Origin of the sequence: Verticiella alkaliphila (assembly GCF_018904615.1) — a bacterium.
Classification (GTDB): domain Bacteria; phylum Pseudomonadota; class Gammaproteobacteria; order Burkholderiales; family Burkholderiaceae_B; genus Verticiella; species Verticiella alkaliphila.
The window spans coordinates 1-42680 of record NZ_JADCNH010000035.1 but is presented as its reverse complement, the minus strand read 5'-3'; the positions used below and the strand labels follow the sequence as shown (position 1 = coordinate 42680).

General features: G+C 68.8%; 42 protein-coding genes. 18 read left to right on the top strand and 24 right to left on the bottom strand.

Going from position 1 to position 42680, the window contains the following annotated elements:
• Positions 1–806 (top strand): hypothetical protein (locus IMZ29_RS17910; protein WP_371820337.1); only part of this gene is annotated, 806 nt, incomplete at its 5' end.
• Between the two features lie 167 nt (positions 807–973).
• Positions 974–2122, top strand: a complete 1149-nt coding sequence (locus tag IMZ29_RS17905) for an AAA family ATPase (RefSeq protein ID WP_216186629.1) — start codon at positions 974–976, stop codon at positions 2120–2122.
• Between the two features lie 21 nt (positions 2123–2143).
• On the opposite strand, the gene IMZ29_RS17900 is transcribed toward IMZ29_RS17905, so the two are convergent.
• Complete coding sequence (locus IMZ29_RS17900) at positions 2144–3130, bottom strand: Bug family tripartite tricarboxylate transporter substrate binding protein (protein ID WP_216186618.1); 987 nt, start codon at positions 3128–3130, stop codon at positions 2144–2146.
• A gap of 194 nt (positions 3131–3324) precedes the next feature.
• Between IMZ29_RS17900 and IMZ29_RS17895 the strand changes: the two genes are divergently transcribed.
• From IMZ29_RS17895 to IMZ29_RS17870, 7 genes are all read left to right on the top strand, one after another.
• Positions 3325–4077, top strand: coding sequence for an SDR family NAD(P)-dependent oxidoreductase (locus tag IMZ29_RS17895; protein WP_216186616.1), 753 nt, complete (start codon positions 3325–3327; stop codon positions 4075–4077).
• 127 nt (positions 4078–4204) lie between these two features.
• Positions 4205–4612, top strand: coding sequence for an NAD(P)H-dependent oxidoreductase (locus IMZ29_RS23390; RefSeq protein WP_371820336.1), 408 nt, complete (start codon positions 4205–4207; stop codon positions 4610–4612).
• A gap of 3 nt (positions 4613–4615) precedes the next feature.
• Entirely contained in the window at positions 4616–4837 is a 222-nt protein-coding gene (locus IMZ29_RS23385) for an NADPH-dependent FMN reductase family protein (protein WP_371820335.1), read from the top strand.
• 58 nt (positions 4838–4895) lie between these two features.
• A complete protein-coding gene (locus IMZ29_RS17885; RefSeq protein WP_216186615.1) occupies positions 4896–5111 on the top strand; it encodes a TOBE domain-containing protein in 216 nt (71 codons plus the stop codon).
• Between the two features lie 94 nt (positions 5112–5205).
• The gene (gene ybiB / locus IMZ29_RS17880; protein WP_216186613.1) at positions 5206–6177 is read left to right on the top strand and encodes a DNA-binding protein YbiB; all 972 of its coding nucleotides are present in this window, start codon (positions 5206–5208) and stop codon (positions 6175–6177) included.
• Between the two features lie 49 nt (positions 6178–6226).
• Positions 6227–7369, top strand: a complete 1143-nt coding sequence (locus IMZ29_RS17875; RefSeq protein WP_216186611.1) for a zinc-binding dehydrogenase — start codon at positions 6227–6229, stop codon at positions 7367–7369.
• Positions 7370–7530: 161 nt separating this feature from the next.
• A complete protein-coding gene (locus IMZ29_RS17870; RefSeq protein WP_216186609.1) occupies positions 7531–7971 on the top strand; it encodes a DoxX family protein in 441 nt (146 codons plus the stop codon).
• A gap of 23 nt (positions 7972–7994) precedes the next feature.
• Here IMZ29_RS17870 and IMZ29_RS17865 read toward each other — a convergent pair whose 3' ends face one another.
• The gene (locus IMZ29_RS17865; protein WP_216186607.1) at positions 7995–8894 is read right to left on the bottom strand and encodes a LysR family transcriptional regulator; all 900 of its coding nucleotides are present in this window, start codon (positions 8892–8894) and stop codon (positions 7995–7997) included.
• A gap of 195 nt (positions 8895–9089) precedes the next feature.
• On the opposite strand from IMZ29_RS17865, the gene IMZ29_RS17860 reads away from it, so the two are divergent.
• The 3 genes from IMZ29_RS17860 to IMZ29_RS17850 are packed head-to-tail and all read left to right on the top strand — an operon-like array spanning position 9090 to position 12329.
• The gene (locus IMZ29_RS17860; RefSeq protein WP_216186605.1) at positions 9090–10082 is read left to right on the top strand and encodes a Bug family tripartite tricarboxylate transporter substrate binding protein; all 993 of its coding nucleotides are present in this window, start codon (positions 9090–9092) and stop codon (positions 10080–10082) included.
• Between the two features lie 14 nt (positions 10083–10096).
• The gene (locus IMZ29_RS17855; protein ID WP_216186603.1) at positions 10097–11152 is read left to right on the top strand and encodes an NADPH:quinone oxidoreductase family protein; all 1056 of its coding nucleotides are present in this window, start codon (positions 10097–10099) and stop codon (positions 11150–11152) included.
• 19 nt (positions 11153–11171) lie between these two features.
• Positions 11172–12329 carry a CaiB/BaiF CoA transferase family protein gene (locus IMZ29_RS17850; RefSeq protein WP_216186601.1) on the top strand — a complete coding sequence of 386 codons (1158 nt, stop codon included), beginning with the start codon at positions 11172–11174 and terminating at the stop codon, positions 12327–12329.
• Here the strand turns inward: IMZ29_RS17850 and IMZ29_RS17845 are convergent.
• From IMZ29_RS17845 to IMZ29_RS17765, 17 genes are all read right to left on the bottom strand, one after another.
• Positions 12326–13258 (bottom strand): AEC family transporter, encoded by a 933-nt coding sequence (locus IMZ29_RS17845; protein WP_216186599.1) that lies wholly within the window; start codon positions 13256–13258, stop codon positions 12326–12328. The two genes, IMZ29_RS17850 and IMZ29_RS17845, sit on opposite strands and share 4 nt — an antisense overlap.
• A 57-nt stretch (positions 13259–13315) precedes the next feature.
• Complete coding sequence (locus tag IMZ29_RS17840) at positions 13316–13873, bottom strand: cytochrome b (RefSeq protein WP_216186598.1); 558 nt, start codon at positions 13871–13873, stop codon at positions 13316–13318.
• A 75-nt stretch (positions 13874–13948) separates the two neighbouring features.
• The gene (locus IMZ29_RS17835; protein WP_216186596.1) at positions 13949–15349 is read right to left on the bottom strand and encodes a YncE family protein; all 1401 of its coding nucleotides are present in this window, start codon (positions 15347–15349) and stop codon (positions 13949–13951) included.
• Between the two features lie 194 nt (positions 15350–15543).
• On the bottom strand, positions 15544–19473 hold the full coding sequence (locus IMZ29_RS17830) for a non-ribosomal peptide synthetase (protein WP_216186594.1): 3930 nt from the start codon (positions 19471–19473) through the stop codon (positions 15544–15546).
• Position 19474: 1 nt separating this feature from the next.
• On the bottom strand, positions 19475–19744 hold the full coding sequence (locus IMZ29_RS17825) for a phosphopantetheine-binding protein (protein WP_253207228.1): 270 nt from the start codon (positions 19742–19744) through the stop codon (positions 19475–19477).
• Positions 19741–21384, bottom strand: a complete 1644-nt coding sequence (locus IMZ29_RS17820; RefSeq protein WP_216186592.1) for a (2,3-dihydroxybenzoyl)adenylate synthase — start codon at positions 21382–21384, stop codon at positions 19741–19743. Before IMZ29_RS17820 ends, IMZ29_RS17825 begins: the two co-directional genes overlap by 4 nt.
• On the bottom strand, positions 21371–22096 hold the full coding sequence (locus tag IMZ29_RS17815) for a 4'-phosphopantetheinyl transferase family protein (protein ID WP_216186590.1): 726 nt from the start codon (positions 22094–22096) through the stop codon (positions 21371–21373). Before IMZ29_RS17815 ends, IMZ29_RS17820 begins: the two co-directional genes overlap by 14 nt.
• A 2-nt stretch (positions 22097–22098) precedes the next feature.
• Positions 22099–22839 (bottom strand): ABC transporter ATP-binding protein, encoded by a 741-nt coding sequence (locus tag IMZ29_RS17810; RefSeq protein ID WP_253207227.1) that lies wholly within the window; start codon positions 22837–22839, stop codon positions 22099–22101.
• Entirely contained in the window at positions 22836–23633 is a 798-nt protein-coding gene (locus IMZ29_RS17805) for an ABC transporter ATP-binding protein (RefSeq protein WP_216186588.1), read from the bottom strand. Before IMZ29_RS17805 ends, IMZ29_RS17810 begins: the two co-directional genes overlap by 4 nt.
• A complete protein-coding gene (locus IMZ29_RS17800; protein ID WP_253207226.1) occupies positions 23630–24643 on the bottom strand; it encodes a branched-chain amino acid ABC transporter permease in 1014 nt (337 codons plus the stop codon). Before IMZ29_RS17800 ends, IMZ29_RS17805 begins: the two co-directional genes overlap by 4 nt.
• The gene (locus IMZ29_RS17795) at positions 24640–25278 is read right to left on the bottom strand and encodes a branched-chain amino acid ABC transporter permease (RefSeq protein WP_253207231.1); all 639 of its coding nucleotides are present in this window, start codon (positions 25276–25278) and stop codon (positions 24640–24642) included. Before IMZ29_RS17795 ends, IMZ29_RS17800 begins: the two co-directional genes overlap by 4 nt.
• A gap of 2 nt (positions 25279–25280) precedes the next feature.
• Positions 25281–25508, bottom strand: coding sequence for a hypothetical protein (locus tag IMZ29_RS17790; RefSeq protein WP_216186586.1), 228 nt, complete (start codon positions 25506–25508; stop codon positions 25281–25283).
• A gap of 19 nt (positions 25509–25527) precedes the next feature.
• The gene (locus tag IMZ29_RS17785; protein ID WP_216186584.1) at positions 25528–26748 is read right to left on the bottom strand and encodes an ABC transporter substrate-binding protein; all 1221 of its coding nucleotides are present in this window, start codon (positions 26746–26748) and stop codon (positions 25528–25530) included.
• 251 nt (positions 26749–26999) lie between these two features.
• Positions 27000–27845, bottom strand: coding sequence for an alpha/beta hydrolase (locus tag IMZ29_RS17780; protein ID WP_216186582.1), 846 nt, complete (start codon positions 27843–27845; stop codon positions 27000–27002).
• Positions 27842–28993 carry an ABC transporter substrate-binding protein gene (locus tag IMZ29_RS17775; RefSeq protein WP_216186580.1) on the bottom strand — a complete coding sequence of 384 codons (1152 nt, stop codon included), beginning with the start codon at positions 28991–28993 and terminating at the stop codon, positions 27842–27844. The genes IMZ29_RS17780 and IMZ29_RS17775 overlap by 4 nt, the downstream gene beginning before the upstream one ends.
• 114 nt (positions 28994–29107) lie before the next feature.
• Positions 29108–29896, bottom strand: coding sequence for an ABC transporter ATP-binding protein (locus IMZ29_RS17770; RefSeq protein ID WP_216186579.1), 789 nt, complete (start codon positions 29894–29896; stop codon positions 29108–29110).
• A gap of 10 nt (positions 29897–29906) precedes the next feature.
• Positions 29907–30974, bottom strand: a complete 1068-nt coding sequence (locus tag IMZ29_RS17765) for a FecCD family ABC transporter permease (protein WP_371820333.1) — start codon at positions 30972–30974, stop codon at positions 29907–29909.
• Positions 30975–31139: 165 nt separating this feature from the next.
• Here IMZ29_RS17765 and IMZ29_RS17760 point away from each other — a divergent pair, with 165 nt between their 5' ends.
• On the top strand, positions 31140–32045 hold the full coding sequence (locus IMZ29_RS17760) for an alpha/beta hydrolase (protein ID WP_216186575.1): 906 nt from the start codon (positions 31140–31142) through the stop codon (positions 32043–32045).
• Positions 32046–32140: 95 nt separating this feature from the next.
• Here the strand turns inward: IMZ29_RS17760 and IMZ29_RS17755 are convergent, their stop codons facing one another.
• Positions 32141–33091: a DMT family transporter gene (locus tag IMZ29_RS17755; protein ID WP_216186572.1), complete on the bottom strand. Its 951-nt coding sequence runs from the start codon at positions 33089–33091 to the stop codon at positions 32141–32143.
• 144 nt (positions 33092–33235) lie between these two features.
• Between IMZ29_RS17755 and IMZ29_RS17750 the strand changes: the two genes are divergently transcribed.
• A complete protein-coding gene (locus tag IMZ29_RS17750) occupies positions 33236–33658 on the top strand; it encodes a ribbon-helix-helix domain-containing protein (protein WP_216186570.1) in 423 nt (140 codons plus the stop codon).
• A 24-nt stretch (positions 33659–33682) separates the two neighbouring features.
• Complete coding sequence (locus IMZ29_RS17745; protein WP_253207225.1) at positions 33683–35056, top strand: extracellular catalytic domain type 1 short-chain-length polyhydroxyalkanoate depolymerase; 1374 nt, start codon at positions 33683–33685, stop codon at positions 35054–35056.
• A gap of 164 nt (positions 35057–35220) precedes the next feature.
• Here the strand turns inward: IMZ29_RS17745 and IMZ29_RS17740 are convergent, their stop codons facing one another.
• A complete protein-coding gene (locus IMZ29_RS17740; protein WP_216186568.1) occupies positions 35221–36333 on the bottom strand; it encodes an extracellular catalytic domain type 1 short-chain-length polyhydroxyalkanoate depolymerase in 1113 nt (370 codons plus the stop codon).
• A 190-nt stretch (positions 36334–36523) separates the two neighbouring features.
• Here IMZ29_RS17740 and IMZ29_RS17735 point away from each other — a divergent pair, with 190 nt between their 5' ends.
• The 3 genes from IMZ29_RS17735 to IMZ29_RS17725 are packed head-to-tail and all read left to right on the top strand — an operon-like array spanning position 36524 to position 37770.
• A complete protein-coding gene (locus IMZ29_RS17735) occupies positions 36524–36769 on the top strand; it encodes a type II toxin-antitoxin system Phd/YefM family antitoxin (RefSeq protein ID WP_216186566.1) in 246 nt (81 codons plus the stop codon).
• Complete coding sequence (locus IMZ29_RS17730; protein ID WP_216186564.1) at positions 36769–37185, top strand: type II toxin-antitoxin system VapC family toxin; 417 nt, start codon at positions 36769–36771, stop codon at positions 37183–37185. The genes IMZ29_RS17735 and IMZ29_RS17730 overlap by 1 nt, the downstream gene beginning before the upstream one ends.
• Positions 37186–37770: a hypothetical protein gene (locus IMZ29_RS17725; protein ID WP_216186562.1), complete on the top strand. Its 585-nt coding sequence runs from the start codon at positions 37186–37188 to the stop codon at positions 37768–37770.
• Between the two features lie 72 nt (positions 37771–37842).
• On the opposite strand, the gene gyrB is transcribed toward IMZ29_RS17725, so the two are convergent.
• The 3 genes from gyrB to dnaA form a co-directional block, all read right to left on the bottom strand.
• Positions 37843–40290: a DNA topoisomerase (ATP-hydrolyzing) subunit B gene (gene gyrB, locus IMZ29_RS17720; RefSeq protein ID WP_216186560.1), complete on the bottom strand. Its 2448-nt coding sequence runs from the start codon at positions 40288–40290 to the stop codon at positions 37843–37845.
• A 112-nt stretch (positions 40291–40402) separates the two neighbouring features.
• Positions 40403–41512, bottom strand: a complete 1110-nt coding sequence (gene dnaN / locus IMZ29_RS17715) for a DNA polymerase III subunit beta (RefSeq protein ID WP_216186558.1) — start codon at positions 41510–41512, stop codon at positions 40403–40405.
• Between the two features lie 2 nt (positions 41513–41514).
• The coding region (gene dnaA / locus IMZ29_RS17710) for a chromosomal replication initiator protein DnaA (protein WP_216186555.1) at positions 41515–42680 on the bottom strand (1166 nt) is incomplete at its 5' end.

Below are 42680 nucleotides of genomic sequence, written 5' to 3'. Positions count from 1 at the left end.
CTCCGGCCGAGCCCGCCAGCACGGCCGCTCCGGCTGCGCCGGCACCTGTGCTCGCCCCAGCGCCTGCGCGCCAGGCGCCCACCCTGGCACGTGGCGAAGACGGTGCGCCGTTGGCCCTGCGTCAGTCCTACATCGACCACGATGCCGTGGAGCCGCCCGCGGCCGACCCGGTGGTGGTGGCGCCCCGCGCGCACGACCTGCCCGTCGATGGCGCGCCGGGTTCGGCGCTGGGCAACGTGCCCATGCCCACCAGTCGCGGCGACATGCAGCTGACGGAAGCCCCGGCCAAGCGGGCCCGCAAGCAGCCCGCGCGCATCGCCAAGGCGGCGGCCAAGGCAGAAGCGGCCAGGGCTGCCCAAGGTCAGTCGGCGGTCGACGCTGAGTCCACATCCGGCCCTGTGGCAGACCTGCCCGAGCCCGTGGCGACGCCGGTGGTCGAGGCCGTCGCCCCGACAGTGCCGGATACCGCGGCAGCCGCGGATGCCGCTCCTCGCAAGGCCGCACGCGGCGCACGCCGTCCGGCACGAGGGCAGGCCAAGGCAGACGCATCGGATACGGGATCTGCGGGTGCTCAGGCCCACGCAGACGCCACCGATGCGCCGCCGGCGCGCGGACAAGGCGCGGCCAAGGCGGCAGACGCCGCACCGGCCCGCGGACGCCGCAAGTCGGACCCGGCAAGCGCGGCGCCGGTGCAGGATGCGCCTGCGTCGTCCACGGACGCCGCCGACGCGCCCGCCAAGACGGCCCGCAAGAGTGCGCCACGTCGTGCCCGCCGCCCGGCGGCCAAGACGGGCGACGCGGGCTGATCTGCCAGCGTGGTGGTGGCGACGTCGATGCGGCACTGTCGGGCTGTGAAGGATCGCCGACCGGCAGGCCTTCACGGTCGCCGGCATGACGGCGCGGCGAAGTCGCCCGTCACGCCGGCCGGCCACGCGACGTGCCGCCGCCGGTCGTGCAGATCGGCGCGGGCGGTATCGTCGTGATCACGTCGCTCGCCGTCCATGGCTATCGCTCGCTGCGTGACGTTCGCGTGGCACTCGCGCCACTCACCGTCATCACCGGCGCCAACGGCAGCGGCAAATCCAGTCTGTATCGCGCGTTGCGTCTCCTGGCCGATGTCGGCCAGGGCCGGCTCATTGCCTCGCTGGCCGCCGAAGGCGGGCTCACCTCCACGTTGTGGGCGGGGCCGGAGCGCATCTCGCGCGCCATGCGGACAGGCGACGTTCCCGTGCAGGGCACCGCCCGCCGGGAGCCGGTCAGTCTTCGTCTGGGCTTTGCGGCAGACGATTACGGCTATGCCCTGGACCTGGGCCTGCCGATCCCGTCCGGCTCGCGCTTTACCCACGATCCCGAGATCAAAGTCGAACAGCTCTGGACCGGGGCGCTGCCCGGACGCAGCAATGTCTTCGCCGAACGGCGTGGGGGCGTGGTGCGCGTGCGCAGCCAGGAGACGGGCAGCTGGCGCACGGTGTTCGATCGCCTTGCGCGTCATGACAGCATGCTGGCCCTGGCCGATCCCGTCGATGGCCTGGAATTGCTGATGCTGCGCGAACGCCTGCGCGGCTGGCGCTTCTACGATGATCTGCGTACGGATGCCCACGCGCCGTGCCGGCACCCGGGCGTGGGCACCTTCACGCCCGTGCTCGCCAGCGATGGCGCGGATCTCGGGGCCGCAGTGCAGACGATCCTCGAGATCGGCGATGCAGCGGGGTTGCAGGCTGCGGTAGCCGATGCCTTTCCTGGCAGCAGCGTCACCGTGGATGATCGCTTCCTGCTCGCCATGCGCCAGCACGGCCTGCTGCGCCCGCTGAGCGCACCCGAACTCTCGGGCGGCACCTTGCGCTACCTGCTGCTGGCCGCCGCGCTGTACTCCCCGCGCCCGCCTGAACTCATGGTGCTCAACGAGCCCGAGGCGAGCCTGCACCGCGACCTGGTCGCCCCGCTCGCGCGCCTGATCCTCGCAGCAGGCACGCGCTGCCAGATCGTGGTGGTCACGCACTCGGCCCAGCTGGCCGCGCAGCTGGCCGACGCGGGCGCCGGCCTGGTTGGACTCGAGAAGGACTTCGGCGAAACACAGGTGCAGGACGACGCTACCGCACCCTGGCGCTGGCCGACGCGCTGACGCGCTTCCGCCGTCCCGCCATCAAGCGGCGCCGAGCCCCGCACGCCGTGCGAGTCCCTGCCACAGTGCCACGTCCTCGCGCACGGTCTTGCCGAATTCGCTCGCGGACATGAGGGCGGGCTTGGGCATGTTGAGCTCGGCGAAGCGGGCGATCACGGCCGGGTCGGCCAGCGCCTGATTGATCTGCGCGTTCATGCGGTCCACGATCGCCACGTCCGTGCCGGCCGGCGCAAAGATGCCGTACCAGCCCGCGGCCTTGAAGTCGAAGCCTTGTTCGGCCAGGGTCGGCAGATCGGGCAGGGCAGGGCCGCGTGCCGCGCCCGTGCAGCCGAGCGCGGCGATGTTGCCCGCGCGCACGTGCGGCACCGGTGAGGACACATCTGCGAACGCCACGGGAATCTGATTCGACAGCAGGGCGGTCACGACCTGCGAACTGTCGTTGAACGGCACGTGGGACATCTTCAGCCCGTAGTGGGCGATGATGCTTTCCATCACGAGATGCCCGGTCGAGCCATTGCCCCAGGTGCCGTACATCATGTCGGGCTTGGCCTTCACGGCCGCGACCAGATCCGCCAGCGAGTTCAGTCCCGACTGCGGCGGGGCGAGCAGCAGGATGCCCGCCGCGCCGACCTGCGCCACGGGCAGCAGGTCCTTCAGCGTGTCGTACGGCATCTTGGGCTGGATGATCGGGTTGATGGCGATCGCCGAGGAGGGCGAGATGAGCCAGGTGTAGCCGTCTGGCGCGGCCTTAGCCACCACGTCGTTGCCGATGAGGCTGTTGGCGCCGGGCCGGTTCTCGATGACGACGGGCTGGCCGAGCGACTGCTGCAGGCTCGCGCCCATCAGGCGCCCGAAGATGTCCGAGCCGCCGCCGGGCTGACCGGGAACGACCAGGCGCACCGGCCGGGTGGGCCAATCGGCCTGGCGGGCGAACACTGGCAATTGGGATTGGAGGGCGGCCAAGAAGGCGCCGAGAAGCACCTGACGACGGGTGAGCGAGCTAGTCATGCTGTCTCCGGAATGGTTGTGCCTGATGCAGGATCCTCTGCGGGATCTGTGTTCATTCTAGAGACGATGACTGGCGTGCATTCCCGCTGCAAAGAGGAAAAGTGCTCTGCAGGAAACGACGGAATCGGCCGCGTTGCGGCGAGCAGGCGACCCCTACAATCGATCGAAAGACAACGACGATGACAGGAGGAGACATGCCAACATTGGACGACAAGGTCGTGCTCGTCACGGGCGCAGGCTCAGGGATCGGCCGGGCCCACGCCGAGTTGATGGCCGCGCGCGGCGCCCGAGTGATCGTGAACGACTGGGTGAGTGCCAGCGCCGAGGAGACGGTGGCGCGCATCGAGGCGCAGGGTGGCGTTGCGCGGGTCTGCGTGGCCGACGTGTCCGATGGGGCCGCCGTCCGTTCGGCCTTCGCGCAGGCCCAGGACGCGCTTGGCGCCGTCGACGTGCTCGTGAACAACGCCGGCATCGCAAGTGGCCTCGTCGCCCTCGAAGACGTGGATGCCGACAGCATCGACCGCATGTTCGCCATCACGGTCAAGGGCACGATGCTGTGCACGCAGGCCGTGCTGCCGGGCATGAAGGCGCGGCGCTCGGGCAGCATCGTGAATACCGCGTCGATCATGGCCTTCGGCTCGCACGCGCGCGGCAGCGTCTACGCGGCTGCCAAGGGCGCGATCGTGAGCCTGACCAAGACGTGGGCGCGCGAGTTCGCGCCCTGGAACATCCGGGTCAACACCGTGGCGCCGGGCCGCGTGAGCACGGCGATGACGGCCCATCTGAGCGCCAATGCTGCCTATGAGGAAGACATGCGTCGGCGCGTGCCCCTGGGCCGGCGCGCCGATCCCGAGGAGATCGCGACGGTGGTCGCCTTCCTCGCCTCGGACGAGGCGAGCTACGTGACGGGGCAGGTCATCAGCCCGAACGGCGGCGAGGTGCTCTAGCCCGGCTTGGAGCGCCACGCCACGCGAGTGGCGCGGGCGTGTTATCGCCTCCAGTGATATCGACACCACGAACCGGTCGTTGGGATTGCCCGCGATTGTTCCTACGATGCAGCTCTGGAGGTCGTTCATGTCATCAACGGATGCAGTCACTGACGCGCTCAATCCGCGTCCGACGGTGCTGGCCCTGGCGGGCAGCCCGTCCCAACAATCGCGTTCGTCCACGTTGCTGGCCCATGCCGTGGCGCGTGCCCGGGACCTGGGGTTTCAGGTCGAGGAGATCGGCCTGCGGAATCTGCCGGCCGAGGATCTGGTCAACGGCGCCTACACGGGTGATGCCGCGCGCTCGCTGCGCGATCGCGTGGCCCGTGCCTCGGCCCTGCTCGTGGCCACGCCGGTCTACAAGGCATCTTTCTCTGGCGGGCTCAAGACCGTGCTCGATCTGCTCGCCGAGCGATCGCTCACCGGCAAGGTCGTGCTGCCGCTCGCCACCGGGGGCAGCCCGGCCCACCTGCTGGCGCTCGAGTACAGCCTGTAGCCCGTGCTCTCGGCGCTCGGTGCGCGGCACATCCTGGCGGGTATCTACGCCACCGAGAGCCAGGTGTCGCCCGAGAAACCCGGCATCGACGCCATCGACGTCCTCATCGCCGAGCGGCTGGACGCTGCCGTCGATCGCCTGGCCGAGCTCGTGCGCCCGGCACCGCCCCCCAGCCCCGGCTTCGATATCGGCCGTCTGGCCGCGCAGGCCCGGCTGGGCATCTGATCCTTTGCTGTGTTCCCACGCCGCCTACGGCGGCTTCGTCATCCTTCGAGAAGAATCCATGTCCATCAAGTCCATCAATGCCCGCAACCAGTTCCGTGGCCGCATCAAGGAGATCGTCTCCGGGCCCGTCGTCTCCGAACTGGACATCGAGACCCCGGCCGGCATCGTCACCTCCGTCATCACCTCGCGCTCGGTGGCCGAGCTCGAGCTTCAGGTCGGCACCGAAGTGATCGCCTTCGTGAAGGCCACCGAGGTCTCCGTGGCCAAGCTGTAGGCGGCTGGCAGCGCCCGGCGAGCCCCCGGTACACTGTGGGCTTGCCGCTCGTTGCCCGCGCGGTGCGCGGGGCGGGGCGGCGCCATTGGCCGTCATGACTTCTGAACCCCTCTTCTCCTGTGCCGCCTTCATCAAGGAGATCGGCCGGGGCGCGCGCGGCGCGCGCAGCCTGTCGCGCGACGACGCCGAGCGACTCTACGCCGCGGTGCTCGCTGGCCAAGTGAGCGAGCTCGAGTTGGGGGCTGTGCTCATGGCCTACCGGATCAAGGGCGAAAGCCCCCAGGAGCTCGCGGGCATGCTGGCCGCTGTGCACGCGCACCGTGAGCCGCTGGCGGTACCCGATGGCACCGTGCCGGTGGTCATCCCGAGCTACAACGGCGCACGCCGCCAGCCCAACCTGCTGGCGCTGCTGGCCCACTTGCTCGCGCGCGAGGGCGTGCCCGTACTCATCCACGGGGTGCTCACTGATCCGGATCGCACCACCACGGCGCAGGTCCTTCAGGCCATGGGCCAGCCGATCGCGGGCAGCCTGGATGCCGTGGGCGCGGATCTGCAGGCCCGACGCCTCGCCTTCGCCCCCATCGAGGTGCTCGCGCCCACGCTGGCCCGTCAGTTGGCGCTGCGCCGGGTGATGGGCGTACGCAACTCCGCCCACACCTTGGCCAAACTCATCCAGCCGTTTGCGCAGCCGGCGCTGCGTCTGGTCAATTACACCCATCCGCCGTATCGCGATACGTTGTCGGCCTGCTTCAGCGAGCCGGCAGCCGCGCCGTGGCCCGGCATCCTGCTCGCCCGTGGCACCGAGGGCGAAGCGGTGGCAGATCCCGTGGTCCAGCGCCCCGTGCTCTGGGTGCGCGAAGGTGAATCCAGCGAATGCATCCCCGCAGGCGATCCCGATGCGCGCGAGGCGCCCGCGTTGCCCGCGGACCGCACGGCCGAGGTCACGGCCGCCTGGATCCATCAGGTTCTGGCGGGCGAGGTGCCGGTGCCAGTCACCATCGCGCTGCAATGTGCCACGATTCTGCGCATCGTGCGCGAAAGATCCGTATCCGTTTCCCCCTCCTGAAGCCGAATGCTTCCGGAACCTGCCGCCAACACAACGATGAGGAGACACCATGGCGACTTCCCCCCTGCCTGAGACGACCCAGCAGTTGCAATCCCGCGTGGATGCCGATGGCACGCTCACCCTGCACCTGGCCGAGGTACCCGTGGCACCGCCAGCGGATGACGAGGTCGTGGTGCGTGTCGAAGCCGCGCCTATCAATCCGTCAGACATGGGTCTGCTCTTTGGCGGCGCCGATCTTTCTGCCCTGCAGGCCAGCGGCACCCCGGAGCAGCCGGTGCTGACGGGCCGGGTGCCGGAGCGCGCGCTGCCGGCGATGGCAGGCCGCATCGGCAAGGCCATGCCCGTGGGCAACGAGGGCGGTGGGGTGGTCGTGGCTGCCGGGTCCTCGCCTCAGGCGCAGGCTCTGCTCGGCCGCACCGTGGGCGTCATGGGCGGCGCAATGTATACCGGTTATCGCACCGTCAAGGCCAATGCCTGCCTGCCGCTTCCCGATGGCACGTCGTCTGCCCAGGCCGCCTCGTGCTTCGTCAATCCGCTCACGTCGCTGGGCATGGTCGAGACCATGCGTGCCGAAGGGCACACGGCGCTGGTCCATACGGCGGCGGCGTCCAACCTGGGGCAGATGCTCAACCGCATCTGCCAGAAGGATGGCGTCAGCCTCGTGAACATCGTGCGCAAGCCCGAACAGGCGGCGCTGTTGCGCGAGCAGGGTGCGACCTGGGTATGCGACAGCAGCGCCGAGGATTTCACGCAACAGCTCATCGAGGCGCTGAGCGCCACGGGTGCCACGATCGCCTTCGACGCCATCGGCGGTGGCCGGCTCGCGAGCGACATCCTCGCTGCGATGGAGACCGTGGCCGTACGCAGCCAGGGCGAGTACAGCCGCTACGGCTCGACCGTGTTGAAGCAGGTCTACCTGTACGGCAGCCTGGATCGCGGCCCGACGCAGCTGCACCGCAGCTACGGCATGGCGTGGAATGTGGGCGGCTGGCTGCTGATGCCCTTCCTGCAGAAGGCCGGGCGGGACACGGCCGCGCGCCTGCGCCAGCGCGTGGCCGATGAGATCACCACGACGTTCGCGAGCCATTATCAGGGCACCGTCTCGCTGGCCGAGGCGCTCAGCCTGCGGGCCATCGGCACGTATGGCAAGGCGGCCACCGGCACCAAGTACCTCATCAATCCCTCGGCGTGATTCCGCGGGCGATCGGTGCGCGCGCGCCGATCGCCGAACGCCGTCGGCCCACGGCGGTGCGCGAGACGTAGTCCCGCATCGGCCCAGGCGGAACCTATTGTTGAGTGCGGGCTCTATGGAAGTGATTGCTGTTCGCACGTCACTTCTCTGGAGTCTCTCCGATGTCTCATGAATCCCCGCGTCTCATCATTCCCGCCCTGGGCCCCGTCTACGGCGGCTTGCACGACTGGGCCTACACGCTGCTGCGCGTGGTGGCCGGCATCTGCCTCATGGTGCATGGCTGGCCCAAGATCCAGAATCCGATGGGTGCCATCAATCTGGTGGAAAGCCTGGGTTTCTATCCCGGAGCCCTGTGGTCGCCGCTGCTGGCGGGCACGGAGTTCATCGGCGGTCTGTTGATCGCGATCGGCCTGCTGACGCGCCCGGCGGCGCTGGCCGGCACGTTCGTGCTGCTGGTCACCGTGTGGTTCCACTGGGTGACGAAGGGCGAGGGATTCTCAGGCGCCGAGAAGTCCATCCTCTGGGCCGCCATGACCTTCTATATCTTCATCGCCGGGCCGGGCCGCCACTCGGTGGATCGCGCCATCGGCAAGTCGTTCTGAACGCGAGGTGACGCACACCGGGCTCAGAGCCCGGTCTCCTGACAGTACGCGACCATGGCATCGCGAAAGTCCCGGCACATCGGCGACAGATAGGCGTCACGGCGCCAGAAGACGACGATCTCGTGCTGCCACGCCATGCCGGCACAATCCAGGGCGGCGAGGCCCTGGCCTGCGGGCTGGGTGAGCACCCGGGGCGGCATGATGCCCAGGAGATCCGTGCAGCGCAGAAGCTCGACGAACGCCACCGGCGAAGCGCTGCTTTCGACCGCCAGCCGGGGTGGTGGCAGACCTGCCTCGCGCAGGCTCGTCTCCAGCCAGCGGCGCAGGTGCTGGGCGGACGAGGGCAGGGCCCAGCGTTCGTGGGCCAGTTGTTGCGGATCGGTCAGCCGGTCGCGGCGGGGGTGATCGGCGCGCGCCACCACGCGCATCGGTAACGGCCCGAGGGGCAGAAAGTCCAGATCCACGGGCAGCACGTCGGGCCGCGCCGCCACGGCGAGATCGACGCGGCCACTCTGCAGGAGTCCCACCAGCGCTGCCGTGAGATGCGGCTCCAGCGCGAAGGTGGCGAGCGGCCGGCTCGCAAAGAATCGTGCCAGCAGCGGCGATACCAGGCCGGACACCAGATACGGAATGCACCCGATGCGGACCTGACCGGCACGCGCGTGCCGGCGCTCGCGCAGGGCGTGATCGAGATCGGCCTGTGCGTTATCCATGCGCTGCGCGTGCTCGCGCAGCGTGGCGCCGGCCTCTGTGAGTTCCACGCCGCGGGCCGTGCGCGCCATGAGCGGCAGCCCGGCCTCGCGCTCGAGCCGCGCCAGCGTCTTCGACAGCGCCGATTGCGTACTCTGCAGGGCCTCGGCGGCGCGCCTGAGATTGCCCATCTCTGCCACGCGCAGGAACGTGCGCAGGTCTTCCAGTCTCAAGGTGCATCCCTCCGTGGCCGGATCTGCGTCCGCGTCGCTCCACTGTAGCAGCGACGCGCCTGCCGGGAATCGGTGAAGTCCCGCGAGGAATACGTGGCTGGCGACACCCTCGGTAGACTGGGTCAGGCGGACTTGGCAGGCATGCGAGCCGCGCCCAACACGACAGGTCGAACACGACCGCACGAGGAGACACTCATGCCATCACGCCTGCGCACGGCCGCCTGCCACATGGCCGCCTCAGCCATGGTCCTGGCCGCGACCGCGACCGCGCTGCCAGCCCTCGCTGCCGACGGATACCCCTCGCAGCCCATCACCATCGTGGTGCCCTCTGCACCCGGCAACGTGAACGACGCCGTCGCGCGCCTGATCGGCCAGGAGCTCACGGCCGCCTGGGGCCAGCCGGTGATCGTCGACAACAAGCCCGGAGCGAGTGGCGGCATCGGCACGCGGCACGTGGCCCGGGCCGAGAAGGACGGACATACCGCCCTGCTCACCTTCACCGTGCACGTGCAGAATCCGCATCTGTATGCCGACCAGGGGTACGACGCGCTCAAGGATTTCGCACCGGTGAGCGAAGTCGCGCTGTCATCGGTGATCCTCGCGGTCAATCCCAGCTTTCCGGGCCGCACACCCCAGGCGGTCGTCAACGAGATCCGACGCCATCCCGGCAAGTATCCTTACGGCTCCTACGGTGCCGGCACGACCGGCCACATCCTCGGTGAACTGCTCAAGCGCGAGGCGGGCCTGCAGATGGAGCACGTCGCGTACAAGGGCGGCCCGCCGCTCGCCACGGATCTCATCGCCGGTCACGTCCAGGTGGGCCTGATCGCCGTGGGCTCGGCCATGGCGCACCTGAAGGCGGGCTCCATCGTGCCGATCGCCATCACGGGCACGGAACGCTCGGCGTTGCTGCCGAATGTGCCGACGTTTGCGGAAGCCGGGTTCGCCGGGTTCGAGCCGGATGCCTGGATGGGGCTGCTCTTTCCGGTGGGCGTGCCGCAGGATCGCGTCGATGCGCTCGCGAAGGAAGTGGCGCGTATCGTGCGCGAGCCGCAGATGCAGCAGCGCCTGGCAGAGCTCAACCTCGTGCCCGTGGGCAACACGCCGGCACAGTTCGCCAAGGTGCTGCAGGACGACTACGACAAATGGGGCCGGATCATCCGTGACGTCGGCATCCAGGCGCCCTGAGACGAGCCAGGAGGATGACGGTGAACGACACGGGGTTTTCGGGGCTGGTCTGCACCCACTGGGGGCACTGGCGCGAACTGCAGATGCAGCCGATCGCGCGGTTGGCGCTGGCGCCTGGGCAGGTACGGCTGCGCATCGCACACGCGGGCGTCGGCTTTGCCGTGAGCCTATTCGTCGCGGGCACGTACCAGCGCAAGCCGCCGTTGCCATTCACGCCGGGCACCGAGGCATCGGGCGTGGTGCTCGAGGTCGCCCCGGATGTGCGCCATGTGCGCCCAGGCGATCGCGTGGTGGCCGCACTCGACTGGGGCGCGTTCGCGCAGGAAGCCGTCACCACGGCGGACACCGTCTATCCCGTGCCGACCGGTTTGTCGCTCGCCCATGCGGCTGCCATGCCGATCACCTATGGCACGACCTGGTCGGCGCTGGCATGGCGCGGGCAGCTGCAGGCTGGTGAAACGCTCCTGGTGCATGGTGCTGGTGGCGCCCTGGGCATGGCTGCCGTGCAGATCGGTCGGCTGATCGGGGCGCGCGTCATCGCCACCGCCAGCACGGCCGAGAAACGCGAGGCCGCGCTCGCGCAAGGCGCGGCCCATGCGTTGTCCAGCGACTCTGACGCGCTGGCTGCCGCCGTGAAGGCTATCGCGCCACAGGGCGTGGACGTGGTGTTCGATCCGGTAGGCGGCGATCTCTTCGATGCCTCGCTGCGCTGCGTGGCGCCCGGCGCACGCCTGCTCGTGATCGGCTTTACGGGCGGCCGGGCGGCGTCGGTGCCGACCAACCTCGCCCTCGTGAAGAACGTGGCCGTGATCGGCTTCAACTATGGGTACTACATCGGCTGGGGACTCACGGACGAGCGTGCGCGGTATGCCGCCGCTGTGCAGACGGTGGTGGGCCGTGCGCTCGCGGCCGTGGCCGAAGGCGCGATGCCGCCGCCGCGTATTCAGCGCATGCCCTTCGCACAATGGGAGGCGGCCATCGACACCGTGATGTCACGACGCTCGGTGGGCAAGGTCATCCTGGACATCGCGCCGGATCTCGACGTGGCCCGCCCTGAGGAATCGAACTGATGCTGTCTGGAGTCGCTGCATGAACGCTGTCGTCCACCCTGACGATCTTCCTCTGGCCGGCCTCACCGTGCTGGACCTGAGCCAGGGCATCGCCGGCCCCAGCTGTTGCGCGATCCTGCGCCAGCAGGGTGCGCGGGTCATCAAGATCGAGCCGCCCGAAGGCGACTGGGCGCGCCACATGGGGCGCAGCACCGATGGCCATACGGCGATCTCGATCGCCTACAACGCGGGCAAGGAGAGCGTGGTGGTGGACGGCCGCACGGCCGAGGGCCGCGCCACGTTGCGCGCGCTGGCGCTGTCGGCGGACGTGGTGGTACAGAACTATCGACCTGGCGTGGCCGAGCGGCTGGGCGTGGGCTACGCCGCGCTGGCCGAAGCGCATCCGCGGGTGATCTACGTGTCGATCTCCGGCTTCGGATCGGAAGGCCCCCAAGCCGGCCTGCCCGCGCTGGACACGACGGTGCAGGCCCTGACCGGCCTCATGCACCTGAATCGCGATGCGCAAGGGCAGCCTCGGCGCATCGGCTTTTTCGTCGTGGACATCTGCACGGGGCTCTACGCGGCACAGGCCGTGGCGGCGCGGCTCTACCAAACGGCCCGCACGGGGCGCGGTCGCCACATCGAGGTCTCCATGCTGCAGACCGCAGCCGCCCTGCAGGCCTATGAAATCGTGGACGGCGCGCTCTTTCCCGGCGCGGGGCCGGGCGCCTTCAATGCGCCCACCGGTCTCTTTGCCACGGCGGACGGCCAGATCTACGTGAGCATGCTCAATGACGCCATGTTCCGCAGGCTGGGCGGCGTGCTGAGCCTGTCAACGTGGGAGACGGACCCCGCGCTGCAGACCTCGGCAGGGCGGCTGCCGCGTGCGGCCGCACTGAACCAGCAATTGGCCGCGGCGCTCGCGGAACGCCCCACCGCGCACTGGGAAGCCGTCTTCACGGCGCATGACATCCTGCACGGTCGCGTGCGCACGGCGATCGAGCTGCGTGAGGACGCGCAGGCGCAGCACGTCGGCCTCTTTGGTGAGCTCTCCCAGGCGGGGCTGGCGACGCTGCCCTGGCCGGGGTTGCCCGGGGGTGGTGGGCATCAGCCGCCGCCCGGTGCTGCGCCGCGCCTGGGCGAGCACACGACTTGCGTCCTGCACGAATTCAGATTGACGCCACAGCAGCCCGGCTAGGCGCCCAGCAGGCCCACCACCGCACTGAGCGTGAAGAAGGCGACGATGGTGGTCATCACCAGCGTCGCCGTGCACACGGCCTCGTGGCCGTATTTCTGCCCCATGAGCGGATACACCGTGAGCATGGGCGAGGCCGCGATCACGATGGCCGCCACCCGCATGGCAGGGTCCAGATCCGGCACCAGCAGCAGGGCGAGCAAGACCAGCAGCGGATGGATCACGAGCTTGCCCACGGCGATCACGGTGATGTCCGTGGCCAGGCCACGCATGGCCTGGCCGGCCAGGGCCCCACCGATCGCGAAAAGGGCGGCTGGGGCCGACGCCGTGGCCAGCATCTCCACGCCACGTGCGGCGGGAAGCGGCAGGTGCCAGCCCAGGAGGCTCAACGTCATGCCGACGACGATGGCGATGATCACCGGGTGGCGGACCAGCCGCCCGCCGATCTGTCGGGCGAGCGTGCGTACGTTGAGGCCATGGCCCTCGCCGCGCTCTGCCAGGGCCAGCACCAGCGGCAGGATGAGCAGGTTCTCGATCAGCATGGCCAAGGCGGCCGCGATGGCGGCCACGGGTCCCACCAATTGCAAGGCCAGCGGAAAGCCGATGAAGGCACTGTTGGACATGGCCGTGCCCATGCCGGCCAGGGCGCTGGCGGCCATGCCGCGCTTCAAGCCCCAGCGCGCGATGCCGATGCCCACGGCCAGCGCGGCGAGCGACCCAAGTCCATAGGCGAAGAGATAGCGTACGTCCAGGATCTCCTGGACGTCCCGCTGTGAGAGCGCATGGATGAGGACGGCCGGTAGCGCGACGTTGATGACGAAAGCCCCCAGGACGCGCATGTCGCCGCGACCAAAGAGCCCGAAGCGCACGGCGAGAAAGCCCAGTGCGATGATGAAGAACAGCGGGCCGGTGACGGCGAGGATGTCAGACACGAAAGGGCTCAGGGGACGGCGACGGCAAACCGGGATGGTAAGCCAGCCGCCGGGACGTCAGCCAGGTGAGCGGCCCATCATGCGGGCGGCCACGCCGTCGCGCCAGACGAAGCGGTGCAGCAGCACGGCACCCACATGACCCACGACGACCGCCAGCAGCAGCCAGCCCAGCCAGCCGTGCACCGCATTGGCCGGTGCGATCATCCATTCGATCTTCTCGGGTCGCGCCTGGAGCACCGGCACGCCAAGAATGGATAGGGGCCGGCCGGCGCCGTAGTGGCGCAGCAGGGCGATGGCCGGGATCACCAGCATGAGGAGGTAGAGCAACGCGTGGCCCGCGCGCGCGAGGCCTGCCAGACGGTCGCCGGCATGCGAGGGGCGCCGATGACGATTCGCGAGGAACCAGCCGATGCGCACCAGCACGAGGAGGAGCAGCACGGTGCCCACCGGCGCGTGCGAGCCTACCATCACGGCGGTGACCGGCGTGCGGCCAAAGATGAGACGACAGGCCATGCTCAACCATTGCCAGGCAAAGAGCGTGGCCATGGTCCAGTGCAGGCCGCGCGTGACGAGACCATAGGCTTCAGGCGTATCGCGCCAGGCGAGACGGGCCATGGGAACTCCGGGCAGTCGAGACTGCCGGCGTCGTGTGACGCCGGCAGCAGAACAGCGCGCAGGGCGCGCCAGGCTTTACTGCTTGGGCGTGAGGCGGGTGATGCGGTCGCCCTGGGCGTCATCCGCGCCGCGCGACTTGTTCACCGCGAAGGCGTTGCCCTTGCCGTCGACGGCGATGTGGTTGGGCAGCGTGCCGCCGTCCAGGTTGGCCACGATCTTGCCGTCGGCGTCGAGCACGGTGACCGTGCCGGCGCCGCGGTTGGCGGCATAGACGAGGTGGTTGACCGGGTCATACGCGACGTTCAGCGTGCCTGCGCCCACCGGCGTGGTGGCAAGCACCTTGCCCGAGGCGAGATCCACCACCGAGACCGTGTCGCTGCCCTGCGCCGCCACGTACGCACGCTGGCCCTTGGCGTCGATGGCGATGCCGGCCCCGCCGTTGGCGCCGGGGACGGGCATTACCTTCTCGACGGTGTCGGTCTTGGCATCGATGACGGCGATCTCGGCGGTGTTCAGCGCCACCGTGTAGATCTTCTGCCGTTCGGCATCGAGCACCAGGCTCATCGTGCCGAAGTCCTGGCCGCGGATGGCGGACGCCACCTTGATGTCGCCGATCTTCTCGAGCTTCTTCGTGTCGAACACGGCCACGAATTCGCCCGTGGGGCCCGACGCGTAGGCCTTGTTCAGGCCCGGCACGACCACGACGTCACGCGCATGCGGCGCCGTGCCCTCGTCGAACTGCTTGACCAGCGACAGATCCGATTGCTTGTAGACGGCCACGCTGTCGTCACGCGTGTTGGTGACCCACACCGTGCCGGCCTCGTCGTCCACGTCCACGCCGTAGACGGCATAGACGCGACCATCGTCGTGACCCTTGGCCACGGCAGGCGTCACGCGGGCTTCGATGGCGAGCGTCTGCGGGTTCACCTTGATGAGCTGCGATTCCTTGACCGGGGGGCGACCCACGGCGGCCGTCACGAAGAGACGGTCGGACTTGGCGCTGTAGGCGCTCTGATAGAGACCCTGCACCAGCTTCTGGCTCTGCGTGGCGAACTTGTCCTGGCCCGAGAGCGGGACGTCGGGCGACACCTTGAGCTCGAACACCGTCGCGGCCACGGGGCCCGTCGCCTGCACGACGATCGGGTGACGGGCAGCCACGGCATTGGCCGGGATCTGCACGGTGGCTTCGAAGTTGCCCTTGTCGTCGACCTGGTACGGGCCGTCACCGAGCGATTCTCCGCCACGCGAGAGCGTGACCGATTGGCCCGGCACGAAACCGCGGCCGGTGAGCTTGGCTTCACCGCCAGGCAGCACCGTGCCCTGGGCCATGACGCGGCCGGCGAAATCGGTCGCGGGCTGCTCGAAGGTCGCCGCGGCGAACGCGGTGGACAGCGAGAGCGATAGCGCGCCCAGGGCAAGCACGGTGCGACGCACCAGGCGCTGGCCGGTGCTCGGGCGGGAGGACATCACGTTCATGGCATTTCCTTGTCAAGACAATCGGGTGGCGACGCCTGTCGCGGCACATGCTGCGACAGGCGGCCTACAGGCGCGGGCCAGATGGGCCACGCACCACGGACAGCACAGGCGCCCGGCGTGGCAGGCACGCCGGGCGAGGAGAACGAGCGTGGGCCGCACGCGGTGGCGTGCGCACCGACGCGATGGGATGGGCCTCACGTGAGACCTCCCGGATCCCGGCGTGCGAGTTCGGCATTCACGATGGGGGCGATGCGGGCGGTGGCCGCCTCGCCTGTCAGGTGGGCGTGCAGGCTCGGGATGTCGTGCACGTCCAGGCTCTCGGCGTACGCCGCCCAATAGGCGGGATCCAGATCCTCACCCACGTGGTCGAGGGCTGCGCGAAAGTAGAGAACGCGGCCGGCGAAGTGCTGGTGATGATGCGTGCGCACCAGTCGATTGTTGTGGCCAACGGCATGGATCACGCCGGCGAGCCGGGCGTCGGGCAGTTCGCCCAGCGGGTGGCCCGTTGCGCGCAGGAATCCAATGACCCCGTCGCGCGTGAGGGGCACATCCGGCAGCGAGGCCGGATCATGGCCCGCGATGTGCAGCAAGGCTTTGTAGACCGCGTCGGGCGGTGGCTCGGGGCGGTCGCGCCAGCAGTCGCTGGGATAGGCGTCGAGCATGGCGAGCACCCCGACTTCGCGTCCGCGCCGCTGCAGCTCCACGGCCATGGCGTGCGCGATGATGCCGCCCACGGACCAGCCGAGCAGATGGCAGGGGCCTTGCGGGTGCAGGGCCTCGAGCTGGTCGGCGTAGTCCTCGGCCATGGCGTCCAGCGTGGCGGGCTCGGGTCGCAGGCTCGTGGCCTCCAGGGCCTGCGCCTGCAGGCCCAGCACCGTGCGGGCCGGGTCCATCGCGCGTGCGAGTGCGCCATAGCACCAGCTCAGGCCGCCCGCCGGATGCACGCAGAAGAGCGGCTCGCGGCGCGCGTCGGCGTCAAGGCGCAGGCGCAGCACGGGACCGAAGCCGGCGTCGGCGCGGTCGGCGTCGGCATCGAGGAAGGCTGCCAGGCGTGCCACGGTGGGGTGTTCGAAGATCGCACCCAGGCCGATCTCGCCGCGGCGGGCTTCACGGATGGTCAGCGCAAGCCGTGCGGCAAGCAGGGAATGCCCGCCCAGCGCGAAGAAGTCGTCATCGGCGCAGAGGGGTTCGTGGCGCTCCAGCACCTGGGCGAACAGCTCGGCGATCCAGCGCTCGGTGCCGGCCGCGGGAGCCCGCCCGCTCGCGGCACGCGCGAGATCGGGCGCGGGCAGTGCCGCACGGTCCAGCTTGCCGTTGGCCGTGACGGGCAGGTTGGGCAACCAGACCAGCGCCGTCGGCACCATGACCGAGGGCAGGTGCGCGGCGGCGTGCTCGCGCACGGCAGCCTCGTCGGCACCGGCCGGCGACGCGACCAGATACGCGACGATGCGCGGATCGGCCGGGGCGTCGGTGCGCACGATCACGGCCACACTGTCCACACCCGGGGCATGGGCGAGCACGCTTTCGATCTCGCCGAGCTCGATGCGCTGGCCACGGATCTTCACCTGGTGGTCCGAGCGGCCCAGAAAGACCAGAGCGCCGTCGTCACGCCAGCGGGCGAGATCACCCGTGGCGTACATGCGCGCGCCGGGTGCGCCGAACGGATCGGGGACGAAGCGTTCGGCCGTCAGGTCCGGCCGGCCGAGATAGCCGCGCGCGAGCTGCCGTCCGGCGATGAAAAGATGACCGTCCACGCCGGCGGGCAGGGGCCGGCCGCGCGCATCGAGCACGTACATCGCCGTGTTCCAGACGGGATAGCCGATCGGCACCGGCAGGGAGGTGTCCTCGCGCGAGGCAGGCCACCAGGTAACGTCCACGGCGGCCTCCGTGGGTCCGTAAAGATTGTGCAGTTCGCTCGCGATCGTGGCGTGGAATCGGTCGCGCAAGGCGGCGGGCAGCTCTTCGCCGCTGCAGAACACGCGCTGCAGGACGAGGCCGGCCGCAGCGGGCTCGGCGAGGAATGCGGCGAGCATGGAGGGCACGAAGTGGAGGGTATCCACCGCATGCACGCGGATGAGCTGCGCGAGCCAGGCGGGGTCGCGATGCGACTCGGGCGGCGCAACGACGAGCGTGGCGCCCGCCACCAGCGGGAGGAAGAATTCCCACACGGACACGTCGAACGTGACCGGGGTCTTCTGCAGGATGCGGGCACTCGCGTCGACGGCGTAATGCGCCTGCATCCACAGCACGCGATTGACGATGGCGTCGTGTTCGATGACCACGCCCTTGGGCGCGCCGGTGGAACCGGAGGTGAAGAGTACGTAGGCGGCGTCCGACGGGCCAGGCGCCTGGTCGGGGTCGAACGGCGCGTCCTCGCCCTGCGGCAGCACGATGCGGGCATCGTTCGGCAGCATGACGCGGGTGGCCGCCGTGGCCACCACGGCGCGCGGCGTGGCGGTGGCGAGAATGCCCGCCAGACGCTCGCGCGGATGCTGGATGTCCAGTGGCAGATACGCCGCACCTGCCCGCTGGATGGCCACGAGGGCGATCACCAGATCGCGCGAGCGCGGCAAGGCGACGGCAACGACGTCGCCGCGCCGCACGCCCGCGGCCTGAAGGCGGCCTGCGAGCGAGCGCGTGGCCTCGTCGAACGCGGCGTAGGTGAGCCGTCCTTCGGCGTCTTCGAGCGCCACCGACTGCGGCGTGCGCGCGATGCTGGCCTCAATGAGGGCGGGCAGCGTCGTGAGCGGCACCGGATGCGCCGTGTCGTTGACCGTGGCCGTCCAGTGCTGGTGCTCGGCATCCGTCAATGTGGGGACATGGGCCAGCACAGGCGCGGCCAGGGCTCGCTGCAGGAACACCTGCAGACGGGCGAGATGGGCCTCGACGGTGGCCTTCGCGTACAGGGCCGGGTTGGCCTCGATGGTGAGCAGCATGCCCGGCTGGGCCGGGTTGCCGCGCAGCGTGATCGTGAGGTCCTCGACGGGGCCTGCGCCCAGCACCTGCAGTCGCGTGCGCGTGCCCGGTAGCGGCGCGGGCTGTTCGAACGGCAGGATGTTGACGAGGGGGCCATACAGGCGGCGGTTGCCGCCCAGCAGCCCGAGATCACGGCGCAGTTGCTCGCCACGGTAGCGGCCGTGGCGGCGCGCCTTGCGCAAGCCCTTGCTCGCCTCGACGAGCAGCGCATCGAGCGGCGCATCCTCGTCGATGGAAAGGCGTAGCGGGACAACGTTCATCACCATGGCCGGCACACGCGCCGTGCGGCTGCCCAGGCGACCCATGAAGGGCACGCCCACCACCGCCTCGGATTGACCGGTGTGCCGCGCAATGTAGGCCGCGCACAGGGCCGTGAGGATGTCGGGCCAGGACACGTCCGTGCGCGTCTGTGCAGCCTGCAGGGCCTCGGCGAAGGCGGCATCCAGGCGTGTCTCGGCCTGCTCGAAACCGTGGCCGCTCACGGGAGCGCCGTCAGACAGGCTGGCGGCGGCCGTGTGGCCCGCGTAGGCCTCGCGCCAATAGGCGGCATCGCGCGTGCGCTGCTCGCCGGCACGGTAGGCCGCGTCTTCCTCGAGGGCTTGCGCGTAGGCCGCGAGCGGCTCGCCGGCGTCGTCGCTGGCACCGATCTCGCGCGCATACAGGCGCGCGGCACGCGCATCGATGAGGCCCATGCCGTAGCCGTCGGCAGCCACGTGATGCAGGCGTTGATACCAGACGGCATGGTCCTGGCCCAGGCGATACAGCACGTGCGCGGCCATGGCCTGGCGGGTAGGATCCACGGGCCGATGCATGTCGGCCCGCATGCGGTGTTGCGCCGTCTCCAGCGGACTCGGGTCGGCGCGCAGATCGACGATCTCCAGGCGCGGACGCAAGGATTCGTCGAGCGCCTGCCACGCCGTACCGTCGTGCTCGACGACGCGCATGGCGAGCGCATCCGCCTCACGCAGCGCGGCATCCACCGCGCGCTGCAAGGCCGGGATGTCCAGCGGCCCCTCGATGTGGGTGCAGTGCCCGATGTTGAAGATCGGATTGCTCGGGTCCATCCGCTGGGCGAACCACATGCCCAGCTGGGCTTCCGTCAGCGGGGCTGCGCCATGCGGCAGCTCGGTGTCCACGGATGACGCCATCTCACGCCTGTCCGGCGGCCTGGCGACGCAGGAGCGCGCGCTCGACGAGCGCCCACCAGTGGGCGAGTTCGGGCTGGGCGGCGAGCTCGGAGAACTCGACATCGGCACCGGCATCGCGCCAGCGCGTGGCGAGCGCCATGGCGCGGATCGAATCCAGGCCCAGGTCGATCAGGTTGTCGTGATCGCCGATCTCGGCGGGGTCTTCGTGAAGGATGCGCGCGATGTCGGCGCGCATGCTGTCGAGGGAGAGGGGAAGGGTTTGGGAAGTCATGCGGAATCCTTGGTGCCGTCCAGTTGCGCGCGCAGCGTGGCGCGCAGTTCCTTGCGGCTGATCTTGCCGGCAGCGGTCTCGCTGAAGCGCTCGACGAACACGACCTGGTCCGGCACCTTGAAGTCGGCCAGGCCGCGCGAGCGGATCCATTGCTTGATCGCCACGGCGCGGGGCTTGTCGCCCTTGGGAATGATGAAGGCGCAGCTGCGCTCGCCCAGGTACTCGTCCGGCACAGACACGACAGCGGCGTCGAAGACCTGCGGGTGGGCGAGGAGGTGATCCTCGATCTCCTCGGCGGAGATCTTCTCGCCGGCGCGATTGATGTGGTCGTTGGCACGGCCCTGCACCACGAGGTAACCACCGGGCAAGCGCTTGACGATGTCGCCGGTGCGGTAATAGCCGTCCTCGGTGAAGGAGCGCTGGTTGGCCGCCTCGTTGTTGTAGTAGCCGCGGATCGTGTAGGGGCCGCGGGTCAGCAGGTGGCCCGTCTCGCCCTCGGGCACCGGGTTGCCCAGGTCGTCGACGATCAGCACCTCGTCGTCCGGGCTGATCGGCCGGCCCTGGGTGTGGATGATGATGTCATCCGGATCGTCCAGGCGGGTGTAGTTCACCAGGCCTTCGGCCATGCCGAACACCTGTTGCAGCGTCACGCCCAGCGCGGGCTTCACGCGGCGCGCGACCTCGGGGATGAGCTTGGCGCCGCCCACCTGGATCACCGACAGCGTGTCGAGCTTGAAGTGGGTCTTGGCCGCGGCTTCCATCCACACCAGCAACAGGGGCGGCACGAGGCTCGTCATGGTCACGCTTTCGCGCTCGACCAGGGCGAAGCCGGCTTCCGGGCTGGGCGAAGTCGAGAGCACGACTCGCGCGCCCACGTAGAGGGCGCCCAGCACGCCGGGCGAGCTCATGGGGAAGTTGTGCGCGATGGGCAGGGCGCCCAGGAACACGCTGTCCTCGGTCATGCCGCAGATGCGGTCGCTGTCGCGCAGGGTGTAGATGTAGGCGTCGTGCGTGCGCGGGATGAGCTTGGACAGGCCCGTGCTGCCGCCCGAGATCTGCAGGAAAGCCACGTCGGACGAGGCGGGTTCGACCGGCACCGTGGTGCTAGCCTCGCCGCGTGCCTGGAAGTCTGCCAGGGCCGTGAAGCCGGTATCGGCGCCGGCATCGCCGACGATGAGGACCTGCTCCACGCCGGGCACCCGTGCCTTCAGCTCGGTGGCAAGGGTGCGGTAATCGAAGCCGTCGTGGCTTTGCGCGGACACGTAGGCGCGCGCGCCACCGGTCACGGCGAAGTGCTCGATCTCGGTAATGCGATGGGCGGGCAGGGCGTAGAGCGGCAGGATGCCGGCGCGGAAAAGGCCGAAGATCACCGAGAAGAACTCGGGGATGTTGGGCAGGTGCACGATCACGCGATCACCGGGCCGCAGACCGCTGTCGAGGAATGCGCGCGCCATGGCGTCTGCACGGCGGTCCAGCTCGGCGTAGCTCCAGCGTTGGTCGCCGCCCACGATGGCGATCTTGTCGCCGTACTGCCGCGCGCGCTCGCGCAGCACCTGGCCGAAGGTCTCGCCGCGCCAGTAGCCCGCTGCGCGATAGCGTTCGGCGTCGGCCGCAGGCCAGGATTGTTCAGGTCTGTCCATGGAAGATCTCCGATTCGGTGGGGGCCACGCCGGTGTGCGCCACGGCGTCGAGCCAGGCGAGGTCGTGGCGGTGCTCGCGCAGCGCGTGCGCCGCAGGCGTCTGCACGCAGAGGGCGGCGTGATAGCCAGGGCCGGCATCCAGGCGGCGCACGGCAAGGCGGGTCAGGGCGCTGTCTGGCGGCGCGGAAAGGGGCAGGAATTCAGTGGACGGCACCGGAGCTGCGAATCCTGCGAGGCCGCCCGCGAGGCCCGTGCCCGCCGCCTTGAGCACGGCTTCCTTGGCGGTCCACAGCGGCAGGAAGTCGGCAGGCCTTGCCGCGATCCGCGTGGCCTCGGCGGCGGTGAACCAGGTGCGGGCCATCTCGACGGCGTCTGGCATGTCGCGATCGGACTCGACGTCCACCCCCACGGCGGTGGAGGCCACGGCCACGATGGCGCATTCCCCGCTGTGGGCCAGGCTCACGTGCCAGGGCGTGCCTGCCACGATGGGCTGGCCGCTCGGCGCGGTCATGAGCGGCACTTGCGGACCCGCCACGCCCAGAAGGCGAGACAACAGGGCACGCAGCGCCGCACGGGCCGTGAGGCTGCGCCGCCGGTCGGCAGGCTGGCGCAGACGGTCGATGCGCGCCTGCTCGGCAGACGTGAGGGTGGCCAGCAGACGATCGCTCAGCGCGACGTCATCGGCAACCGGCAGGATGTGCACGTGGAGCATGGTCAGACCCCCAGGTGCGTGTGCAGCGTGGCACGGTCGGCAGCCAGCGCCTCGGGCGTGCCATCGAAGACGACGCGGCCATGGCCGAGCACGGCCACGCGGTGCGCGAGATGCAGCGCCAGGGCCGTGTTCTGCTCCACGAGCAGCAGCGTGGTGCCATCGCGGGCCAGTTCGGCGAGGTGTTCCTGCAGCGCGGCCACGGCCTGGGGTGCGAGCCCTTCGCTGGGCTCGTCCAGGGCGATCACATCCGCCTGGGTGAGTAGCGCGCGGCCCAGGGCAAGCATCTGCCGTTCGCCGCCGCTCAGCGCGCCGCTGCGGGTGCGGCGTCGCTCGAAGAGCCGCGGAAATCGCGCGTAGACAGCGTCCAGCGTCCAGGCGGGTGTGGTCTGCTGCGGGCGGGGCGCAAGCGTGGCCAGGCGCAGGCTGTCCTGCACATCCAGGTCTGCGAACACGCCGCGGCCCTGAGGCACCAGGGCCACACCGAGCTGGGCGATGCGATGCGTGGGCCAGCCGTGAACGTCCTCGCCCCGGACGTGGATCTCCCCTTGCACGGTCGGGCCGAGGTTGAAGACGGTATGCAGCAGCGTCGTCTTGCCCGCCCCGTTGCGCCCGAGCAGGGCGAGCACTTCACCGCGCGCGAGATCGAGGTCCACCCCGTTGAGGATGGTCCCGCCGCCATAGCCCGCTCGCACATCGCGCAGGCGCAGCAAGGGGACGGCGGCTGTCATGGGCATCGTCGTCATGCGGCCTCCGGCAAGCCGCCCAGGTACGCCGCATGGACGGCTGGGTCGTCGCGGACGGCCTGCGGCGTGCCCAGGGCGATCAGCCGGCCAAGGTCGAGCACGGCCACGCGGTCGCACTCGCGAAAGACCACATCCAGGTCATGCGCGATCAGGACGACGGCGGCGTCGCCGCGACGTTCGCGGACCAGCGCGAGGACCTGCTCGGATTCGGCGGTGGACAGGCCCGCGGTGGGCTCGTCCAGCAGCAGGATGCGCGGCGCCTGGGCCAGCGCGATCAGGATGTCGACGATGCGTTGCTCACCGTAGGACAGATCGGCCACGGGAACATTCGCGCGCACCGCCAGTGGCAGGTCGGCAAGAAGGGCGTCCGCCTGCGCCTCGGCCCGACGCAGGGCCGCACGGCCGCCCCACCAGCGATAGCCGTCACCGGCGTGTGCCAGCGCCGCCAGGGCGAGATTGCGCCGCACGGACAGGGCCGCAAAGGTGAGGCTCTTCTGGAACGTGCGCACCAGGCCCAGTCGGGCGCGGGCGGCAGGATCCTGCCCGGCGAGATCCCGCGCACCCAGCAACACTCGCCCTGAGGATGGCGTGACGAAGCCGGTCACGATGTTGAAGAGCGTGGTCTTGCCGGCACCGTTGGGCCCGATGAGCCCGAGGGTCTCCCCTGCCGCCACGGCGCAGTCCACGTCGTGCAGCACGGGCGTCGCGCCGAACTGCTTGCCGACGTGTTCCAGGCGAAGCACCGGCGGCACACCCTGGCTCAGCACGGGGTCGACCCATGGCAGTCCGCTCATGCGCGCTCCTTGCCGGTGGCGCCGCGAGGACCGCGCAACCGCAGCGCCTGCGCCACGCCATGGGGCATGAAGAGCACGACGGCCACGAAGATGAGACCGATGACGAGCTGCCAGCGCTCCGTGTGCGAACTGACGTAGGTCTGCACGAAGAGGTAGACCGCGGCGCCGACGAAGCCGCCGACCCGTGAGCCGATGCCACCGATCACCGCCATGATGATGAAGGTGGCCGACTGGCTCCAGTGCACCACGTTTGGCCCGACATACTGATTCACGAAGGGATAGACGGCGCCTGCGGCCCCGGCCACCGCGCCGGCCGTGGCGAAGGCCCAGGCGCGCAGCCGCGCCACCGAGTAGCCCAGGGCGGCCATGCGCAGCGGCTGATCGCGCAGGCCGGTCAGCGCGACTCCGACAGGGGCACGCGTGAAGGCACGGGTGATCGCCCAGGCCGCCAGCGCCACGCCCACCGTGACGAGGTACAGGGCCATGGGCCCATGCAGTGGCACACCCGCCAACGTGAGCCGGGCGAAGCCGCGCAGGCCATCGGCACCGCCCGTGACGTCGCGCCAGCGGAAGGCGAGTTCCCACACCATCTGGCCGACGACCAGCGTGAGCACGAGGAAGAAGAGGCCCTGCGTGCGCAGGGTGATTGCAGCCATGGCCAGGGCGAGCAGCGTGCCGGTCAGCACACCCACCAGCAGCATCACGGTGAGATCGCCGCTGACGTGTCCCGCGACGATGGCCGCCGCGTAGGCGGCTGCGCCGAAGACGGCACCGTGCCCCAGGGACACGAGGCCGCCCTGACCGATGAGCAGGGTCAGGCTGGTCACGGCGGCACCCACCAGCAGGATCTCAGCGGCGAACCGCAGGAGGAACGCATCCTGGGCGATCAGCGGGGCCGCGAGCAACACGGCTGCCACCAACGCGCCCAAGCGGGCGCGCACGGTGTGGGCGCGGCCGACGGCAGCCATCGGTGGCGCAACGCGCGTCGTGGGACGGATGGCCTGTGTCATAGCTGACGCGTCTCGCGTGCAATGAGGCCAGTGGGGCGCCACACCAGCAGCGCCGCCATGATGCCCAGCGTCAGGAAATTGGCAAACTCAGGCAGCCACATGCGGCTGAAGGTCGTGGCAAAGCCCAGGAGCAGGGCGGCCACGACCGTGCCACGGAAGCTGCCCAGCCCGCCGATCACGACGACGAGCAGCGCCAGCAGCAGCACCTCCTCGTCCAGCCCGGGGTAGGCCGACAGCATCCCGGCCCCCAGGGCACCGCCCAGGCCACCCAGGCCCGCCGCGAGTGCCATGCCGATCGTGAAGAGGCGGCGCGTGTCGATGCCGAGCGTCTCCACGATCCCGCGGTCCACGACGCAGGCGCGGATGGCCGCGCCCCACAAGGTGCGGTCCAGCAGCCACCACAGCGCGATGGCCAGCACGACGCCGACCGCGATGATCACGAGCCGATACACCGGAAAGGGCAGGCCAGCCACGAACACCACCCCGCGCATGAGCTCGGGCAGGGCGGGCGACAGCGTATCCGCGCCAAAGCCCCAGCGCATGAGATCGGCGAAGATCACCGACAGACCGTAGGTGAGCAGCACCTGCATGAGGTGAGGGCGTGCGTAGAAGCGGCCGAATGGGAAGCGATCCAGGATCAGCCCGACGAGCGCCGTGATCCCGAAGGCGGCGGGCAGCGCGAGCCACCACGCGCACCGGCGGCGAGCCAGTGGATGCCGATGTAGCCACCCAGCAGGAAGAACGCACCGTGCGCCAGGTTGATGAAGTTCATCAGGCTCAGCACCAGTGACAGGCCGAGGCCGGTCAACAGCAGGAGTACCGAGAACGACAGCGCGTTGAGGGTTTGGACGAAGTAGTACGACACGGGTCGAAGCGGCGAGGCGTCAGGCGGCCGGGCCGGGGTCGCGAACGCCTTCGAAGGTGTGGACGATGGTGTTGAGCGGCTTGCCGTCGGGCCCGCGGCGCACGTCGTTCACGTAGATGTCGAGGATCGCCTGATTGTTGCGGGCGTCGAAGCGCATGGGGCCGAAGGCGGTGTCCACGGTGGCCTCCAGCAGGCGGGCCTTCAGCGCATCCTTGCGCGCGACATCGCCGTCTACGGCCTCGAGGGCGGCACGGATGACCTGGCCGGTGGCGTAGCCCGAGGTGCTGGCCTCGCCCGGCAGGCGCCCGCGCACCTTTTGATAGGCGGCAACGAAGCCCGCTGCGGCCGGGGCACCGGGAGACTGATGGAAGGTGTTGATGCCGCCCAGACCGGCGTCGCCCGCGGCAGGCAGCACGTCTTCCTGGTCAAAGAGCGCGCCTGGGCCCAGGATGCGCAGCTTGTCCTGCAGACGGAAGTCGCGCACCTGCTGGAGAAAGCGCACGGCGTCGGCGCCCGGCAGGAAAGCGTACAAAAAGGCCGGTTGCGCGGCGGCGATGTTCATCAGCAGCGGCGCGAAATCCGTGGTGCCCAGTGGGGTCCACATCGGTCGGCTGAGCTTGCCGCCCTGACCTTCGTAGGTGCTGACGAAGTCGCCCACGTACTCGCGCCCGGCCGCGTAATCCGAGGCGAGCGTGATGCCGCCTTGCTGGGCGATGTGCTCGTGCGCCCAGCGTGCGGCGGTGTGGCCGAGCATCCAGCTCGTCTTGGTGGGGCGAAAGATCAGCGGGCTCGCGGCCTCGCGCGCCAGCGCGTTGGCCGAGGCATTCGACACGAACGTGGGCACCTGCGCATCGCTGACGATGTCGCGCACGGCAAGCGCCACGGCGGCACTGATGATGCCGCACAGCACGTCTGCGCGATCCTGCGACAGGAGCTTGCGCACCTTGCGCACCGCCTCGTCCGGCTTGCCGTGGTCATCCTCGACGAGCAACTGCACCGGGCGTCCGCCCATCTGTCCGCCGGATTCGGCGATCAGCAGCTCCAGGCCGGCCCGCATGCTCTCGCCCAGCGAGGCGAAGGGGCCCGACAGCGAGGTGAGCAGGGCGATTCGCAGGGGGCCGGCCGATTGAGCCCGCACGCCGCGCGGCAAAGCCAGCCCGAGGGCAGAGGCGCCAGCGGCGGCGAGAAGGCTGCGGCGCAGCGGCGAAGCGGGCGACAGAGCGCGGACGGGGGTCGTCATGACAGGGACGCAAAGGAAGACCGCGGTCTTCCGACGCCGTCTTCTGGATGAGGAAAGAAATGAGAGCCATCCGCATTATCGCATTCATTTGCGCAGGGGGCGAATGGACCGCCTGGGCGTGGCTGTGGCGGCGGCGCGGGGTCGTGAAACGGGGGCCGGCCCTCGCGCGCGTCCGCCCACTTGGGTTCGACGCGAACGCGCGCAGACCGGCATTCGGGACGGCGACGGTTGCGAGGAACAGAAGGGGCAGGCTACCCGCTAAGCGTGGCCGCCAGGCGCACGGCGGCGCGTGCCGCCGCCGCTGCCATCGTGCCGTGGGACTCGCCCGCGAGCGACGTGAATGTGACGTCAAGCTCGGGGATGCCCGAGAGGTACGCCGCCAGCGCCTGTGCGGCCGGTGCGGTGGGCTCGCCGCCGTGCCGGCTGCCTGGGGTGCCGTCCTGACCGAGCGCCTGGGCGTGCCAGGCTTCCTGCGCACCGACCAGGAGGCAGACGCGGGCGGCAGGGCGAACCGGTGCTGCCGCAAGCGCCGCGATTCGCGTCAGAATGGCCTCGTCGCGCCACCAGATGGACGGGCTGGCGCTCACGTAGCCTGCATAACCCCGTTGGCCGCACAAGGCGTGAAGCACGCACAGGCCGCCATACGAATGGCCGGCGAGCACGGCGCGGCCGGGATCGACCGGGTGGCGTGCCTGCACGGCAGGGCGGATGTGGGTGTCGAGCACATCGAGAAAGGCATCGGCGCCACCGGCGCGCCAGGCGGGCACCCGCGGGTCGACGATCGGCGATCCGTCGGGCGCGGGCGGCGTGTAGTCATACGCGCGTGCCGCCTTCGTTGCCTCGGGATCGTGCGCATGCGCGACGGTGGCCACCACGACCGGCAGATCACGCAGACCGGGATCCGCCTGGATGGCGAGGCGGGCGGCCGCGCCGTCCAGCACGTATAGCACCGGAAAGCCCGCCGGCGGCGGCGTGCGCTGCGGCACCTGGACGTGCACGGCGTAGCCACGCGCGCCGTCCTCCGACCTGAAGCGCAGCGGCGCTGGGTCTTCGGGCGTTATCGGAGGCGCTGCGTCGATGGGGGCCAAGCGCGTCACGGCTTGCTGGTGCCGGCGCCCGCGTCGGTCAGGTCGACCAGGTAGGTGCCGCGCATGGGCACGGGCAGGAAGCGCTTGTTGATCTCGTCGAGCGTGGCCTGGGGGGACAGGTTCGCCCGTTCGACGGGGTCGATCCAGCGGGCCAGGGCCTCGATGAAGACCACGTGCAAGGGCGAGTCGTTGAACCCATGCCACACCCCGTGGGCGTTCCCCGTGCGCACGGCCTGCAAGGCACCCAGACCCTGGCGATCGATGACGCTGCGCAGGCTCGCGCGGGCGGCATCGGGCGTGGCCGTGCTGCCGATGTCCAGGCCGTTGCCGGTGCGTTGCGTCGCGCCTGTACCCGTGGCGACGTAGACAGTGGGGTTGCGGCTGTTGATGTATTCAAAGCCCAACTGGCCAGTGGCGTTGCGGATCACATCGGCGCCGATGTTGTGCCCGCCGGCGAACGAGATCATGTCGTTGAAGGTGCCCACGCCCGGCGAGTAGCAGCAATCGGTGGTGCCCGCGTGCGCGTGCACGAAGACGGGCGGACGCTCGGCCTTGCCCATCACGAGCCCGGCGACGCCGTCCATGTGCTGCACGTAGAACTCGATGAACGCCTCGGCCTGGTCTTCGCGGCCGAGCGCCTTGCCCAGCAGACGCAGGCTGGGCACGGTGTTCTCGAACGGATCCATGAAGAAGTCGATCACCACCACGGGCACGCCTGCCGCCTCGAACTGGCGGATCAGGGGCGATTCCGAAGGATTCGCCCCTTTGCGCAGCCCGGCGAAGGCCGCCGTCAGGATGACCAGGTCCGGCCGTTGGGCAAGGCTGCTCTCCACGGAGAACGTGTCCGGCGTGTGGCGGCCCACGACCGGCACGCGCGCGAGCGAGGGGAAGGCCTTGAGGTAATCCGCGTAGTCGTTGGCGAACGACGTCTTGAACTCGTCGGACCAGCCTGCGAGGATGCTGGCCGGATCATCGTGGATCAGCGCCAGGACCGGGAAGTGGCGGGCCTGGGCCAGCACGACGCGTTGCGCGGGCTTCTTCAGCGTCACGGTGCGACCGACCACGTCGGTGACCTCGATGGGAGCGGCCAGGGCAGGGAGGCCGGTCAGCAAGCCGGCAGTGACGACCAGCGTGCGCAATGCACGGAGCAGAAACATGTCAGGGGACAATTAACGAGAGATATTCTCATTCTAATCGGCCCGGCTCGGCGGCGACAAACGCGGCAGCGCCGGCGCGCTTCCCCCTGAGCGCGCCAGGGCGGACGCCATCGGTCAGCCGACGTGCGCTTCCAGCCCGTCGATCATGACCTGCGGGACGCCGCGCGAGCAGGGCTCCACGCGGGCGCGCACGCCATAGACCTGCGCGAGCGCATGCGGCGTGATCACCGCACTCGGGCTGCCGTGCGCAAAGAGATCACCCTGCCGGATCATGAGCGCGTAGTCCGCATGACGCAGCGCGATGTTCAGATCGTGCAGCACGATGATCGTGACCAGACCGTTTTCGCGCGTTTCCTGGCTGAGCAGATCCATGACGTGGAACTGGTAGTTCAGATCCAGCGCGGACAAGGGCTCGTCCAGCAGCAGCAGGCGCGGCTTGCGGATGAGCGCCTGGGCCAGGCCGACCAGCTGCTTCTGACCGCCCGAGAGTTCGTCGATGTAACGCAGCGAGAGATGCCCCACGCCCAGCCGCTCGAGCAGGGACTGCACCGTCGGCACGTCCACGCCCCCCGCGCGCTGGCCGGGCAGCGAGGCGTTGGCCGCGACGAGCACGGATTCGAACACGCGCAGGTGAACGGCGGCCGGCAAGGCCTGGGGCACGTAGACCACCTGGCGGGCGCGCGTCTCGAAGCTCGCCCGGCTGAGCTCCTGGCCGTCCAGGCGGATGCTGCTGCCGGGGGCAATCTTGTTCAGGCCGGCAAGCGCCTTCAAGAGCGTGGATTTGCCGCTGCCATTGGGGCCGAGCAAGCAGGTCACGGTGCCCGCAGCAAGCCCTTCGACGGTCAGGCTCTCGATGATGCGGCGCTGGCCGTAGGCCACGCCGATGTTCTGAATGTCGAGCATCGCCAGCCCCTTACGGCATCTGGCGGCGGAACACCACCGCGAGGAAGAAGGGAATGCCCACGAGCGAGGTCACGATGCCGACGGGAATGATGATGCCCGGCACGATGTTCTTGGAGGCGATCGAGGCGAGCGACAGGATCACGCCGCCCACGAGCGCGCTGCCGGGCAGGTAGAAGCGGTGGTCCTCGCCAAAGAGCCGGCGTGCGATGTGCGGGGCGACCAGTCCGATGAAGCCGATGGTGCCCACGAAGGACACGGCCAGCGCCGAGAGCAGACTGATGCGCAACAGCGAGGTGAGGCGCAGCCGGCGCACGTCGATGCCGAAGCTCGCCGCTCGATCCTCGCCCAGGCGCAGGGCGGTGAGCCGCCACGAATCGCGCATGGCCAGCGGCAGGATGATCGCAAAGAGCAGGAGCAGCATGCCGAGCTTGGGCCAGGTCGCGCGCGACAGGCTGCCCATCGTCCAGAACACCAGGCCCTGCAAGGCATCGGCGCTCGCCACGAACTGCACCAGCGAGACCAGGGCGTTGAAGGAGAAGACCAGGGCGATGCCGAAGAGCACCACGCCGGACGTGTTCATCCCGCCCCAGCGGGCGACGGCATCGAGCAGCATGGCGCACAGCAGCGAGAAGAAGAACGCGCTTGCAGCAACGGTCCATGCCGCGGGCAGGCCCGGGATCGTGAGATCCAGCACGATGACCAGCGCCGCGCCGAACGCTGCGGCCGAGGACAGCCCGAGCGTGAACGGGCTCGCGAGCGGGTTGTTCAGGATGGTCTGCATCTCCGCACCGGCCAGGCCAAGCGAGACGCCCACCGCCATGGCCATCAAGGCGTAGGGCAGGCGGATGTCCCACACGATGACGCGCGTGGTGGCATCGGCCGTGTCCGGCGAGACGAGGGTGGCGAAGAGTTCGGCCAGCGACAGACCGGCGGGCCCCAGCGTGAAGTCGACGACGATCGCGGCCAGGATGATGGCCACGAGCACGCCCACGAGGAGCCAGCGCCGCCACAGGATCTGCCGGTAGGCGCCCACCGGGTCGGCCGGCAAGGCCGGCGAATAAGACGTATTACTATCCACTGTGATGCTGCTGCAGCCAGAAAGCGCGCGTGAGGTAGGATGCGACGCCCCGCAGGCATGCGGGCCTGAGCCGGCAGCTGCCGACGCTCGTCGCCAAAGCGGCGAGTATCGCATGCTTTGCGACGGCAGCCGTTGCTGCCTCACTCCTATGTCTCACCTCGCGCCATGATCGCTTCGCCCTTTGCTCCGCCATTCGATGGGTTCGCCACGCCCGCTGGCTGGACCGCCGGCCCCTTGCCGGGCACCGCCACGCGCGAGGTGGCGGGTCCGTCGGGCGCGTGCCGCCTGACCCTGGCCTGGCCGGCAGGGCAGGCACCCGCACAGGGGTGGCCTTTGCTCGTCATGGCCGAGGACGCCCATCTGGAGATGGCCCGCGCGCTGGCCTGGCACCACGCGGGCGCCCCCAAGGCGCGTCTGGCCGTGCCTGGCGTGATCCTGGCGATTGGCTACGTGGGGCCCTCGCGGCGTGAGCATGATTTCACGCCGGGTGGCGTGGAAGGGGCGGCGGGGTCGGCACGCCCGGCAGATGTGATGTCGGGCCCGGGTGGCGCGCCCGCTTTCCTGGCATGGATTGCCAATGAGGTCCTGCCACTGGCGCATGCCGCGTTGCCCCTGGACAGCACCCGCCGCACGTTCGCCGGCCACTCCCTGGGCGGGCTGCTCGGCCTGCAATCCTGCCTTGCACAGCCGGGTCTCTTCGCCACGTACCTCCTGTCGAGCCCCTCCGTGTGGTGGGGTGAAGGCCGCGCGGCGCAGTTGGCCGCGGCCGCCGTGGCCGCACCGGTGGCGGGCCTCGATGCGCGTGTCTGCTTGACCGTGGGCGAATACGAACAGGCGCTGTCCCCCGACGAACTCACCTGGCCCGACCGCGAGCGCATCGCCGCCCAGCGCCAGGGCCGCGCCATGGTGGATCGCATGCGGGCATTGGCGGCCGTGCTTGCCACCGTGCCAGGCGTGCGGCTGGACTTTCGCGTGATCGCGGCGGAGACACACCGCTCGGTGATCCCGCGCGCGCTGGATCTGGGCGTGCGCGTGGCGTTCGCGCCACTGCCCGTGGGGGGCGAGAAATAGCGATGATGGAACCGGGTCGTCTTGGTGCCAGGGCAGCACGGTCGATCAGTAGGCGCGATTCGGTCAGTTGCCGCCGGTGGTCGCTTGCACGAGGCTCATGCCGGCCGCGCGCGCAACAGCGCAAGCCAGCAGCCACCCGCCAGCACCAGCGCAATGCCCGCCCACACGGCCGGCGTGAGCGGCTCGTGGAAGAACACGGCACCTGCCAGCGCGCCGTAGACGACCCAGGTGTATCGCACGGGCCCGACCACACTGGCGTCGGCCACGCGGAACGCCCGGATATTGCAGTACTGCGCCGCGATCGCCAACGGGCCGAGCCCGAGGAAGGCGATGAGCCAAGGCCATGGCAGCGAGACCCAGGTGAACCACGCGGGAATGCTGAGCAGCAACGCCCCCAGCACGTTGACCGAGAGCAGGACGATCAACGCGCGTTCAGACCGGGCAAGCGCCTTGAGCAGAATGCTCTCGATGCCCACGAGCAGGGCACCTACCAGCGCGACGCCCGCAGGGAGCGCGAAGGCGGGATCCCAACCGCCGAAAGCTCCCTGGCTCGCCACGACGGCCAGCGCGCCGATCATGCTCAGGCCGATGGCCAGGGCCTGCCGCACACTGATGCGCTCGCCCAGCACGAACAAACCGAGCAGCACGATGAAAAAGCCGTCGAGCAGACCGATGGCGCTGGCCGAAGCCACTGGCATGTTGCTCGCGGCATACACGGCGCTAGAAGCGCCGAACGCACCCGCGGCCGCCCGCCCGATGTGCAGCGCAGGCCGCGAGGCGAAGCCGATGCCGGACAGGCCGCCACGCGCCATGAGCAACGCCAGTGTCGTGATCGTTCCCCCCACGTAGCGCAGCCACATCACCTGCATCGCGGCGGCCCCGGTGCCGCTCAGCTTGGCGGCCACATAGGTGAAGGTGAAGATGCCGACGGCGGCGAGCGCCCAGAGGACGCCGGGAAGATTGTTCTGATGGGGGTGGGCAGGAGACGCAGAAGACACGAACGAGAGCACGACAGGAAGAGGGCGGCGGGCGAGCCAATATGACATCGAGCCGGTGCCGCCGGGGATGCAAGCATAGCCCGAGGGCGCCTGAGCCGCCGGAGCAGTGGATGTCGACGAGCGCGACAACTGGGCGGCTCACTTACAACATTCCGCTTTTACCATCCACTTGGATGGAATAAAGTGGAGCCCATGCCGCCCAGAACCCCCCATCTCCAGCCAGTCGCCAAGCCTGCCGACGAGAAGATCACCATCAATCTCGGCTGTGTCGATCTCGGCCAGATCGACCTGCTCGTGCAGGAAGGCTTCTACGCCAACCGCACGGATTTCATCCGTACGGCCATCCGCACCCAGTTGACCAGCCACGCCGACGTCGTCCGCCAGGTGGTGTCCCGCAAGATGCTGGTGCTGGGCATCCAGCATTTCAGCGCGAGCGATCTGCAGGCCGTGCAGGACGCCGGGGAGACACTCAACATCCGCGTGCTGGGTCTGGCATCGCTGGCCCCGGACGTCACGCCGGAACTGGCGCTGGCCACCATCGAGTCCCTGACGGTGCTGGGCGCGCTGCATGCCAGCCCCGCCGTCAAGGCCGCGCTCGCCACCCGCATTCGCTGAATGCCTCTTTCCGCAGAGCCCGCCATGTCCTTCGATCTTCAGCACGTCATGCAGGAAGCCACGCGCCTCACGCGCGCGGGCGATCTCACGGCGGCCACCGCCGCCATTCAGGCCGCCTTGCGCGGCCAGCCCCTCTCGGCTGAGGCGTCTCCTGCCGCAGCCGCCGCATCAGCCGCCACCTCCCGTCGTCCGGTGGAGGCGGATGTTATCGACGTCGAGGTCCGCGACGTCCGAGCCAATGGTGAGCCGTCCGCATCCCGCGCGGCTGGCGCGACAGGCCGCGGACGTCCCACGCCAGCGCACGCCCAAGCCGGCGGCACGGATCGCGCTTCGGATCACGTCGACGCTGCCGCCGCGCAGTCCACCCAGAACGACGGCGAAGACGAGGCGATGGCGACCGATCCGCCGAACCACTCAGCGCGTAGCGAGCGCCGAGTGCCAGGCATTGACTTGGGCCATCTCGCCGCCTCGCTGACAGCACAGCTCGGCAGCCTGTCCCAGGCGGCAGGCAGCGCCATGCCCGCAGCCCACAGCGTGGCTCAGGCCGTCCACGATCCGCGATTCGTGCGTGGCACCTTCACCCAAGGCGGCGACGCCCGCGACTACAAGCTCTATGTGCCCGAGGGTGCGGGTGACCGGCCGCTGCCACTGATCGTGATGCTGCACGGTTGCACCCAGGATCCCGATGACTTCGCCGCCGGCACCCGCATGAACGCGCTGGCGGCCGAACAAGGCTTCGTCGTGTTGTATCCCGAGCAGTCGACGCGGATGAATCCGCAGCGCTGCTGGAACTGGTTCAAGCACACGCATCAGCAGCGTGGCCGCGGTGAGCCAGCGCTGATCGCTGGCATGACGCAGGACGTGATGGCACGCTACGGCATTGATCCGGACCGCGTCTACGTGGCAGGCCTCTCGGCCGGCGGGGCCATGGCTGCGATTCTGGGCGATACGTATTCCGAGCTTTTCGCCGCTGTGGGCGTGCATTCCGGCCTGGCCAGCGGCACCGCCACGGATCTGCCCTCGGCGCTGGCGGCCATGCGCAGCGGCGGCGCGGGCAGCAAGGCCGCGTCGGGCGTGCCCACCATCGTCTTCCATGGCGACGCGGACGCCACGGTGCATCCCGCCAACGGACAGCACGTCATCGCCGCCAGCGTTGGCGACCAGGCGACGATGTCCAGCGACGCGGTTCAGACAACCGGCGGCCTGCGCAGCACCCGACGCGTTTACCGCGTGGACGATCACGTGGTCGCCGAGCATTGGCTTGTGCATGGCGCCTCGCATGCCTGGTCGGGCGGCAGCCCTCAAGGCTCGTACACGGAATCGCGCGGGCCTGATGCAACCCGAGAAATGCTCCGGTTCTTCCGGGAGCACGTCCGCTCAAAGGTGTCTGTGGACTGAGCGCATGCGGGACGTCGAGCACTTGGATGTTCCTCAACCAACCCCGCGCAGGGCATGCAGGTGGGCGGGGCCCATCGGCCGGGCGTGTGGGGTGAGTGCCAGGGCAAATCGCATGATGGCGCGCTCGCAGGCCTGAGCCTGAGGCCCGCGTCCAGCCGGCGTCTTTAGTCCGCCAACTGGGCCGGCGCTGCTAATCGCCGCCGCCCTCTGAAGAACTGCCAGGCCAACCGCGACGCCTGCGGCCCGTGCGCTGCGTGGAAAGCGATCGCATCGTCGCCACCCGACCAGGCATGTCCCAGCCCGGGAATCAGGCACACCCGCAGGCCAAGGCGCTTGCCCACGGCGTAGTCATGCCGCTGATACTCGCGACGCGTGCCGGCGCCCACCACCCGCACATCGGCATCGACCTCACCAAATCCGTTGAGCATCGCGAACTGCCGCGCGAGGCCCGCGGCATTGCGTACGTCCACCGCCTTGTCGTCCGTGCCATGCAGGACGAGGGCAGGCACCCCGTCACGCAAAGCCAAGGGTGCCGCCATGGCGGCATCGATGACCGGCAGAGACACGCCCGCGCCCCGACGCATGGTGCGGATGCCCCCCAGCGCCGATTGCGCCGCGCCCAGCACCGGGCCTGAGTGCAGCGCGACCGCCGCGAAGAGATCCGGGTGCCGCAGCGCCAGCAGCGCCGCCATACCAGCCCCCGCCGACAACCCCGCCACATAGACCCGCGTCGAATCCAGCGCCAGACGCGCCACCTCACGTCGCACCATCGCAGCGATCAGGTCCGCCTCCGCCAGCCCATGCCGGGCGTCAGGCTCGAACCACCGCCAGCAGCGCTGCGCCTGGCGGCTGACCGCCTGCTGCGGGTACAGCACGGCAAAGCCCCGCTCCTCGGCCACCGCGTTCATGCGGGTGCCCAGCGCGAAGTCCGTGGCCGTCTGCCGACAGCCGTGCAGCATGACGACGAGGGGGAGGCCTGGCGTGGGTGCCGAGGCGGGCAGATAGCGAAACGCATCGAGCCGGTTGCCCGATTCGCGCAACTGGCTGGGCTCCCAGCGGCCGGGGCCCAGGCGGGCAGTGCCCAGGGGCGGGCGCGGGTTGGCCTGCCGGGCCGCGGCGGCCTTGCGCGAGCGCTCATCGGCTGACGTCGCGGCCCGCTTGACCGCCTTTTTTCCCGCAGCCACGTTAGCCGTGGTGACGGCAAGCCAAGCTTTCTGCTGACGCCGGGCCAAACGGACAGCTTGCTGCAGCAGCGGCTTGAAGGGGGCGCGGCGCATCGGGCGGGGTTAGCTCCAAAGGGAACCAAAGAGTAGCAGCTTCATGCTGCGATGCAGCAAGTGGCGCGCCCGCGCTTAGGCTGCAGCCCACACTTCGTAAAGCGTGACCACCGTGCTTTGCATGGCAGACCGGGCTATACTTTCGAAGCTACCAGTCTGTTGACTGGTCTAAACGAAGTGGGAGGCAAATATGAACGTGGAAATCGGTTCCTTCGAAGCAAAGACGAAGTGGTCCGAACTGATTCGCGGCGTTCAGGCGGGGATGCGTTACACGATCACGATGCGAGGTCAGCCAGTAGCCGATCTGGTGCCCAGCGCTGGCAGTGCACAGAAAGATCCCGAGGCGGCCGTTGCCGACATGCTTCAGTTCATGCAAGCGGTGGAGCCCGATCACGATCTCAACCTGAAAGCTCTGGTCGACGAAGGACGCGCCTGATGTTCGTGCTGGATAACTGCGTCACGATGTGTTGGGTGCTCAACGATGGCAACGATGGAAACCGGGGCTACGCTGAGCGCGTGCTCCGGAGACTGATGACTGGAGAGGCTGTTGTGCCGTCAATCTGGGGGCTTGAAGTCGGCAATGTCCTGGCTAAGTCGGAGGCTCGGGGTCTGATCACCGAAGCACGCTCCCAAGGATTCTTGTCAAAGTTGGAGCGGTTATCGATCTCAAGCGACAGTGAATCGCAGGATCGTGCATTCAGCGACATCTTGAATCTCGCCCGCCGCTACAAACTGTCGACGTACGATGCCTCCTATCTTGAACTGGCGATACGAAGGCAGATTCCGCTCGCCACGGTGGACAAGGATCTGGTCAAAGCGGCTCGGTTGGCAGGCGTCTATCTGGAAGTTTGATTGAATGATTCACCGGTAAGAGCGACGTGGCGAAGAAAAAAGCGAGAGAGGCAACAGGAGAACCTGCCAGAACTGAACCTCGGCATTTCTTCGTTGGGGCAAATGCTAGAGAAGTTGGGACGTGAAAGTGCAAGACTCCACGACAGCTTCGACATGGACCATGTCCTCAACTTCGCATTCACGGCCCATCATCTGTACTTCGATTGGGTGCGCAGAGTCGGACAGGATGAGATGAAGGCCCGTCAAGCTGCCATGCCACCCGATGCGAAGGCTGTGCTTGATGTCATGCGAGATATCGCGAACGGGTCCAAGCATGCGATTCTGAACAGGGACTTGGACAAAATTGTCGTTCGCAGATTCGAGCAGGACCGAATTCAGGACTGGCACGACTACTTTTTCGCTCCTCCCGGCGTCGTGACATTCGGCATGCCCGAGGACCCCCATGACTACGTTGCGTCCGTGCGGGATCTCGCTCCTACTGTTTTGGCCTATTTGCGCTGGGTGATTGAGGGGCCGCCGCATCCCGCGCCCGAAACTCAGAGACAGGCTTTGTTGTCGTTCAAACAGCAGTCTCCTAAGCCGTGACGCAATGAAAAAGCCACCGCGAAGGTGGCTTTCTCGACAAGGCTCTGGCTGGAACTCAGCGCTGGGTGACCATCAAACGTCGATATTCCCCGCCGACAACGCAAACGCCTCAATAAACGCCCGGCGCGGCTCCACCTGGTCCCCCATCAGCGTCGTGAAGATCTCGTCGGCCGCGATGGCGTCTTCGATCTGCACGCGCAAGAGGCGGCGCACGGTGGGGTCCATGGTGGTTTCCCACAGCTGGCTGGCGTTCATCTCGCCCAGGCCCTTGTAGCGCTGCTTGGTGATGCCGCGTTCGGCTTCGCTGCGCAGCCAGCGCACGGCTTCGCCGAAGCTCGTGATGGGGGCGGAGCGTTGCTTCTCGCCTTCGCCGCGCTGGATGGTGGCGCCGGCCTGGATGAGGCCGTTGAAGGTCTGCGCGGCGTGGCGCAGGGCAGCGTAATCGGCGCCGGCGACGAAGTCGGCGTCGATCACGGAGGTGCGCACGTTGCCATGCAGCTTGCGCTGGACGAGCAGGCGGTGCTTCTCGCTGGCGTCGTCGTAAACGGCTTCGACATGCACGGCCGTCGGGTCGAGCGGGTCGTGCAGGGCATCGGCCAGGATCTTGGCCGACGCCTGGGCGGTGGATTCGTCATCGAGCTTGATCTCGATGCCCTGGAGCACCGCGCGCAGTGCGTCGCCGTCGAAGCGGCGGGTGAGACGCTGCACGATGGCATCGGCCACGTTGTACTGGCGCACCAGATCGGTCAGCGCATCGCCCAGGATCGGGGTGGCGCCTTCCTGCGGCACGAGTTCGGCACCGCGCAGCGCGAGCTGCATCATGTACGCCGTCTCTTCCTGGTCGTCCTTGAGGTAGATCTCCTCGCGGCCGGCCTTCACGCGGTAGAGCGGCGGCTGGGCGATGTAGATGTGGCCGCGGGCCACCAGCTCGGGCATCTGGCGATACAGGAGCGTGAGCAGCAGGGTGCGGATGTGCGCGCCGTCCACGTCAGCATCGGTCATGATGATGATGCGGTGATAGCGCAGCTTGTCGATGTTGAAATCCGCAGGGCCGATGCTGGTGCCGAGCGCCGTGATGAGCGTGGCGATCTGCTCGCTGGAGATCAGGCGGTCGAAGCGCGCACGCTCCACGTTCAACACCTTGCCGCGCAGCGGCAGGATGGCCTGGAACTTCCGGTCGCGGCCTTGCTTGGCGGAGCCACCGGCCGAGTCACCCTCGACGATGTAGAGCTCGGAGAGCGCCGGATCCTTCTCCTGGCAATCCGCCAGCTTGCCAGGCAGGCCAGCGCCTTCCAGCACGCTCTTGCGGCGCGTCATCTCGCGCGCCTTGCGGGCGGCTTCGCGGGCGCGGGCGGCCTCGACGATCTTGCCGCACAGCGCCTTGGCGTCGACCGGGTGCTCCAGCAGCCAGGATTCCAGCGAGCGCGCCACGGCGTCCTCGACGGCCGGACGCACTTCGCTGGACACGAGCTTGTCCTTGGTCTGGCTGGAGAACTTCGGCTCGGGCACCTTCACCGACAGCACGCACGCCAGGCCTTCGCGCATGTCGTCACCCGTGGTGTCGACCTTGGCCTTCTTGGCGATCTCGTTGTCGGTGATGTACTTGTTCAGGATACGCGTCATGGCCGCGCGCAGGCCGGTCATGTGCGTGCCGCCGTCGCGCTGCGGGATGTTGTTGGTGAAGCACAGCACGTTCTCGGAGTAGCTGTCGTTCCACTGCAGGGCTACATCCACTTCGACCGGCACGCCACCGGCGGACGATTCCGCGTTGACGTGGAAGATGGTCGGGTGCAGCACCGTCTTGCTGCGGTTGATGTACTGCACGAAGCCCGCGGTGCCGCCGATGAAGGCGAAATCCTCGGTCTTGTCCTGGCGCTGGTCGACGAGCTTGATCGCCACGCCGTCGTTCAGGAACGACAGCTCGCGCAGACGCTTGGCGAGGATGTCGTAGTGGAATTCGATGTTGTTGAAGATGACCGGATCGGCCAGGAAGTGCACCTCGGTGCCCCGCTTGTCCGTGTCGCCCACCACCTTCAGCGGCTCGACGCGCTCGCCCTGGCGGAACTCCATGTGGTGGACCTTGCCATTGCGGCGGATCGTGAGGCGCAGCCATTCCGACAGCGCGTTCACGCACGACACGCCCACGCCGTGCAGGCCGCCGGACACCTTGTACGAGTTCTGGTCGAACTTGCCGCCGGCGTGCAGCTCGGTCATGACGATCTCCGCGGCGCTGCGCTGGAATTCGTCGTCCTTGTGGATGTCGGTCGGGATGCCCCGGCCGTTGTCGGTGACGGAGATCGAGTTGTCCGTATGGATGGTGACGACGATCTCGTCGCAATGCCCGGCCAACGCTTCGTCGATGGCGTTATCCACCACCTCGAACACCATGTGATGCAGGCCGGTGCCGTCCGACGTGTCCCCGATGTACATGCCGGGACGCTTGCGCACGGCCTCCAGGCCCTTGAGCATCTTGATGGAGTCGGCGCCGTAGTCGGGCTGGTTGTCTTGCGGTGCGGTCATGATCTACCTTGAGTCTGGTCCGGCGGGCGGCAAGCGCCCGGCGCGCCGGCGCGGCAGAATGCCGCGCTCAGGCGGCGTCCCGGCACGCGCCGGAACGCGTCGCTGCCTAGCGTCAGATGCGCATCGGCATGACGACGTACTTGAAGTTTTCGTCGTCGGGCAGGGTGATGAGAGCGGACGAGTTGGCGTCGCCCATGGACACGGTGACCCGGTCCGTCTTGAGGTTGCCGAGCACGTCGAGCAGGTACGTGACGTTGAAGCCCACGTCCAGCGGATCGAAGTTGTAGAGGATCTCGAGTTCTTCCTGGGCTTCTTCCTGCTCGGCATTGCTGGACGAGATGCGCAGCACGTGGTCCGCGAGCTGCATGCGCACGCCCTTGAACTTGTCGGTCGTGAGGATGGCGATACGCTGCAGGGTGCGCAGGAAGTCCTCGCGCTCCAGGTCGAATTCCTTGGTGTAGCCCGACGGGATCACCCGGCGGTAGTCGGGGAACTTGCCCTCGACGAGCTTGGAGATGAACTCCACCTGACCGAAGCGGAAACGGATCTGGTTGCCGGCGACATCGATGCCGACGGGCTCGTCCGTGTCTTCCAGCAGGCGCAGCAGTTCCAGCACCGTCTTGCGCGGGATGATCACATCCTGGCGTTCGGCCAGCGCGGCCTCGGTGGTGACGGCGTGGAACGCCAGACGGTGACCATCCGTGGCCACGGCGCTTGCCTGGTTGTTCTCGAACACCAGCAGCATGCCATTCAGGTAGTAGCGGATGTCCTGCACGGCCATGGCGAAGTGCACCATGTTGAGCAGCTGGCGCAGGGATTTCTGCGGCAGCGTGAGGCTCGCGTTCCAGGATTCCGGCTGGGCCACCGTGGGGAACTCGGCCGCGGCCAGCGTCTGCAGGGCGAAGCGGCTCTTGCCGGCCGTCACGGTGAGCTTGTTGGCGGCGTGCGAGAGCACGACGTCGCTGGTGTCGGGCAGGGCGCGCAGGATGTCCAGCAGCTTGCGCGCCGCAACGGTGGTGGCTTCCTGCTCGGGACCGGTGCCGAAGTCCGCATGCGTCGTGATCTGGACTTCGATGTCGGTCGCGATGAAGGACACGCGCTCGCCGTCCTTGCGCAACAGCACATTGGCCAGGATCGGCAGGGTGTGACGCCGCTCCACGATGCCGGCCACGGTGGTGAGCGGCTTCAACAGCGCGTCGCGCGATGCTTTGACCAGTTGCATGTTCATCCTTTCAGGGTTTGTTCCAACACGTGCAGATTGTGGTTCAGTTCGGCCTGCTTCGTCCGGGCTTCGGTGATCTTGCGCACCGCATGCAGGACCGTGGTGTGGTCACGGCCACCGAACAGGTCGCCGATTTCCGGCAGGCTCTTCTGGGTGAGTTCCTTGGCGAGATACATCGCGATCTGGCGGGGCAGGGCGATGTTGGCCGGACGTCGCTTGGAGTACATGTCCGCCACCTTCATCTTGTAGAAGTCGGCGACGGTCTTCTGGATGTTCTCCACCGTGAGCTGGCCGTTGGACACGGACAGCAAGTCCTTCAGCGCTTCCTTGCAGACTTCGACCGAGATCGGGCGGCCATGGAAGCGCGCGTAGGCCAGCACCTTGCGCAGGGCGCCTTCGAGCTCGCGCACGTTGCTGCGCAGATGCTTGGCGATGAAGAAGGCGACTTCCTCGGGCAGGGGCACGCCTTCGCTCTCGGCCTTGCGGATCAGGATCGCCACGCGCATCTCGAGCTCGGGCGGTTCGATCGCGAGCGTGAGCCCGGAGTCGAAGCGCGAGATCAGGCGCTCGTCGATACCCGCGAGTTCCTTCGGATACGTGTCGCTCGTGATGATGATCTGACGGCGTTGCTGGACGATGGCTTCGAAGGCGTAGAAGAAGAGCTCCTGCGTGCCGTCCTTGCCCGAGAAGAACTGGATGTCATCGATCAGCAGCAGATCGAGCGAATGGTAGTAGCGCTTGAATTCGTCGAACGACTTGCGGTGGTACGTCTTCACCACGTCCGAGACGAACTGCTCGGCATGGATGTAGCGCACCCGCGCGTTGGCGTTGCCGGCCACCAGCGAATTGCCGATGGCATGGATCAGGTGGGTCTTGCCCAGACCCACCCCACCGTACAGGAAGAGCGGGTTGTAGGACGTGCCCGGGTTCTCGGCCACCTGCAGCGCGGCTGCGCGCGCCAGCTGGTTGGCCTTGCCGGTCACGAAGGTCTCGAACGTGAGCTCGGCGTTCAGGCGCGAGCGTTCGTAGATGAGATTGGCATCGGTGCCGGGCGCGGGTACCGGCTCGCCCAGCGCGGCCGGCATAGCCGCCGCGCCCTGCATGGCATTGCACAGGAAAGTGCGCAGTCCAGAGACTGGAGCCTGGCTGCCATCCGCCGCACGCTCAC

What these genes read in the sequence shown, in the direction of transcription:
- IMZ29_RS17900 (WP_216186618.1), bottom strand. Translation starts at nt 3,130, where the DNA reads ATGACTAGCTCGCTCACCCGTCGTCAGGTGCTTCTCGGCGCCTTCTTG.
- IMZ29_RS17895 (WP_216186616.1), top strand. Translation starts at nt 3,325, where the DNA reads ATGCCAACATTGGACGACAAGGTCGTGCTCGTCACGGGCGCAGGCTCA.
- IMZ29_RS23390 (WP_371820336.1), top strand. Translation starts at nt 4,205, where the DNA reads ATGTCATCAACGGATGCAGTCACTGACGCGCTCAATCCGCGTCCGACG.
- IMZ29_RS17885 (WP_216186615.1), top strand. Translation starts at nt 4,896, where the DNA reads ATGTCCATCAAGTCCATCAATGCCCGCAACCAGTTCCGTGGCCGCATC.
- ybiB (WP_216186613.1), top strand. Translation starts at nt 5,206, where the DNA reads ATGACTTCTGAACCCCTCTTCTCCTGTGCCGCCTTCATCAAGGAGATC.
- IMZ29_RS17875 (WP_216186611.1), top strand. Translation starts at nt 6,227, where the DNA reads ATGGCGACTTCCCCCCTGCCTGAGACGACCCAGCAGTTGCAATCCCGC.
- IMZ29_RS17870 (WP_216186609.1), top strand. Translation starts at nt 7,531, where the DNA reads ATGTCTCATGAATCCCCGCGTCTCATCATTCCCGCCCTGGGCCCCGTC.
- IMZ29_RS17860 (WP_216186605.1), top strand. Translation starts at nt 9,090, where the DNA reads ATGCCATCACGCCTGCGCACGGCCGCCTGCCACATGGCCGCCTCAGCC.
- IMZ29_RS17855 (WP_216186603.1), top strand. Translation starts at nt 10,097, where the DNA reads ATGACGGTGAACGACACGGGGTTTTCGGGGCTGGTCTGCACCCACTGG.
- IMZ29_RS17850 (WP_216186601.1), top strand. Translation starts at nt 11,172, where the DNA reads ATGAACGCTGTCGTCCACCCTGACGATCTTCCTCTGGCCGGCCTCACC.
- IMZ29_RS17840 (WP_216186598.1), bottom strand. Translation starts at nt 13,873, where the DNA reads ATGGCCCGTCTCGCCTGGCGCGATACGCCTGAAGCCTATGGTCTCGTC.
- IMZ29_RS17835 (WP_216186596.1), bottom strand. Translation starts at nt 15,349, where the DNA reads ATGAACGTGATGTCCTCCCGCCCGAGCACCGGCCAGCGCCTGGTGCGT.
- IMZ29_RS17830 (WP_216186594.1), bottom strand. Translation starts at nt 19,473, where the DNA reads ATGGCGTCATCCGTGGACACCGAGCTGCCGCATGGCGCAGCCCCGCTG.
- IMZ29_RS17825 (WP_253207228.1), bottom strand. Translation starts at nt 19,744, where the DNA reads ATGACTTCCCAAACCCTTCCCCTCTCCCTCGACAGCATGCGCGCCGAC.
- IMZ29_RS17820 (WP_216186592.1), bottom strand. Translation starts at nt 21,384, where the DNA reads ATGGACAGACCTGAACAATCCTGGCCTGCGGCCGACGCCGAACGCTAT.
- IMZ29_RS17815 (WP_216186590.1), bottom strand. Translation starts at nt 22,096, where the DNA reads ATGCTCCACGTGCACATCCTGCCGGTTGCCGATGACGTCGCGCTGAGC.
- IMZ29_RS17810 (WP_253207227.1), bottom strand. Translation starts at nt 22,839, where the DNA reads ATGACGACGATGCCCATGACAGCCGCCGTCCCCTTGCTGCGCCTGCGC.
- IMZ29_RS17805 (WP_216186588.1), bottom strand. Translation starts at nt 23,633, where the DNA reads ATGAGCGGACTGCCATGGGTCGACCCCGTGCTGAGCCAGGGTGTGCCG.
- IMZ29_RS17800 (WP_253207226.1), bottom strand. Translation starts at nt 24,643, where the DNA reads ATGACACAGGCCATCCGTCCCACGACGCGCGTTGCGCCACCGATGGCT.
- IMZ29_RS17785 (WP_216186584.1), bottom strand. Translation starts at nt 26,748, where the DNA reads ATGACGACCCCCGTCCGCGCTCTGTCGCCCGCTTCGCCGCTGCGCCGC.
- IMZ29_RS17775 (WP_216186580.1), bottom strand. Translation starts at nt 28,993, where the DNA reads ATGTTTCTGCTCCGTGCATTGCGCACGCTGGTCGTCACTGCCGGCTTG.
- IMZ29_RS17770 (WP_216186579.1), bottom strand. Translation starts at nt 29,896, where the DNA reads ATGCTCGACATTCAGAACATCGGCGTGGCCTACGGCCAGCGCCGCATC.
- IMZ29_RS17760 (WP_216186575.1), top strand. Translation starts at nt 31,140, where the DNA reads ATGATCGCTTCGCCCTTTGCTCCGCCATTCGATGGGTTCGCCACGCCC.
- IMZ29_RS17755 (WP_216186572.1), bottom strand. Translation starts at nt 33,091, where the DNA reads ATGTCATATTGGCTCGCCCGCCGCCCTCTTCCTGTCGTGCTCTCGTTC.
- IMZ29_RS17750 (WP_216186570.1), top strand. Translation starts at nt 33,236, where the DNA reads ATGCCGCCCAGAACCCCCCATCTCCAGCCAGTCGCCAAGCCTGCCGAC.
- IMZ29_RS17745 (WP_253207225.1), top strand. Translation starts at nt 33,683, where the DNA reads ATGTCCTTCGATCTTCAGCACGTCATGCAGGAAGCCACGCGCCTCACG.
- IMZ29_RS17740 (WP_216186568.1), bottom strand. Translation starts at nt 36,333, where the DNA reads ATGCGCCGCGCCCCCTTCAAGCCGCTGCTGCAGCAAGCTGTCCGTTTG.
- IMZ29_RS17735 (WP_216186566.1), top strand. Translation starts at nt 36,524, where the DNA reads ATGAACGTGGAAATCGGTTCCTTCGAAGCAAAGACGAAGTGGTCCGAA.
- IMZ29_RS17730 (WP_216186564.1), top strand. Translation starts at nt 36,769, where the DNA reads ATGTTCGTGCTGGATAACTGCGTCACGATGTGTTGGGTGCTCAACGAT.
- gyrB (WP_216186560.1), bottom strand. Translation starts at nt 40,290, where the DNA reads ATGACCGCACCGCAAGACAACCAGCCCGACTACGGCGCCGACTCCATC.
- dnaN (WP_216186558.1), bottom strand. Translation starts at nt 41,512, where the DNA reads ATGCAACTGGTCAAAGCATCGCGCGACGCGCTGTTGAAGCCGCTCACC.